General features: G+C 59.6%; 39 protein-coding genes and 1 pseudogene (1 of these 40 running past the window's edge). 10 read left to right on the top strand and 30 right to left on the bottom strand.

Annotated elements, in window-relative coordinates; genetic code table 11:
• Positions 1–830, top strand: partial view of a cytochrome c biogenesis protein ResB gene (locus tag VJ464_04925; protein HKQ04449.1) — the 3' portion only. It extends 787 nt beyond the left edge of the window; only the last 830 of its 1,617 coding nucleotides appear in the window; its start codon lies off the left edge, out of view; it ends in the stop codon at positions 828–830.
• Positions 831–990: 160 nt separating this feature from the next.
• Here VJ464_04925 and VJ464_04920 read toward each other — a convergent pair whose 3' ends face one another.
• The 5 genes from VJ464_04920 to VJ464_04900 all read right to left on the bottom strand — a co-directional run bounded on the left by VJ464_04920 (position 991) and on the right by VJ464_04900 (position 6,531).
• Positions 991–2,160, bottom strand: coding sequence for an acyl-CoA dehydrogenase family protein (locus VJ464_04920; GenBank protein HKQ04448.1), 1,170 nt, complete (start codon positions 2,158–2,160; stop codon positions 991–993).
• A gap of 38 nt (positions 2,161–2,198) precedes the next feature.
• A complete protein-coding gene (locus VJ464_04915; GenBank protein ID HKQ04447.1) occupies positions 2,199–2,930 on the bottom strand; it encodes an XdhC family protein in 732 nt (243 codons plus the stop codon).
• Between the two features lie 70 nt (positions 2,931–3,000).
• Positions 3,001–4,140 (bottom strand): DegT/DnrJ/EryC1/StrS family aminotransferase, encoded by a 1,140-nt coding sequence (locus VJ464_04910; GenBank protein ID HKQ04446.1) that lies wholly within the window; start codon positions 4,138–4,140, stop codon positions 3,001–3,003.
• Between the two features lie 88 nt (positions 4,141–4,228).
• Complete coding sequence (locus VJ464_04905; GenBank protein HKQ04445.1) at positions 4,229–5,608, bottom strand: hypothetical protein; 1,380 nt, start codon at positions 5,606–5,608, stop codon at positions 4,229–4,231.
• Positions 5,609–5,826: 218 nt separating this feature from the next.
• Positions 5,827–6,531, bottom strand: coding sequence for an MBL fold metallo-hydrolase (locus tag VJ464_04900; GenBank protein ID HKQ04444.1), 705 nt, complete (start codon positions 6,529–6,531; stop codon positions 5,827–5,829).
• A gap of 82 nt (positions 6,532–6,613) precedes the next feature.
• Between VJ464_04900 and VJ464_04895 the strand changes: the two genes are divergently transcribed.
• Positions 6,614–6,982 (top strand): hypothetical protein, encoded by a 369-nt coding sequence (locus VJ464_04895; protein HKQ04443.1) that lies wholly within the window; start codon positions 6,614–6,616, stop codon positions 6,980–6,982.
• 30 nt (positions 6,983–7,012) lie between these two features.
• Here VJ464_04895 and VJ464_04890 read toward each other — a convergent pair whose 3' ends face one another.
• The 5 genes from VJ464_04890 to VJ464_04870 form a co-directional block, all read right to left on the bottom strand.
• Entirely contained in the window at positions 7,013–7,474 is a 462-nt protein-coding gene (locus VJ464_04890) for a hypothetical protein (protein ID HKQ04442.1), read from the bottom strand.
• Between the two features lie 81 nt (positions 7,475–7,555).
• Positions 7,556–8,983, bottom strand: a complete 1,428-nt coding sequence (locus tag VJ464_04885; GenBank protein HKQ04441.1) for a sigma-54 dependent transcriptional regulator — start codon at positions 8,981–8,983, stop codon at positions 7,556–7,558.
• Between the two features lie 6 nt (positions 8,984–8,989).
• Positions 8,990–10,297, bottom strand: coding sequence for a histidine kinase dimerization/phospho-acceptor domain-containing protein (locus tag VJ464_04880; GenBank protein ID HKQ04440.1), 1,308 nt, complete (start codon positions 10,295–10,297; stop codon positions 8,990–8,992).
• Positions 10,298–10,513: 216 nt separating this feature from the next.
• Positions 10,514–12,130 (bottom strand): hypothetical protein, encoded by a 1,617-nt coding sequence (locus VJ464_04875; protein HKQ04439.1) that lies wholly within the window; start codon positions 12,128–12,130, stop codon positions 10,514–10,516.
• A gap of 346 nt (positions 12,131–12,476) precedes the next feature.
• Positions 12,477–15,989 carry a sigma 54-interacting transcriptional regulator gene (locus tag VJ464_04870; protein HKQ04438.1) on the bottom strand — a complete coding sequence of 1,171 codons (3,513 nt, stop codon included), beginning with the start codon at positions 15,987–15,989 and terminating at the stop codon, positions 12,477–12,479.
• 320 nt (positions 15,990–16,309) lie between these two features.
• On the opposite strand from VJ464_04870, the gene VJ464_04865 reads away from it, so the two are divergent.
• On the top strand, positions 16,310–19,129 hold the full coding sequence (locus VJ464_04865) for a hypothetical protein (protein HKQ04437.1): 2,820 nt from the start codon (positions 16,310–16,312) through the stop codon (positions 19,127–19,129).
• A 112-nt stretch (positions 19,130–19,241) separates the two neighbouring features.
• On the opposite strand, the gene VJ464_04860 is transcribed toward VJ464_04865, so the two are convergent.
• From VJ464_04860 to VJ464_04825, 8 genes are all read right to left on the bottom strand, one after another.
• Complete coding sequence (locus VJ464_04860) at positions 19,242–20,219, bottom strand: YCF48-related protein (protein ID HKQ04436.1); 978 nt, start codon at positions 20,217–20,219, stop codon at positions 19,242–19,244.
• A gap of 88 nt (positions 20,220–20,307) precedes the next feature.
• The gene (locus VJ464_04855; protein HKQ04435.1) at positions 20,308–21,855 is read right to left on the bottom strand and encodes a benzoate-CoA ligase family protein; all 1,548 of its coding nucleotides are present in this window, start codon (positions 21,853–21,855) and stop codon (positions 20,308–20,310) included.
• Between the two features lie 48 nt (positions 21,856–21,903).
• Complete coding sequence (locus VJ464_04850; GenBank protein HKQ04434.1) at positions 21,904–22,848, bottom strand: MBL fold metallo-hydrolase; 945 nt, start codon at positions 22,846–22,848, stop codon at positions 21,904–21,906.
• Between the two features lie 166 nt (positions 22,849–23,014).
• A complete protein-coding gene (locus tag VJ464_04845) occupies positions 23,015–24,802 on the bottom strand; it encodes an acyl-CoA dehydrogenase family protein (protein HKQ04433.1) in 1,788 nt (595 codons plus the stop codon).
• A gap of 172 nt (positions 24,803–24,974) precedes the next feature.
• Complete coding sequence (locus VJ464_04840; protein HKQ04432.1) at positions 24,975–26,156, bottom strand: acetyl-CoA C-acyltransferase; 1,182 nt, start codon at positions 26,154–26,156, stop codon at positions 24,975–24,977.
• 123 nt (positions 26,157–26,279) lie between these two features.
• Positions 26,280–28,685 (bottom strand): 3-hydroxyacyl-CoA dehydrogenase NAD-binding domain-containing protein, encoded by a 2,406-nt coding sequence (locus VJ464_04835; GenBank protein ID HKQ04431.1) that lies wholly within the window; start codon positions 28,683–28,685, stop codon positions 26,280–26,282.
• Between the two features lie 35 nt (positions 28,686–28,720).
• Positions 28,721–30,550, bottom strand: coding sequence for a long-chain fatty acid--CoA ligase (locus VJ464_04830; GenBank protein HKQ04430.1), 1,830 nt, complete (start codon positions 30,548–30,550; stop codon positions 28,721–28,723).
• Entirely contained in the window at positions 30,547–31,170 is a 624-nt protein-coding gene (locus VJ464_04825) for a TetR/AcrR family transcriptional regulator (protein ID HKQ04429.1), read from the bottom strand. The genes VJ464_04830 and VJ464_04825 overlap by 4 nt, the downstream gene beginning before the upstream one ends.
• A gap of 229 nt (positions 31,171–31,399) precedes the next feature.
• Between VJ464_04825 and VJ464_04820 the strand changes: the two genes are divergently transcribed.
• Positions 31,400–34,315, top strand: a complete 2,916-nt coding sequence (locus tag VJ464_04820; GenBank protein HKQ04428.1) for an MASE1 domain-containing protein — start codon at positions 31,400–31,402, stop codon at positions 34,313–34,315.
• A gap of 95 nt (positions 34,316–34,410) precedes the next feature.
• Entirely contained in the window at positions 34,411–36,141 is a 1,731-nt protein-coding gene (locus VJ464_04815) for an ATP-dependent DNA ligase (GenBank protein HKQ04427.1), read from the top strand.
• A 13-nt stretch (positions 36,142–36,154) separates the two neighbouring features.
• Here the strand turns inward: VJ464_04815 and VJ464_04810 are convergent, their stop codons facing one another.
• The 3 genes and pseudogenes from VJ464_04810 to VJ464_04800 all read right to left on the bottom strand — a co-directional run bounded on the left by VJ464_04810 (position 36,155) and on the right by VJ464_04800 (position 38,712).
• Complete coding sequence (locus VJ464_04810) at positions 36,155–36,985, bottom strand: uridylate kinase (protein HKQ04426.1); 831 nt, start codon at positions 36,983–36,985, stop codon at positions 36,155–36,157.
• Between the two features lie 20 nt (positions 36,986–37,005).
• Positions 37,006–37,821: a uridine kinase gene (locus tag VJ464_04805; protein ID HKQ04425.1), complete on the bottom strand. Its 816-nt coding sequence runs from the start codon at positions 37,819–37,821 to the stop codon at positions 37,006–37,008.
• Between the two features lie 450 nt (positions 37,822–38,271).
• Positions 38,272–38,712, bottom strand: a pseudogene (locus VJ464_04800) (class I SAM-dependent methyltransferase).
• A gap of 374 nt (positions 38,713–39,086) precedes the next feature.
• Here VJ464_04800 and VJ464_04795 point away from each other — a divergent pair.
• The 5 genes from VJ464_04795 to VJ464_04775 all read left to right on the top strand — a co-directional run bounded on the left by VJ464_04795 (position 39,087) and on the right by VJ464_04775 (position 45,072).
• Positions 39,087–39,884, top strand: coding sequence for an ATP-binding cassette domain-containing protein (locus tag VJ464_04795; GenBank protein ID HKQ04424.1), 798 nt, complete (start codon positions 39,087–39,089; stop codon positions 39,882–39,884).
• Between the two features lie 19 nt (positions 39,885–39,903).
• Positions 39,904–40,692: an ABC transporter permease gene (locus tag VJ464_04790; GenBank protein ID HKQ04423.1), complete on the top strand. Its 789-nt coding sequence runs from the start codon at positions 39,904–39,906 to the stop codon at positions 40,690–40,692.
• A 59-nt stretch (positions 40,693–40,751) separates the two neighbouring features.
• Positions 40,752–41,537 carry an FHA domain-containing protein gene (locus tag VJ464_04785; protein ID HKQ04422.1) on the top strand — a complete coding sequence of 262 codons (786 nt, stop codon included), beginning with the start codon at positions 40,752–40,754 and terminating at the stop codon, positions 41,535–41,537.
• A gap of 93 nt (positions 41,538–41,630) precedes the next feature.
• On the top strand, positions 41,631–43,421 hold the full coding sequence (locus tag VJ464_04780) for a penicillin-binding transpeptidase domain-containing protein (GenBank protein HKQ04421.1): 1,791 nt from the start codon (positions 41,631–41,633) through the stop codon (positions 43,419–43,421).
• A 10-nt stretch (positions 43,422–43,431) separates the two neighbouring features.
• Positions 43,432–45,072 carry an FtsW/RodA/SpoVE family cell cycle protein gene (locus VJ464_04775; protein ID HKQ04420.1) on the top strand — a complete coding sequence of 547 codons (1,641 nt, stop codon included), beginning with the start codon at positions 43,432–43,434 and terminating at the stop codon, positions 45,070–45,072.
• 356 nt (positions 45,073–45,428) lie between these two features.
• On the opposite strand, the gene VJ464_04770 is transcribed toward VJ464_04775, so the two are convergent.
• The 9 genes from VJ464_04770 to VJ464_04730 form a co-directional block, all read right to left on the bottom strand.
• The gene (locus VJ464_04770) at positions 45,429–46,343 is read right to left on the bottom strand and encodes a VWA domain-containing protein (protein HKQ04419.1); all 915 of its coding nucleotides are present in this window, start codon (positions 46,341–46,343) and stop codon (positions 45,429–45,431) included.
• 131 nt (positions 46,344–46,474) lie between these two features.
• Positions 46,475–47,338 carry a purine-nucleoside phosphorylase gene (locus VJ464_04765; GenBank protein HKQ04418.1) on the bottom strand — a complete coding sequence of 288 codons (864 nt, stop codon included), beginning with the start codon at positions 47,336–47,338 and terminating at the stop codon, positions 46,475–46,477.
• 88 nt (positions 47,339–47,426) lie between these two features.
• Entirely contained in the window at positions 47,427–48,362 is a 936-nt protein-coding gene (locus tag VJ464_04760; GenBank protein ID HKQ04417.1) for an ABC transporter permease, read from the bottom strand.
• 121 nt (positions 48,363–48,483) lie between these two features.
• Positions 48,484–49,578, bottom strand: coding sequence for an ABC transporter permease (locus VJ464_04755; GenBank protein ID HKQ04416.1), 1,095 nt, complete (start codon positions 49,576–49,578; stop codon positions 48,484–48,486).
• Positions 49,579–49,631: 53 nt separating this feature from the next.
• Entirely contained in the window at positions 49,632–51,203 is a 1,572-nt protein-coding gene (locus VJ464_04750; GenBank protein ID HKQ04415.1) for an ABC transporter ATP-binding protein, read from the bottom strand.
• A gap of 173 nt (positions 51,204–51,376) precedes the next feature.
• Positions 51,377–54,406: a tetratricopeptide repeat protein gene (locus tag VJ464_04745; protein ID HKQ04414.1), complete on the bottom strand. Its 3,030-nt coding sequence runs from the start codon at positions 54,404–54,406 to the stop codon at positions 51,377–51,379.
• Positions 54,407–54,471: 65 nt separating this feature from the next.
• A complete protein-coding gene (locus VJ464_04740; protein ID HKQ04413.1) occupies positions 54,472–56,088 on the bottom strand; it encodes a DUF2225 domain-containing protein in 1,617 nt (538 codons plus the stop codon).
• A 2-nt stretch (positions 56,089–56,090) separates the two neighbouring features.
• Complete coding sequence (locus tag VJ464_04735; GenBank protein HKQ04412.1) at positions 56,091–56,816, bottom strand: hypothetical protein; 726 nt, start codon at positions 56,814–56,816, stop codon at positions 56,091–56,093.
• Between the two features lie 269 nt (positions 56,817–57,085).
• On the bottom strand, positions 57,086–57,671 hold a 586-nt coding region (locus VJ464_04730), incomplete at its 5' end, for a hypothetical protein (GenBank protein ID HKQ04411.1).

The raw sequence follows: 57,671 nt of genomic DNA, 5'->3' as shown, positions 1-57,671 counted from the left end.
ATCTACAGCAGAAGCTGATCAGACCAGAGGGCGGGCTGGATCAGCAGAATACGATAGACTGGTTGAGCTATATTCGGATAGCGGATGCAGGAACGCAGAAGGATATACTGGTCCATCTGAATAACGTGGGTGACTATCGCGGTTATAGATTCTTCCAATCACAGTTCTCGCCGGTAGGGAATGCTCGGGAGATAACTGTCGCCTTTCAGCCCGCGGATGGTGGCAGCGAAATTGTAGCGACGCTTGGGCGCAAGGGAAGCGGCGCGCCGCAGGTCACGGATGTGCCGGGAATCGGTAAGGTGAGTTATGTGGGTTTTTACCCGGATTTCGATGTTTCTGGCAGTGACTTCATTACGAGAACCGGCGAGTATAACCGGCCCGTTGCAGAGCTCGATATTCTGGGGGCTGACGGTCAGCACCGGACGGTCCTTGCGCTCGGAGTGCAAGCCGCGAGCGATTTTTTGGGGGAAGCCGACCGGCGTGCAAAGGACGGTGGCGTCAATCAATTACTCTATAACGGCTACAAGGTTTTGCTGAAGAGTTTTGATAAGGTCTCTGGCGCCCATACGCTAACGATTCAATACGACCCGGGGCGTACGCCTGTCTATATTGGATTCGGGCTGCTGCTATTGGCATTATGTAGTGTCTTCTTCTTCTCGCACCAGCGTCTCTGGGCGGTATTTGAGCCATCCTCGGGTCACGGTACCGGTGGCAAGCTGTTTATTGGCGGGAATGTGAATCGCAATCGGCAGGGCTTCGAAGAACCCTTTCTGCGAATGGTAGGGCTTGCCAGACAGAAGACGGTTGGAGAATCATCTACGGCGGATTAAGGGAAGGCGAGCGAGCGACGACGATGAGCCCGGGAGGCCAAGATGACTGGAAAGCTTGATATAGTCATTACGTCTGATAATATATATTATGTATCTCCTGGCCTGATCTAATCCTACTCAACAGATATCATTCTACTCGATGGATAATCCTACTCGAATTCTACTCAAAAGCACTGATCCCGGTGATGTGCTGTCCGAGCACGAGAATATGCACTTCATTCGTGCCTTCATAAGTATAGACCGATTCCAGGTTACACATATGCCGCATAATCGGGTATTCGCCGACAATTCCATTTGCTCCTAACACTGAACGGGCCGTCCGCGCACACTCGAGCGCCATGGCTACATTATTCATCTTAGCCATAGAGACATGCGCGGGCCTCAGAGTCCCTGCATCTTTCATCCTGCCAATCTGCATACAGAGTAATTGAGCTTTACATATTTCCGTATACATCTTTGCCAGCTTCTCCTGAGTCAACTGGAAGCCAGCAATCGGTTTTGAGAACTGCACACGCTCCTTAGCATACTGCACAGCAACTTCAAAGCAGTCTCTGGCCGCACCAAGTACTCCCCAAGCAATCCCATAGCGTGCCTGCGTCAAGCACATCAAAGGAGCCTTGAGGCCCAAGGCATCCGGCAATACGCGATTCTCAGGGATCAAGCAATCCTCAAATGATAGCTCTGAGGTAATCGAGGCTCGCAAGCTTAATTTATGATGCGTCTCTTTAGCTGAAAATCCCCCCGCGCCTTTTTCGACGATAAACCCCCTGATCGTTCCGTCTTCGGTCTTCGCCCAGACAATAGCGAGATCGGCAATATTGCCATTCGTAATCCATGCCTTAGAGCCATTAAGGAGCCATCCATCCGCAACCTGCTTTGCTCTGGTTGCCATCCCGGCGGGGTTCGACCCGAAGTTGGGTTCCGTCAAGCCAAAGCAGCCGATCAGTTTGCCTTCTGCCATTGCTGGCAGGAATTCGCGGCGCTGTGATTCCGATCCGAATGCATAAATCGGATACATGCAGAGCGCGCCCTGAACTGATGCAAAGCTGCGGATTCCTGAATCGCCGGCTTCTAATTCCTGCATGATTAAGCCATAAGCGACATTATTCATGCCAGCGCAGCCATAATCACCCGGAAGGTTGGCGCCCAGAACTCCAAGTTGTCCAAGTTTTGGTATGAGATCACGCGGAAACTCTCCCCGCTCGAAACAATCTGCAATAACCGGTTTGATCTCAGCCTGAACAAACTCGCGGATCGACTGCATTGCGAGCCGCTCTTCATCTGACAATTGATCTTCAAGTCCAAAAAAGTCAGTTAACTTCGCTGCCATAGCTCCCCTTCCCTAATCTCTCTTTAGAGCTTATGAGCCTACCTTACTTCTGCAAAATGCTTAATGATCTCCGCATGAATGGCCACGGCAATCTCCTGAGGAGAGCTTGAGCCAATTTCCAACCCGATAGGTGCCTTTACCTTATCTAAAAAGGATTGACTGATCCCTGCGTGTTTTAGCCGCTGAAATACTCCGGCGACCCTGCGCCGGCTACCAATCATGCCGACATACGCGGCACCAAGCTTTGCCACTTGCCTAAGAATAGCCTCATCACATTGGTGCCCGCGAGTGACAATAACAATTGCCAGGTTTTCCTGAGACTCAATCGAATCGCCAATATCCTCAAAGTCAACCACACGGGTCCGGATTCCCCAGTCAGACAACTGATCTCGCACTAAGAACTCTTGCCGGTCATCAAGCAGAGTTACATCCAAGCCTAGCATCGCTCCTATCAAAGCCACGCTTCGCCCCACATGCCCGGCTCCAAAAACAACTAGTCTACGCCGCTCTACAACCCGCTCCGCTACAAGCTTAATTTTGGAATTCGACAAATCCTCTGCGGCGATCTCTGCCGATAATACTTGAGAGCTGGAACCCCAAAAATCCCTTAATTGATTCTTTAAGGCCAGTGGCAATTTTAGATCATCGATATCAGCATCAGATGTTATTACTACTTCTGAGAACCGAGTGCGCTCATCTTCTTGATCAACGCTTTTCGGATTCAACCCACCAGGCCACCCGATGACACGAACCAGCAACTCTTTTCGCATTTGCGTAATTCTTTAAATCAGTTGTTATCAGACGCTCGTGCCGCTAATCTCTCTTTAAGAAGGGCACGGCTTATCCATTATAGAATCGTGCGATAGTCGATACCACGTACGCCTGATCGTCCTCAGTCAATTCTGGGTAGATAGGAATGGCCAGCGCCTCATCCGCGGCTTTCTCTGCCTCGATAAAGTCGCCCTTCGCATACCCCAAATCCGCAAAGCAGGTTTGCAGATGCATCGGCACCGGATAGTAAATCTCCGTTCCAACACCGCAACCGTTCAAATAAGCACGCAGATCATCTCGCTTTTCAACTCTGATGACATATTGGTTGAACACATGATGCTGGCCGGCTCCGACGCTTGGCACTGTAACCTGGCCATTCTCCCGCAGCCCTGCTTCGTCAAACAGATCATCATACCGCCGGGCATTCGCTTGCCGCGCCGCTGCCCAATCATCGAGATAGCGGAATTTAACCCGTAAAATCGCGGCCTGGAGCGAGTCGAGTCGGCTATTGACTCCGACGCGATCATGGTAATACTTGCGTTTCGCTCCGTGCGCTCGCAACATGCGCAACTCCTCAGCAACCTCACTGCGATTCGTCGTCAGCATGCCGCCATCGCCAGCACCGCCGAGGTTCTTAGATGGGTAGAAGCTGAAGGCCGCAACATCCCCAAGACTCCCAGCCCTCCGGCCATAATATTCGGCGCCGATTGCCTGCGCGGCATCCTCAATTATTGCGGCACCCGTGCGGCGCGCCACCTGCTCGACCGATTCCATTTCCACACACTGGCCGAAGAGATGCACAGGCATTATGGCTTTCGTTCGGGCCGTCACCGCAGAAGCAAGCGTGGCAACGTTCATGTTGAAAGATTGCGGATCGATATCGACAAATACCGGCTTTGCGCCCAACCGAATAATCGAGCCGGCAGTCGCAAAAAAGGTGAACGGCGTGGTAATCACCTCATCGCCAGGCCCCACGTCGAACGCCATGAGCGCGAGCAGCAACGCATCCGAGCCCGACGCACACCCTACCGCGTACTCGCACTGACAGTAGGCGGCGATCTCCCTTTCGAGATCCTTAACCTCAGGGCCCAGTATCAACTGCTGACTCTCCAACACGCGCTTTACGGCAGACTCTGTCTCCTCGGCGAGATTCCGGTATTGCGCCTTCAAATCAAGCATCGGAATCTTTCGCATTTCGGCTGTGCTCACGTTTTATCAGCTCCTTTGGAAGGTTAATTCAAACCACCGCGCCGACTATGCCGCGCCGCCCTGCTGGATGCGCTATCGGTGCGCCGCTTCATCTTTCCGCCGCGACACTGCCGCGTTTGCCATCAGCGGCGCCGGCGTCGAGGTAGCTCTTGATCCAGTGATACTGGCTGACATATTTACTGGTCTCGTTCCTGAAGATCGGCACGACATAGCTTTTCAGGACATAGCGCTTCTGAAGCCGCCCGCGCCGCGAACGACCGCGAACCGCGATCCGCCGGGTTATCGTCTGCGCCGGGCGGCGGCTCAAATCCGGGTTGGCCATCCATTCTTCCTGCTCCGTTGAGAGCAGTGACAGCACCCTTCCTACCCCGCCATTATAGGCCGCGGCGAGATATGGGCCAACCCGCTCCGGCCCTATTGCATAGCGCGAGCGCATTGCCCCCCAATCCGCATCACACAACAGCACCTGTGCCATGATGGCGTTCACCGGATCGCTCATCCCCGCGATAAAATCGGCCTTCAGCCCAGCCTCAGGATAGCGCTTCAATAATAAGGAATAGGTGGAAGCGATCATTTGAACCAATCCTCTCGCACCTGCCCGGCTGATCGAATACGCATAAGCTTTCTCGCCGTTGGCGGCCACCACCGTCAAGACTCGCCGCGCCAACCCTTCGGCCATATCCGCAGAACGGAATTCTCCGGGATCTATATGCTCATTGATCAGCAAGACCCGCAGCACCTCTCGCGGAATGGCGTCTGTAATTGGGCGCCCCTCAAAGGCCCGCGACCGCACCTGCCGATTCTTCAAGCGCTCATAGGCTTGATTGATAAATCCGCTCTGCACCTCGATGCCCCGCTTGATCATCTCTGAGCTATCGATCTCCTGAGAGTAGGGGGTGTAGACCGCTTCAATGACTTCAGAGTCGCCCCCGAAACGCCCGCGCTCATTCGACACAGGGTACTTGATGGCCAGAATGCGACCGCCCTGCGGGCTGAGACAAACAAATTCCGAGTTGATCCCATTCTCCCTTCTCAAAACCAGCTGATAGCCTGGGGTCAAGGTCTCGAATCCTTGATTGTCGCGCTTCAGTCCGCGCACGACATGAAACTTCCCTTGCTCATCAAGAACGGCAAGGGCTATTTCTCGCCCCGTAATGCCGATAACCGGCACCTCCTGGTAGCGACGCCGCGACACTTTGACGCGGCGAGTACCGACAATTCCCTTCTGCATGCCAACCGGCTCATTCGCGAGAAGAGCCCGCGCCTCGGACAGGCGCGCGAGGATGCCTTCTTTCGCCCCTGGAACCCCAGCGCCGCGCCTGAACCCAGAGACTCCCATGGTGCTAATAATCAACCCTAGCGCAACCAACCTGAAAAACCTTTCCATGTTGCTTCTACTCCTTACTGCTAGACAATACCGACTAGACAATACCGAACTGCTCGACAATACCGAATTGACGAAATCCAACCTGGCTGCCTCAAATCCAACCCGGGTTGCCTGCCAGCCGCACAAACTAAACCCAGCCTTACAACCTTAAGCCCGTTCAGCCTTCACTCTGACTGACTCAACTCAACCAACCCTACTCAGTCGATGCCGATGATAGATAATCTAAGAAACGTTATCAGACTCAGCTATCTGCCCGCGATTGCGTCGAGGTCGTCGCCAAAGAGTGCCGGCTCGCTCACTTATCCCATCAACCGCCGCCATTCCGCGAGACTGCCGACGCGCATCGTAAAATTCTCCTGGCGCTCGCGCCCAATCGTACTGCTTGGGCGCGTGGCGTAATTATGACCCGGGAAGAGCTCCGTGTCATCAGGCAATTTGCCAAGAACTTGGGTTAAAGAATAATACAATTGCTCGGCATTGCCGCCGGGCAGATCGACGCGCCCGCAGCCGCCAATGAATAACGTATCACCCGAAACCAGCGATGAACCCATGAGAAAACATTGACTACCCGGCGTATGCCCCGGCGTATGCAGAAACCTGAGCGACTCGCCGCCGACTTCAACCTGATCGCCCCCCGAAACTTTAATCATATCGGAATCCGACAACCCCGTGACCAGCCGTATGCCTTCAGCCTCCAACTGGTTGACATAGACCTTCACGGGGCGCAATCTCATCAACTCGGCGAGCCCATCAATATGATGCCCGAAAAGCTCGCCGCCGACATGATCGGAATGATAGTGGGTCACCAGCGCGCCTGTAAGCCGTAGCTCTTGCCGGTCAATCTCATCCAAAATGCCGCTGACATCCCAGGCCGGATCAACCACCATGCACTCGCGCGTCTGGTCGTCGCCAAGCAGATAAACGAAATTGGCCATCTGCCCGGCGATGGGATTAGTCTCTGCGAATTCCCTCCCGGCCAGCAACTGTTTAATAAAAATGCCCATCAGCGCCTTTCTCACTTCCCTGGCTCTACCGCCCGCGCCTGCCGCTTGTCAAAGCGGCATGGCTAGGGTAAAAATCTAGCCTATGAGCCGCCATCGAAGCAAAACCACAACCACCCTATTAATCGCTTTCTCCATGTTCCTGACCGTCTTCAGCGCTTGCAGCTCGAAACAAGAGAAGGCGCGCAAAGCCGTCGAAGAGAAGCTGCAAAGTCAGGGTGTCGGCATCCGTGAAATGGTCGTCGATTTCTTCCACCCGGCTGACAATATGCCCGACAAAGCCTACATCGCCGTCACCATAACCCATAACTTCGCGTCCGGTGAAGGCAATTTTCAAAAAGAGTATCTCGGCTACATTCTCAAACAGGATGGCCCAAACTGGACCGTCGAGCGAAACGCGACTTACACCAAGGATAAAGCCCGCGCCGAGACCGTCCTTGCCGGGGGCAAATAAAGTTCGAATTTAACCAAGATAGGGGCCGGCTTATTTCTTGCGCTTCTCGTAACCGCTCGTCGTCTCGCCGTACTGCGAGCGATACCAGTTTATCTCGTCGTCAAACCCCGCGCGCCCGCGCTCGAAGGGACGCGCCCCGATTCCCGTTCCGTAATAGCCGCCCGGCGGCATCGGGCCGTAGAGATCGCCGCTCGCTTCCGCGGGCCGCGACTTCTCTTTCCTGTACGGCCGCTCGTAACCGCCACCTATGCCATACCCCTTCGCGCGCGCCGACAGGTTGCGTGACGGATGCGGCTGTCGACTTGCCGCGCCGCCGCGAACTTCACGGCCGCTGCCGCCGGGCTCGCTGATGGCGTTGATGTCGCGAGCGTAGCCGCTCTTTTCCACCCACTTGCCCTCTTCGCCGTGGTTGCTGCCGAGCCGTGTCCGTTGATCTCCCGCCGTTTCTTCGCTTGCGACCGGCGGTCGATCCTTTTGGGCGTCATCTGCCATATCGATTAATCCCTCACCTAAATATTAACATACAGCCGTCGAGCTGCGGCGGTCCGTCAGCCCTCGGCGGTTCAATATATTCTATAGTGAAGGCGCCCTGACTTGCACGGTATCTTCGGAGGGATCGAAGAAATCGCTATCCTCGTCACGCAGATGGCCGCCATACCCATACTGCCGCAAGCGCCTGTACAGTGTCCGCCGATCAATGCCGAGGATTTGCGCCGTCTTGATCTGGTGATGCCCCATCTTTTCCAGAATCTTGACTATGTAGCGGCGCTCGACTTCCGCTAACGACACATTGTCCAGCGTCGCCTCTTCAACAATGTCACGCTCAGGAGAGGTGACGCTCGACGGCAGGTCATCCATCGTCAGGATGTCGCCGCTCCCCATAGTCAAGGCGTGCTCGACGGCGTTCTCCAGCTCGCGGACGTTGCCCGGCCAGGCGTGTGTCATCAACACCCGCATCGCCTCGCTGGAAAAGCGCCGCATCGGCTCGCCGTGCTGCTGCGAGAACTTTTGCAGAAAGTGACTCACCAGCAATGGAATGTCTTCCCGCCGGTCTTTCAAATCCGGCAGCCGCACGGGCACCACGCTGAGCCTGTAAAAAAGGTCCTGGCGGAATTCGCCGCGCTTGACCGCTTCTTCAAGGTCGAGGTTGCTGGCCGACACCAGGCGTATATCGATGGTGATGTTCTCGCGCCCGCCGACGCGCCTGACGACGCGCTCCTGAAGGACACGCAATAGTTTCACTTGCAGGTTCTGCGATAGGGTGTTGATCTCGTCGAGGAAGACCGTGCCGCCCTGCGCCTCCTCGAGCAGCCCGCGCCGCGTTTCATGCGCCCCCGTGAAGGCGCCTTTCTGATGCCCGAACAATTCTGACTCCAGCAGCGTCTCAGGGATCGCCGAGCAATTGATCGGCATAAACGGCGCATCGCGGCGGTCGGAGTTGTAGTGGATGGCCCTGGCGACAAGCTCTTTGCCGGTGCCTGTCGAGCCGATAATCAGCGCCGAAGCGTCGCGCCGCGCCGCAATGCGCCGAATCACTTCGAACAGTTGCAGCATCGGCTTGCTTCGCCCAACGATATTGGAGAAGTTATAACGGTCGCGCACCTCGGCGCGCAGCTCGCGCACCTCGCGCCGCAGACTGCGCCGTTCCAGGGCTTTGTCCACGGTTATCGCCAGCTCGTCGAGCTGGAAGGGCTTGCCGATGTAATCTTCGGCACCCAGCTTCATGGCCTCGACCGCTGAGGAAATCGAGCTGAACGCCGTCATGATGATGACCGCCACGTCCTGCCACTCCTGCCGAAGGCGGGCCAGCAGCTCCAGCCCGCTCATGCCCGGCAACTTGATGTCGGTGATCACCAGGGCGAAATCTTCCTCCTCAAGCCGCGCGATGGCGTCTTCGCCATTCTGCACCGCTGTGACTTTGTAGCCCTTGTCACCAAAAAAAGACATCAGCAGATCGCACATCTGCGCTTCGTCTTCGACGATAAGAATTTTCTGTTTCATAAACGCTTACCGCTGGGCTGGCTGGCCTGTCACCATGCCGCCGGCCCGCTTAGGAAGATAAACAATAAGGCCGACGCCATGCCCTTCGACCGGCAAGGCCGCCACCTTCGCGCCATATTCATCAAGGATTCCCCGCGTCAGCATTAACCCCATCTCTTCCTTTCCCCAGTTACGCCGCGGCGCAAGAAATTCCGCAAACGATTCCGCAAAGTCCTGGCTGCGGCCTTCGCGGTCCAAGCCCGTCAGCCGGACACCAATGAATCCGGGCATCTCCGGAGGCTCTTCGATGCCTAGCTCCAGTTGGCCGCCAGCCCCGAGCCTGCGCCCGGCATTCAAAAGCAGGTTAAAAAATGCCTGCCGCAATCGCGGCCCATCGCCATAAATCACCGGCGGCGCGCTCTGGCACGATAGCTCCACACGCACACTCGCCTTGCGCAAATGGCTGCCCATCAAATCAAGCGAGTCGCCCAGGAATCCCTTCAATTCAATCGCATCCACGCGCCCTTGCGAGGGCCGCGCCAGATCGAGCATGATGCGGATATACTCGGCCACGCGCCGCGTCTGTTCAAGGATCGCCGTCAGCTCCTTGTGGCCCGTCGCCTCGCCCTTCGTCCGCATCAACAGGTATTCGGCATACCCGGAGATGATGTTGAGCGGCGTGCCGACGTCATGAGCAATGCCCGACATCATCTGGCCGAGGGTCGCAAAGTGTTCGGCTTTCAACAACGCTTCCTGGGAAGGCGTCGCACGCGGTAATGCGCTGAGCCGTGCATATCCCTCGACCTCGCCGTTTGCGCCCATCAAAGGGACGACCGTCACCGTCCGGCGCCGGCCAGAGGGCCCGCCGTTAGCCTCTATCTGTATGGGCGCTCTATCTCTGAGGGCCTCCACATGCGGACACTGCTCTGGGGGAAATACGGCTTCGCAAGGCTTTCCGAGCCATTCGAATGCGGCGCCGCCGCTCGATTCAAGCAGTCGCTGATTGGCATAAAGGATCTGCCCGTCCGCCGAATGAAAAGTGACCTCTTCATCCAGAAAATCGAGCAGCCGAAGCCATGGCGCCTTTTGCTGTTCCATTAACTCAGTAACCATCTGGTCGGATCGCCGCATCGCCGACCGGGAATAAATTCGGCCTTCTGCCTTTGCAAATTCAGGAGATTGACGTACTGGGAACCCTTTGTTTTCAGAGCAAAGGCCGTACCAGCCATCAAAGCAAATTCGACCGCCTACAGGGCCTATTTTACGGCTACCAGGGAGAGCTTGCAACAATCTTGCCTCACCCATGTCACATCCTACCTCATCCGGGGTCGCCATTATCAAGTCTTGGCGCTGTTCGGACCGCAGCCTCCGCAAGAAAATGGGTGAGGCAGTAAAGACGGTCATCCTGGCCCGCAAGCCTGTCTCATGCCTCCTTGCATAAAAAGCTGCGGACGCCATCCCATGGCGGGGATTAAAAAAGAGCGGGAGGACGAGTGATCGTCCTCCCGCTCTTTTACCTCGCCAGGAGGTTAAATGCGAATGCGCCGTGGGCTATTGTTTATGGTGGTTGCAGGGCCGGCGAATTGACGGCGTCGGGCCTTGCGAATTGATCGCACGCCTGGCCGGCAGCGTCGCGGCTGAAGCCGTGCCGAACGCCTGCGAGCTGTTCGCAGATGGCCGTGCTAGCACGAGCGCCCCCGGTTCGCTAATCGCTTGCTCGGTGGCATCGAGGCTGAAAGAATTGATCGCTACAACGCTGTCGCGAGAGCTGAAATAGGCGATGCGATTCGTGCGCGGCCCGACTTGTGTCAGCTGGTTAAGCGGCGCCGTGTCGATGGCGCCCGCGGTGCTGACCGATACCACATTGCCCGACCAGCCGGCCAGCAACCACTGCGAATCCTGGCCGTCCACAAGAGGTGTCAACCCGGCTTCGTCGCGAAATTCCTGCGTATACAACCTGCTAGCGACCACCTTGGTCAGGTTCTTATTGAGGCGCGCGACCGCAAGCGCCGGCGATTCGACCGCATTAAACATATTCAATGTGCGGATGACGCTGCCCGGCTTGCCGCCGTGACCATTTGAAGGTTTCCTGATCTGCGCCGTATAACCTTGCTTGACGACGCCGACGGTGCGCTTGGCGGCGTCGTACTTCACCATACGCGGCCCGCTTTCGGTGCCGCTTACCGCCATCTTGTCGAACAGGTAGATCGGCTTAAGCGGCGCAAAAATCTCCTCGCCGGTCAGATCGATCTGCGAGAGCATCCCGTCGCTGGTAACCAGCATCGCCGATGACGGGTGGTTTTCAGCGTTTCCGAGGATTTCGATGTTGCTGCCCGCGGTGATATAAACGCCTGCGGGAAATTGCTCCGGGTGAAGGCGCTTGTTCAACTGCATCGTGCCGTCCTTGTCCAAATTGTAGAACGACAGCTCTGTAAGGTTCTTCAGGTTAGCGCCTTCGCCGACCTGACTGGTCCAGTAAACCGTCAACGTGTTGGTCACTTCATCAACATTCAGGTAGGTGATGCGGCTGCCAGCCTTGTAGGCTTTCGGCTCAACGATGTCAACGTTGTAGAGGTATCCATGATTGAGGTTGTAAGTGAAAATCGAAGCGCCGTTGGTGAAGACCAGAACATTGCCGTTATAAGCCAACGCAATATCATCAGGCGCGTCGCTGGCGATTTTCTCATCGGCGGCGCCGGCGATATCGATCATCACGACGTTATCATCAAAGACCGGCTTTAGATTGTCGTCGAGATTGATGCGCATGTAAGCGATAACCGCAATCTCCTGAACCCCGCCATCAACCATCTCATAGCGTGTGCCGCGCACATAGACCGTCTTGCTGTCCGCGTCATACACCACCTTCGTCGGATAATAGAGCCGATGATGATCCGATATCGTTTCGAGCGCATGCGACAGGACATTCTCGTTTGCGGGGCGCTTCGAATCAACCAGATAGATACTGTAATTGTCGAGCTGATCGACTGCCGCAGGCTCGGTCGGTACCTTCGAAGGCGCATAAGGCGCGACGAGGATATAGCGGTCATAGGCAAACGCCATATTGTTGTTGGCGCCATCAGCACCCACCAGACTGACGCTCGCAACCTTCCAGGGCTGAGCCGCCTGAGGCGAGCCGACCAGCAGCCCGCCGAAAAGCATGATTGCCATCAATACCGCGCCTGCACGGAAAGCGTTCCGAATTTTCCCGCTTTTCATCGCCTTTTTTCCTTTCGCGCTCACCACAACCTCAGAAGAGACGCCGCTCTATTCGACCGAGAACTTACGTTATTAGGAGCCGTCATGGATATGAATTGCACGTGCTTTTGCCGAATGGCGCCGGTCAATTCACTTTCCCGGACCATTTTACGCGAACCCTGAATCGCTCAGCAGCTACACTACCGTCATTGGTTGAACAGCCCGATGATAGGGTTAAATCTCGCCCGAGTCAAGCGATTCTTTGCGCCGCGCCGGCTCGCCCCGATGCCCGCAAACCTTGGCGCTTATTGCCAATAATTCAGACGCGCTCTTCGCGCTGAATGCCGAGCTGCGCCATCTTGAGCCGCAGCCCGCGCCGCGATAATCCGAGATCGATGGCCGTCCGCGACAAATTACTCTTGTTGCGCAGCAGCGCCTCCTCGATGAGCTGCCGTTCGAGCGCCGCCGTCGCGTCCTTGAGCTTGCCGCCGCCATTCGCCGCGGGCGGCTTCGGCCTGTGGCCATTGCCATTCGACGCGTGCGCGTCATGGGGGTGCGGCTGATGGCCCCGCTCAAAGCCGGATAGCATGCGGCGGTTTTCCATCGGGCGGCGCGGGTGAACCACTTCGGGCGAGAGGTCTTCGAGCGATATCCGCGCACTATCATAGGCATAAGCGACGACGCGCTCAATCTCGTTGCGCAACTGGCGGACGTTGCCCGGCCAGTCATAGGCGATCAAGGCGTCAATCGCTTCCTGCATGAAGATCACCCCCTGCTTGCCTGAGCGCGTCGAGAAATGATCGAGGAAGTGCGCCGCCAGCACCGGCACCTCTTCGCGCCGGTCGCGCAGCGGCGGCACATGGATGCGAATAATGTTCAAGCGGTGGAAGAGGTCTTCACGGAATCGGCCATCTTCGACGTCGCGCTCTAAATCGGCATTGGTCGCCGCGATGATGCGAACATCGACGCGCAGCGGTTTGGTTTCGCCGAGCGGCTGAATCTCGCCCTCCTGCAAAAAGCGCATCAGTTTGGGCTGGACTTCAAGCGACAGGTCACCGATCTCGTCAAGAAAGAGGGTGCCGCCTTCCGCCGCCTTAATGATGCCCGGATAATTCGCCGTCGCGCCGGTGAACGAGCCGCGCCGGTGGCCGAATAGCTGACTATCGATAATCTCTTTGGGTGTCGCCGTGCAGTTAAAAGGCAGGAAGATGGCGCGGGCGCGCGCCGACTGGCCGTGAATATGTCGCGCCACCAGCTCCTTGCCGGTGCCCGATTCGCCTGTGATCAATACCGTTACGTCGCTCGTGCGAATCTTGTAAATCTTATCGATGACATCGAACATCGGCGCGCTGGCGACAATGAACCCGGGCATGATGGTCTGCACGCGCTGCTCGCTGTCGCGGGTAATCGCCCCGCGCGCCGCGGCCCGCAATGAACAGGTCTCCAGGCCAAGCTCTGCCTGTTTCAACAGCGGTTGCAGGCGCGAAGCGTCAAAGGCTTCGCCAACGCCGACATAGACGGCAATGGGCATGCGGCTGTTTTCGCAAATCTTGAAGAGGAACCCGCCCGCCTTCCGCGTAATGCTCTCGCCGTTGGCAAACTCCAACAACTCGCAAAGGCGGTCGGCTTCGCCACGCGTGATGCCCTGCGTCGCCAGCGGCTCTAACTGCCCTGACTCGTCCAGGCGGCAGATGACGACGCGCTCGACCGAGAAGTTTTCAAAGATCACCGCGGCCAGCTCTTGCACCAGCAGTTCGCGTGACGCGGAGGCTTCAATCAGCCGCTGCATCAGCAAGACATCATTCTGCGGATTGACGCGAATCGCCTGCGCCCCGTCTTCACCCTGCGAGAGCGTCGCCAGCGCCTTGTCCGTCAACTCCAGGTCGGGCTCGGCGCCGAGCTTCTCGAAGATGGCGCGCGCCTGCTTCAGATTCGCCGTCGCCCCTTTCAAGTCGCGGGCCTTCTTTAGCAGCAGGCCCATCTCGTAATTGCTCCGCGCCAGATCGAAAGGCAGCTCGGTGGTCGTGAAGATCGAAATGCTCTGGGCGATATGCTGCCTGGCCTCTGCGAGCCGCCCGTGCGCCGATTCCAACTGGCCGTTGAGCCGTTGAATCAACCCCGAAACCGGCAGGTACATCTCTTCTTTCAGGCGGCCCTGGGCCAGCTCCAGATATTCCCTGGCCTGTTCCAGGCCCCCCTGAGAAATATAAAACTCGGCGAGCCCGACCATCGCGCGGGTCAGCCCATAGAGGTCACCCACCGAAGTCGAAAGCTGTAGGGTTTGCCGCAAAGTCTTGAGCGCCGCTTCATAGCGACCGGCGCCGCGGTGCACCGCCGCGAGGGTTCGCAGGATGCCGCTTTCAAGCCACTTGTCGCTGCTGCCGCCGACAATGTCCAGGCTCTTGTGCAGGTGCCCTTCGGCTTCGACATACCTCCCCTGGGCGCAGAGAATGTCGGCCATGGTGATTCGCGCCATCGCCTGGTGGCTCGGCTTGGCGAATTGCTCTGCGACAAAGAGCGCCTTGGTCAGCACCCGCAGGGCTTCTTCCCACTGGCCGCTATCCTTCAGAATGTCGCCCAGGTTATTACAAGCCAGGGCCAGGTAGTCTTTGTGGCCGCCCTTCTCAAGATAAGCGATGCCCCTTTGAAGGTAATTAATCGCTTCTTGCTTTTCGCCGGGATACCCTTCGAACAGTGTCGTGCCGATGTCCATGAGGATGCCGCCGATCAGGTTGGTGTTCGGCGACCCCTCGGCAAGCTCAAGGGCTTTCAGGTAGTGCTGCTTCGAGCTGGAGAAGGCGCCCTCGCTAAAATCGACTGTCCCCAAGCGCCGGTAAATCTGCGCCAGCAGCTCGCGGTCGAGCGCCGTTTTTTGATTACTCGCTGCCGTCACCAGGTGGTCGCGGGCAATGCGAAACTCATTGATCTCAATGTAGGTTCGGCCCAATGCGTAATGCGCCTCGCTGACGCCGAGGTCGTCGCCGATCTCGATGAATAGCCGCTTGGCCTCATTGAGCGCCGCAATCGCCTTCGGATAGTTGCCAAGAAAGCTATGCACCCAGCCGAGCCGCAAGCGCAAGCGCCCGCGCAGCCTCAGCGGCAGGCTCGACGTCAGCCGTTGATCCTCGTAGCGCTCGATGACCGTGTAAGCTTCATCATACTTGCTCAACTCTTCGAGCGCCTTGCTCAGTAGCGAACGGACGCGGGCTTCCTCCTCAGTCGCCATGGGCTCGCCTGAGAGCGCCGCTTCAAAGGACGCGACCGCCGCCTCATAGTGGTACTCACCCAGCTCGCGCTCGCCGCGTGCCGCCTGCGAATCCCACCTGCCGTGCAGTCTCTGCGCCTCGGCGGCGGGCGGCAACCCCGCAGCCGATTTCTCGTAGCCCGCGGGCGGCTCGTGCCGCTTCAACAACTGCCGCACCGTCACATGACTGATGCCTTCGACGATGCCACGCTCCATTGCCGCAGTCGCCAGTTTCTGCGGCGTCCAGGATTTGAAGGGGTAACCGAGGGTTGTCGGCGGGCGTGCGGCGAGACGGACGATCTCTTCAGTCTGTGATGAAGTGAAACGCGGACGCGGACCGCCCTGTGGCCCACGCTTTTTGACGGCGATGCCCTCAAGCCCCGCCTCATTGAAGCGGCGCAGCCATTTCTTGACGTTCGTAGGATGGGCGCCCAGCTGCTGGCTGACCTCGGCTGCGGTCAACCCTTCCGACGATAACAGGATCGCCTGCGCTCGCATCGCCTCTTCACGGCTCGCCGATTGGCGGCGAGCTTGCAGCATCTCGATTTCGTCTGCCGATAGCGAGCGGACATATAACGGCTGGAACATATAATAGGCCCTGGTTGTGAAAGACCCCGAAACATTCGGGACATGTCCGATTTCTGAAACTTAACCTGCGGAGCTTGCCCCTAGTCCTGCGGGCGTTGGCGTTCGCTTATCCGGCATCCCTACCCGTACCCGTTTGCTCTACCAAGGCACCGAAAATAACAAAAAACTCTTTTCCCGTCAACCACAATCTTTCCACTTATTTCAACTCAATTGTATACAACGGTGTCGCTGCTGAAATTATAGTTTGCCCCTAGAGGGGGCTGGCTGATAAAATCGCCCCGGACGAACCAGTCACATTAACCAGGGGGGAGAATTTGACAATGCAACGGTTAAAGGAGACTCGGCCTGCCCACAAGGCCGGTTTGCTTCACAGGCTCGTCGTCGTTTTTGCGGCGATTGCCTTGATGGCCGGCGCCCTGCCAGTCGGCGGCCAATCCATTCAAGCCATTTTCAACATTGACCTTGGGGCCGTTCCCAGCCCCGCCAACATCAGAGTTCTGGGCGCCGGCGCCGACGATCATCTGAGCGGCAACGGCATGCCTAATAACTTCAGCACCTTTACCCGCGCCCATGCCATTGCCGTCGGCGATTTCAACAAAGACGGCTTTCAGGATATCGTCATTGGCGCCCCGGACGCCGACTTCACACCGGCAGCGCCGGCGACGCCACGCGCCAACGCCGGAGCGGTGTATGTGGTCTTTGGCCACGCGACGTTTGCCGCGGGCTCAGTTATTGATACCAACCTGGCTGCCGCGATCCAGCCGGACATCCGCATCTTTGGCGCGAATGCCAACGACGAAACCGGAACCGCCGTCGCCGCCGGCGATGTCAACGGCGACGGAATAGACGACCTTATCATCGGCGCTCCCGGCTTTGACACGACGACCGGCAGCCCCGCGACCGTCCTGCATGAGAATGCCGGCGCGGTCTACATCATCTATGGCGCGACCAGTCTGACGGCGAGAACCATCGACCTCTCTCAGGCCAACGTGGTGAATGTGACGATCACCGGCGAGAATACCGGTGACCTCTTCGGCAACGCGCTGGCCGTCGGCGATGTCAACGGCAGTCAGAACTCGACGGCTGACCTGCTAGTCGGCGCGCCGGGCAGCAGCGGGCCGGCGCCCGGCACGGCAGCCCGCCCCGGAGGCGGCGCCGCATTTCTTCTGCAAGGCGGCAGCGGCCTGGCCAATACACAAGCGACGACACGGCTCATCGATCTCGCCACGACTGTCGCACCGGTCCGCATTTATGGAAAGACCGGCAGCCAGCTTGGTGCCAGCGTTGCCATCGGCGACGTGAATTCCGGCGGGGCCGCCGACTTGATCGTCGGCGCGCCACAGGCGGCAAGGCCCGACCAGGCGGGCGATGTCTCTGACACCGGCGCCGTTTATGTAGTCTTCGGCGGCACGAATCTGACGCCGACGCCGCCTGCCACCTCATTGACCGTAGACCTCGCGAATGCCAGTCTGACGACTCCACGGCTGGTCATCTATGGCGCTTCGTCAAAAGACCATCTCGGCGTATCGGTCGCGGCGGGTAACGTCCGCGCCAGCGGCGCTGTAGACCTGATCATGGGTGCGCCCGACGCCGATGGCCCGGCCGACGCACGAGCCGACGCCGGCGAGGCGTATATTCTTGCGGGCGGCTCCGATCTCAACCCTGCCGCCAATACTTCCGAGCGCCGCATAGACGTGTCACTCGGCACGATCAACCTGACCATCTACGGCGCGGCGGCGGGCGACCACCTCGGCTCGACCGTGGCGGTCGGCCGCATCAACACGCAGAGTAACACCGATAACACCGCCGACGTGCTGATCGGCGCGCCCGGCGCTTTGCTGAGAAAAGGCGCAGTCCACGTCTTCTACGGCGGCCCAAACCTCTTTAGCCGAGCGACCAGTGATCTCTCGCTTTTCGGCCAGAACGATTTGACCATCACCGGCGAGGCCGCCGGCGACGAGCTGGGCTGGGCGATTGCTGCCGGTGACATAGATAACAACCGCGGCGGCGATCTGATTCTCGGCGCGCCATTCGCCGACATCACAGGGCGCACGGACGCCGGCAAAGCTTACGTCCTGCTCGCGGCCAACGAAAACGTGCCGCCGGTCAACCAGAACCCTGTCGTCACGGTGACGCTGCCCAACGGCGGCGAATTCGTCCTCGGTGGTCTGAATTACAACATCACCTGGACGGCGACCGACCCGAACGGCGACAACACGATTGACCATTTCAACATCCTCCTCTCGACCGACGGCGGCGCGACCTTCCTCACACAGCTTAACGCCAGCCCGGTCGCGGGCACGGCACGGTCATTCACCTGGGCAGTGCCGACCGGCTTGAACACCTCGACGGCGCGCATTCGTGTCATTGCCTTCGACACGGCGGGCGGCACCGGCCAGGATGACAGCAACGGCAATTTCACGATCACCGACGCCGGCATCGGCGTGACGCTTACCGCCCCGAACGGTGGCGAGCTGCTCAGGCCGGGCTCGGTATTTAACATCACATGGACGGTTCCCGAAGCGCTGGCCACACAGGTCAAAGGCTTTGACCTCTTCCTGACCACCGATAACGGGCAGACCTTCAGACCGATCACGGCGTCGAATCCGACCAACCCGGCGCTGCCGGGCACGGCGCGCAGCTTCAGTTGGACGGTTGATAACCTTTGCACGACGACGGCGCGCGTGACCGTGCGCGCGACGAGCGTGACGGGGGCGATCTCGACCGACATGAGCGACGGCCCCTTCGCCATCGCCAACCCCGGCCCGACCATTGACTTCAGCACGGAGGTGACCGGCTTCTCTAGCTCCAGCGTGCTGTTGTTCAGCACGACGGCGCCGACGGGCGGCACCGAGGTGCGCTTCGAGGACGGAGTCACGGTGGAGATTTCGACGGATCAGACCGGCACGCAGTTCTTCCAGCCGACGAAGATTAAGCTGAAGAAGAATGGCAAGCGGCTGCTGATCAAGGGGACCATCAACAATCAGGAGATCGGGGTCTTCTGGCCGGATAATACGATCCGCATCGTCCGGTTCACCAACCCGAATTGTGGAGTGACCACTCTCAGGTTGCGGCGCGTCGGCGATACCGTCGTCGTCGCGGCTGCCTTTGACGGCGTCGCCTCGCAAAGCATCCAGTGAGGCGATCAAAAGCCAGGCGCTAGACAAGAGAGGCTAGCGCCTGGAGCCAAGCGCGTCACTGCGACGCGCTCGGCTCCAGGCGCTAGCCTCTCGCTTCTTGCTGCGGTTGCCCTCAGCGCTTCTCATAATAGCGCATCACCAGCCCGTCGCGGCCAATGGCGTAGCCGCGATTCTTATAAAACGATACCGAAAAAAGATCCGCCGTCGTTCGGCTGTCCTGCTCGATCCAGTCGCGCCCGCCGTTATACGTGCGAATGATGCGGCCCTGGTGGCCGACCACCCAGCCGGTCTTCTTGTCTATGAAGCTAATGCCAAAGAGCTGCTCTGAAACTTTCAGGCTCGCGCGTTCCCAGGTCGCGCCGCCGTTTTCCGTGCGCAGCAGCACGCCTTTGTCGCCGGTTATGAGCCCCGTTTGATCGTCGAGAAAATAGACGCGGTTCAAATCTTCCTGCACTCCCGAACGCTGCGGATACCAGTTGCGCCCGCCATCGTTCGTATGCAAGATCGAGCCGCCAGTGCCGACCACCCAGCCGCGTTCGTCACGAAAGCTCAAATGAAACAACTGCGCCTCTGTGCCGCTGTGCTGCTCGCGCCAGCTCGCGCCACCATTGCCGGTCGTCAGAATCAGGCCGTGATCGCCGACGATGTAGCCTTTGTCTTTATCGATAAGCTGCACGGAGTAGAGATCAACCAGGCCGACTTCGTCCTGCCCATCGCGAAAGCGCAGCGAATAATTGCTGCGCACGAAGCTGCGTCCGCCATCGGTGCTTTGCAGGATCGTCCCTTGATCGCCGACGATGGCAATGTGCTCGCCGCGCACCGCGACATCATTCAAGCTCATGTCCACCACGGACGGGATTGCATTAAAGGTGCGCCCTTCATCCGATGAGCGCCCAATCAAGCCTTTGGCGCCGACCACCCAGATGTCGTCGCCGTCATAAGTCACCGCGTTGATGATCGCCGGCTGCCCGTCCTGCTGGATGGTGGTCAGCCGTGACCATCCCTGCTGCGCGAAACCCAGCGCCACAATGGCAAGAAACAAGAGGCCGGCGGCAAAAGGAATAAATGCCCTGCCCGGCCACGTGGCCATCCCCATTCGAATATTAAATGTCAACCGTTGAATTTTGCCCCACCTATTGCTTATTGCCTCCTGCCCATTGCCTTCTGCCTGCATCCGCTCATTCCTCCGTGGTCGTTTTGACGCCGAGCTGACGAAGCTTGAATCTTTGCACCTTTCCTGTCGCCGTGCGCGGCAGCGATTCGACAAGCTCAACCTGTGACGGCGACTTGTAACGCGGCAGGCGCGCCGCGGCAAAGGTTTTCAGATCAGCAATGAGTCGTTCGGCATCGTCAACTGGTCGGATGACCACGTAGGCGCGAGTGGTTGCCAGTCCATCACTGCCGGTCGCCGATACCACCGCGGCTTCGATCACATCGGGATGGGCAACCAGCACGCTTTCGACTTCGATGGGCGATACCCAGAGGCCGCTCACTTTGAAGCAATCGTCCGAGCGCCCAATGTGATAATAGAAATCTTCTTCATCCTGCCTGTAGACATCTCCGGTTTTTACCCACCCGTCCAGAATTGTCGCCGCCGTCAGGTCGTCGCGGTTCCAGTAGCCTGCAAAAGCGCTTGCGCCTTTGACCCACAGGTTGCCGGGCGTATCGGCGGCAACTTCGCCGCCCGCATCGTCGAGCAGCCGGGCCGTGTAGCCTTCAACGACGCGCCCGCTCGACCCGGCTCGCGCTTCGGTCGGATGATTGGAGATAAAGATATGCAACATCTCTGTCGAGCCGATGCCGTCGAGGATTTCCAGGCCAAAGGTGTCGCGCCATTCTTCAAAGACGCGCGCCGGCAAGGCTTCGCCTGCCGACACGCACATGCGCAACGATGACGGATCAAGCGGATGCGTCGCGTGATGATCGAGCAGGGCGCGATAGATCGCCGGGACGCCAAAGAAGACCGTCGGCGCCGTTTCGATCAGCAGGTGTGCGATCTGTCCCGGTGTCGGGCGCTCGCAATCAAGAATCACCGTAGCGCCCGCGGCCAGCGGGAAAGTCAAACTATTCCCAAGTCCATAGGCAAAAAACAGCCGTGACGATGAATAGACGCGGTCATCGCTCGTCAGCCGCAAGACATTTTCGCCATAGGTCTGCGCCGTGTCGCGTGGCGCGCCGTGCCTGTGCAATGCGCCTTTCGGCCTGCCGGTGCTGCCTGATGTGTAGAGCATAAACGCCGGTGACACACTCGTGGAGTGCGCGGCCTCGCTCAAGGATTCGACTTCCGGCGTTTCGTTCTTTGTCCAGCGGCGCGCATCCACGGTCATTATGTTCGACGCTCGGCGGGCGAATCTCTCAGCGCCTGCAAGCTTAGGCGCTAGCTCCTCTTCACAGACGACCAGGCGGGCGCCGCTATCGGCCATGATGAATTGGATGTCATCAGCCGGCAGCGCGGTGTTTATGGGGACGCTTATCGCGCCGATCCTTGCACCGGCGAGAAAGGCCGCAATGAAGAGCGGCGAATCGTAAAGCAGTAAGGCTACACGGTCGCCGGGGCTGACGCCGCTTTCGACCAGCCGCGCCGCCCAGGCGTTAACCAAACGGCCTAGCTCTGAGTATGAAATGGATTGGCCGCGGTATTCGATGGCCGTCGCCTGAGCAAGATCGGCTAGTCGGGCAGGGCTGAGAAAATAGTCGCAGAGGTTAAAAGAATCGCTGTCGCTCATAGCGCCGCGATTATATGCCAGGCCGTCGCCGTCTTCCAGGCAGCGCCCTCACAATGGACTGTAGACGTCTAATCCATCCTTGCGCGCCATCGCCAGGCGGTTCTCGGCAACAGCATAATCGAGGTGCGCGACCGTCTCTGACAGGGCGAGGAAGCGATGATAGCCGGCGGCATCGGGGAACAAGCGTAAAGAAGCTTCCCAGGCGGTCGTTCCGCCCTCGGGCACCAATCCCATAACCTTGGTTTGTCGCAACTCAGTGAAGCGATAGAGGCGATGAAAGTGCTCGTTATAATCGCTGACATCGTCGCCGTGCCCACCCTTCAGCACCGTCGGCGCCAGCGACCGCAGCCGGGCCAGTGATACCAGATACTCGCCGAGCGATTGAAAGCGCCGCTTCTCATCTATCGGGTCGGGACTGAGCACAGGGTTAGGCGTGATATTCTTGAGCACCGTGTCCGAAGAAAAAACCAGTCGGTTGCTGGTGCGCACCAGACAGATCGAGCCCGGCGTGTGCCCCGGCGTATGCGCCACCGTCAGGCTCTCTTTGGCAAACAGAATCTCATCCCCGTCTTTCAGGGTTTCGACTTCGCTGAGCGGGTAGGCATAGCCTTTGAATTTTTCATATCCCGCTTCCATCCGCGCAATCAATTCGCGCGGCACCCCTGCCGTCGCCAGCAACTCACGATAGGCTTGATAATCCGTCGTGTGCGATACAGCCGGCGCGTCCCACTCGTGAATCATCACGGTCGCCTTTGATTCTTCCTGGACGCGTTGCGCCAGCCCATAATGGTCTGCGTGCGCATGCGAGATGATGATCCGGCGGATGTCAGAGAAATTGTAGCCAAGCTCGCGCAGCCCTGCGCGCAAGGCCGCCAGCGATGCCTCATCGCGCGGCCCGGCATCGATCAAGGTTAGCGGCTCTTCCTCGATCAAATAGACATTGACCGGCCCGACGTAAAAAGGGGTGGGAACGATGATGCGATGAACTTTCATAGCGATTGAGTAAGTCGGGCAGAGTGAGGAGGCAGGAGGCAGGAGGCAGGAGGCAGCCCAGAGGATATGCGAACTGTCTAGTCGACTTGCTTCAAGTAACGACTAACGATCAATGGCTGCCTACCGCTTCCTGCCTCCTGCCTCCTGCCTCCTGCTTCCTTGTTCACTAAGACAAGTTATACCGGCCCGCTTCGATCACGGCGTCGGCAATGCGGCGGCGTGCCGCGACGGTGTTGACCGGCATGAACTTCATGTAGCGGCGCAACACGCCCATCATCATGCGCAAGTCGTCGCCTTCGCTCATCGCGGCGATGGCCGTCTTGGCGCGCTGCTCAACTCGCTGAACGGCATCATTGGCAAACACGCGGGTCGCGTCAATCTGCAAACCGCAACTGGCTTCGCCCTTCAAAGAAATCGCCTTCTCGGTTCTCATGATGGCGCTCTCCATTGCGAAGACATCCATAATCATGTCGCTAGCGGCGGCGAGTATCTCTTGCTGTTCGGTCGCCTTATCGCGATAGCGCAGAGCCACCGAGCCGAGAACGGCGACAACCGCTTTCTTGCAGTTTTCGAGCGCCTGGCGCTCCGCCGCGAAGACCGTCTCCGGCAACTCTTCAGGCAGCGACGGGCTGAGCATCTCTTCCTGTAACTTCTTGGCTGCCGCAAAGAGTGTGTTCTCGCCTTTGGCGGCGCGGCGCAAAAACTGGCCGGCAATGATCAGGCGGTTGATCTCGTTGGTGCCTTCATAGATGCGCGCGATGCGGGCGTCGCGGTAGGCGCGCTCGACCGGATAATCACTGCTGTAGCCGTTGCCGCCAAAGACCTGCACTGCCTCGTCGCAGGCATAGCTAAGGTACTCGCTGCCGATCACCTTAATCGCCGAGCATTCGACGGCGTAATCTTCGATGGCTTTCAAGGCTTCCTTCGGGACGTTGCGATCCACAGAGGCGAGCGCCTCTTCGATCATGCCGACGGTGCGATAGATCGTGCACTCGGCGACGTAAGCGCGAATCGCCATCTCGGCGAGCTTCTGCTTGATGAGCCCGAACGAAGCGATGGGCACGCCGAATTGATGGCGCTGCCTGGCGTATTCCGTGGCGATGCCGGTGAGCCGCTTGACGCCGGCAATCGAGCTGACGCCGAGCTTCAGGCGGCCGATGTTGAGAATGTTGAAGGCGATCTGGTGGCCTTTGCCGATCTCGCCGAGGACGTTTTCGACGGGAACCTGGGCGTCTTCGAGATTCACTGCGCAGGTCGAAGAGCCGTTGAGCCCCATCTTGTGTTCCTCCGGCGCAATCGTCACGCCGGGGAAGGTGCGCTCGACGATGAAGCCTGTGAACTTGTCGCCGTCCACCTTCGCAAAGACGACGAAAACATCGGCGAAGCCGGCGTTGGTGATCCACATCTTCTGACCGTTGAGCAGGTAATGCTTGCCGTCTTCGGAAAGCCGCGCCGTCGTCTTTGCCGCCAGCGCGTCCGAGCCGGAGCCGGATTCAGTCAACGCATAAGCGCCGACCCATTCGCCAGTGGCCAGCTTCGGCAGGTACTTGCTCTTCTGCTCGTCGTTGCCGAAATAGACAATCGGCAGCGTGCCGATGGTGGTGTGCGCGCCGAGCGAGCCTGAAAACGACGCCTGTCCCGAAAGATTCTCGGAAGCCACCAGCGAGGCGAGCAAATCAAGCCCCGCGCCGCCGTACTGCTCAGGGATGTCTATTCCCAACAGGCCCAACTCGCCCGCCTTGGCGAGCAGCGAGCGATGCACCGCATAGGATTTCGATTCGATCTCGGCGTCGAGCGGCAAGACCTCTTTCTCAAAAAACTCTGCCGCCGTCTGGCCGATCATGCGCATTTCGTCGCTGAGCTCTTCTGGTGTGAAAATATCTTCAGGGCGATGGTCTTCAAGGATGAAGCTGCCGCCGCGTAACACTCTCTTCGATTCAGCCGGTCTGGTCATCACCTTATCTCCTTCGTACATGACCGAATTCGATTTTGGATTTTCATAGCTTGGCGCTTCGCGCCGGCGATTTTGGATTTTGGATTGGCGGAAAGTTCGGACAATGCCATGCGCTCTGTCCCTCAATCCAAAATCGGCAATCCAAAATCCAAAATCGAATTCGGTTGTTGGTCTAATTTAACAATTCAAAAATGCCTGCCGCGCCCATGCCGCCGCCGACACACATGGTCACCAGGCCATAGCGGGCGTTGCGACGGCGCATCTCGTGCAGGATGGTCGCCGTCAGCTTGGCGCCGGTGCAGCCGAGCGGGTGGCCGAGCGCCACCGCGCCGCCATTGACATTCACACGGTCCCGGTTGATGCCAAGCTCTTTGATGACGGCGAGTGCCTGCGCCGCGAAGGCTTCGTTCAGCTCGATGAGGTCGATCTGATCGAGCGTCAGGCCGGCGATTCGCAAGGCTTTCGGCACCGCCGCCACAGGCCCGATGCCCATGTAATCAGGCGAGACGCCGGCCGTGGCATAGGCGACAAATCGCGCCATCGGCTTCAGCCCAAGATCACCGGCCTTGTCAGAAGACATGACAATAGCCGCCGCCGCGCCGTCTGAAGTCTGCGAAGAGTTGCCCGCCGTCACTGTGCCGCGCGCGTGAAAGGCCGGTCGCAGTTTGCCTAACGCGTCGAGCGAAGTGTCGGCGCGCGGCCCTTCGTCGGTATCGAAAGTAAATTCTTTGACCGCGCGCTTGCCTTTTGTGTCGAGCTCGACGTTATGAACCTGGAGCGGCGTAATCTCTTCTTTGAACCTGCCGGATTGAATGGCTTCGACAGCCTTTTGATGGCTGACGAGCGAGAACTCGTCGGCCTCCTGGCGCGAGATGGAATACTTCTGCGCCAGGTTCTCTGCCGTCAATCCCATATTCAAGAAGTAATCCGGCCATTGCTCGACGAGCGTCGGGTTCGGGCGAATCGTGTGGCCGCCCATCGGAATCATGCTCATCGTTTCGGTGCCGCCGGCAACGACACAGTCTGCCCAGCCGGCCATAATGCGCTCGGCGGCAAAGGCGATGGCTTGCAGGCCAGACGAGCAGAAACGGTTGATCGTCACCGCCGATGTTTCTTTCGGCAGCCCCGCCAGCCAGCCTGCCTGCCGGGCAACATTCATGCCCGCCTCGGCTTCCGGAGTCGCGCAGCCCATCACCACGTCTTCGACCAATGCCGGGTCGAGTCCGGGCGCTCGCTCAAGCGCCGCCTTGATTGCCGCCGCCGCCATGTCGTCGGGCCGCGTGTCTTTCAGAGTGCCGCGCGGCGCTTTGCCGACGGCGGTCCGCGCCGCTGAAACAATCACTGCTTCTTTCATTGCTTCCTCTCCAATCCTGCTTGCGGTTTTCTTCTCGTAAAACCAACCCATGCAAATTAGAAACGTTATCAGACGGGAGTCGCGGCTGGCGGCCGCCGCCGGTCGGCAAAGCGCCCCGCCGGCTCAGTTGCGCAGCGGCTTGCCGGTCTTCAGCATGTGCTGAATGCGCTCCTGCGTCTTGCGCTCGCCGCACAGCGACACGAACGCTTCGCGCTCCAGGTCGAGCAGGTATTGCTCGCTCACCTGCGCGGCGTGCGTCAGATCGCCGCCGGTGATAATGTAAGCCAGCTTACGGGCGACGTGCGCGTCATATTCGCTGATGTAGCCGCCGCGCACCATCATGTGAATCGCCAGCTTAATGGGCGCGAGCGCCGCTTCGCCCAGCACCGGAATGTCTGTGCGCGGGTGCGGCGCGACGTAGCCTTCGCGCACCATCGCCAGGGCCGTCTGCTTGGCGTCTTCGATCAAGCGGTCACGGTTCATCGTGATCGGGTCAGTGTCACGCAAGAAGCCAAGCTCGCGCGCCTCGAAAGCGCTGGTTGATACCTTCGCCGTCGCAATCGTTTCCGACACCTTGCGGATGCGGGCAAAGAGGTCACCGCCAGAAGCCGCGCCTTCAGTGGCGCGCAGCACCAGTTCTTTGACGCCGCCGCCCGCGGGGATCAAGCCGACGCCGACTTCAACCAGACCCAGGTAGGTTTCAGCCGCCGCTCGCGCTCGGTCACCGTGCATCGTCACTTCGCAGCCGCCGCCGAGCGCCATGCCGTGCGTCGCCACGACGACGGGCTTCGCCGAATAGCGCAGATTCATATTGGCGTTCTGGAACTGCCGCACGGACATGCCGATCTCGTCCCACTCGCCTTCCTGAATGCCGAGCAGCAGCAACATGATATTGGCGCCGACCGAGAAGTTCTCCGCCTGATTACCAATGACCAGCGCCTCGAAGTTCTCACCGACCTCTTTGACCGCGGAATTCATCATCGCCACGGTGTCGGCGCCGATGGCGTTCATCTTTGAGTGAAACTCCAGGCAAGCGACGCCATCGCCGATGTCTATCAGCGACGCCGCGCCATTCTTCTTGATGACCCGCTGGCGCTCCTTGAGCGACTTGAGAATCAACACCCCCGATTGCTGCGGCGCTTCTCGATAATCGCCCGATTCAAGGTCGAAGTAATAGGTGCGACCTTCGCGGCGTTCATAGAAGCTCGACTTGCCTGAAGCGAGCAGCTTCTCGACCAGCGGCGGGATCGTCTCACCGTCTTCTCGCATGCGCGCGACAGACTTTTCGACGCCGATCACATCCCACAGCTCGAAGGGGCCGAGGTCATAATTAAAGCCCCAGCGCACGGCGTTATCGATGTTCAGGATGTCGTCGCTGATCTCAGGGATGCGGTTCGCGGCATAGATGAGGTTGGCGCTGATCGTCTTCCAGAGAAACTCGCCGACGCGATCTTTGCCATAGATCAACGTGCGGATGCGCTCGGCTTTATTGTCTATCGCCCTGGCGGCTTCGATGGCCGGCTGGCGGACTTTTTCAGCCGGGCGGTATTCGAGGGTTTTGTAATCGATGACCCAGTACTCCGTCTTCCCGCCTTCGCCTTTGACGCGCTTGTAAAAGCCCTGGCCGGCTTTGTTGCCTACCCAGCCGCGCTTGACCATCTCGCGGAGAAAGTCCGGCGGCACCAGCGCGTCACGCTTCTCGTCATGCGGCACCATCGGGTAGAGGTTCTCGGCGACATAAAGCGCCGTGTCGAGGCCGACGATGTCAGTCGTGCGAAAGGACGCGGATTTCGGGCGCCCGATCAGCGGGCCGGTCATCGCATCCACTTCTTCAATCGAATATTCGCCGTCGAGCATGACGCGAATGGCATTCAGCGAGCTGAACGAGGCGATGCGATTGGCGATGAAGTTCGGCGTGTCTTTCGCGTAAACGATTCCCTTCCCGAGACGGCGGTCACAGAAGTCAGCGACAAGGCTTGTGACTTCTGCCGCGGTGTCGGGCGTCGGAATGATCTCTAACAGCTTCAGGTAGCGCGGCGGGTTGAAGAAGTGCGTGCCGAGAAAATGGCGGCGAAAGTCTTCACTGCGCCCTTCGGCCAGCGCGGCGATGGGCAGGCCCGAAGTGTTTGAGGTGACAATCGTGCCGGGCCGCCGATGCGCTTCAACCTGCGCATAGAGGTCGCGCTTGATGTCGAGCTTTTCGACGATGGCTTCAACGATCCAATCCACCCCCGCCAGCTTTTCAAGGTCATCCGTATAATTCCCGGTCGTTATCAGACCCGCGACTGAAGCGGCGAAGAAAGCCGCCGGCTTGATCTTTCGCGCCGCCTCGAACCCGCCATTGACGATGCGGTTGCGCACCGCCCGGCTGTCGAGCGTTAGCCCGCGCTTGGCTTCTTGCGCGGCCAACTCGGCGGGCGACATGTCAAGCAGCAACACTTCAACTCCGGCGTTGGCAAAGTGCGCGGCGATCTGCGCGCCCATCGTCCCCGCCCCCAGCACGGCAACTTTATTGATTTTGTAGCTCACATTCGTTCTCCACTAAAAACATTCGGCAGAACCCGCTAGCGCCGCGCCGCCACCGTGACCGGGTTGCGGTCGTCTGCGTATAGGCGATCAATCTCTGAGGCGTAATGATTCTCGATGACGCTGCGGCGCGCTTTCAGCGTCGGCGTCAGGTCGCCTGATTCAATCGTCAGCTCTTTGGCCAGCAAGGCGACGCGCTTTACCTTCTCCCACTGGCCCAGCTCGGCAGTGTATTTGTCCACCTGGCGCTGCATCAGGTCGATGATGCGTGGATGTCGCAGCAGGTCGCTGTCCGACTCGTATTCGATTCCTTTCATCTCTGCGTAGCTCCGCAGCAATTCCAGATTCGGCACGATCAAGGCCGCTGGAAACTTGCGAGCGTTGCCGACGACGAAGACCTGCGCGACGAAGCGCGAAGACTTGATCATGCTCTCGACACGCTGCGGCGCAACGTACTTGCCGCCGCTCGTCTTGATCAACTCTTTCTTGCGGTCGGTGATCACCAGAAACCCGTCTTCATCGAGATGGCCGATGTCGCCAGTGCGCAGCCAGCCATCCTCGGTAAAGGCCGCGGCATTCTCTGCGGGGCGGTTGTAATAGCCCTTCATCACCGTGTCGCCTTTGACGAGGATTTCGCCGTCGTCGGCAATCTTCACCTCTACGCCGTCAAGCACAGGGCCGACCGTGCCAATGCGATTCCGGGTTTCGGTGTTGCACGAGATCGAAGGCGAGGTTTCGGTCATGCCGTAGCCTTGCAAGATCGGCAGGCCCGCGGCGGCGAAAAGATAGGCGATCTCCGGGGCGAGCGGCGCGCCGCCCGAAATAAAAACGCGAATCCGCCCGCCGACTGCTTCGCGCCATTTGCTGAAGACCAGCTTGTCGGCAATGCGGTGTTGCAGGGATAGCCACCAGCCCGCAGGTCTCCCCTCATTACGCCGCACCGCCCAGTCATGACCTACGCCGAGCGCCCAGAGAAAGATTTGCTTCTTCGGGAATCCTGCCCCGAGGCCGCGCTCGATGATGCGCGCATAGATCTTCTCGAACATCCGCGGCACGCTGGTCATCACCGTCGGGCGGACTTCGACAAGATTGGCGGCGACGCTGTCAATGCTCTCTGCGTAAGAAACCACCGCGCCGGCATACAGGAAGAGATACCACATCGCGCGCTCGAAGATGTGTGTGAACGGCAGGTAGGTCAGGACACGGTCGCGCCGGTTTTCGAGCGCGCTCCAGCGATAGCTCAACAGCGTGTTGGCCGTCAGATTCTTATGCGTCAGCATCACGCCTTTCGGGTCGCCGGTCGTCCCCGATGTGTAAAGCAGAGTTGCCAGGTCTTCGGGCTGCGCCGCCCGCCAAAGTGTTTCGTAGAGGGCGGGCTGCTCGCCGTAGAGCGCGCGGCCTGCGTTCGTCAGGCTTTCGGCGCGGACTACCGCTTCGCCGCCTGTGGCCGGCTCGTCAAAGACGAAGACCAACTCAAGCGACGGCAATTGCGGCTTCAACTCCAGGAGCTTGTCAAGGAACGGGCCCGAAACGAAGATGGCACGCGCCGCCGAATCGTTGAGAATGTATTCGACCTGATCGGGCGACTGCGTGGTATAGATCGGCACGTCTACGGCGCCCGTCGCCAGGGTCGCCAGATCGGCCAAGTTCCATTCCGGACGATTCTCCGACCAGATCGCGACGCGGTCACCACGCTCGATACCATGCCGGATAAGCCCCAGCGCCAGCTCACGGACCCGGCGAGCCACTTCGCCATAGGTCAACGATTGCCACCCGCCGCCGCGCTTGAAGCGCAGGAATTCATCATCGCGGAAGCGCGTGACCGCAAGGTTGAAAACTTCGTTCAGTGTGCGTGGCTCTGCGGTCATCCGTTACCTTTGCGCGGCGGCGCGGCTTGCAGGCCGTTCAGCAGCAGATCGATCACCGAGTCGGCGGTCGAAATCAGGCTATAGCGCCGGCGGCTCAAGACCCAGTTGGTTGCCATCTCGTCGAGCGCCCCAAACAACACCTTGGCGGCGATTGTCGTGTTTAAGCCTTTGCGAAAGAAGCCGCCGCGCTGCCCCTCTTCAATGACGCCGCGAATCAAGTCGAGGTATTCGCTGATCTTGGTTGCCGAAAACTGCTCCATGAATTTAGTAGACGAGCGCAGCTCGACCTGAAAGACGATGGCCAGGTCGCGGTCGCGGCCCAGTCGGTCGAGGTGTGCGTGGACGATGCGCTCGAGCTTTTCGCGCGGGTCGCTGACTTCGTCGAGCCGGCGGCGGCCCGCGCCGAGCGCCTCGTCCATGACGTGATTGAAGATCGACACCAGGATGTCATCTTTATTCTTGAAGTAAAGGTAGACGGTGCCGTCGGCGACGCCGGCCTCGCGAGCAACATCGGCAACCTTCGCGTTGAAAAAGCCGCTGCGCGCAAAGACCTTGATCGCCGCCCGCAGGATGGCTTCGGACTTGCCGTTGGTTTGCGCGACGCGCCGTGCGGTTGGCATCGTTGATCCTTTCCAAAAAATGAATGATGGTTCATTCACTTTTTACATTTTTTCTTGCCCCGATGCAAGTCCTTCGCGGTGGCAAAGCGAACTCCCTGCCCCGCCCGCTGAGGATGCCTTTTACTAAGATAGCGCGAGAGTGATAAAATCAGGTGAGGACGCAAATCGCATTGTGACCAATCTCCTGTTCAGGGCCGCGGGTTAAGCGGCTCTCAATCCTTGAAGTCAGATGATCCGAGAGCCGGCTACGAAATCCAGGCCAATCCTTTACCCGCTGTTGCTGCTGGCCGTTTGCGCCGTCTATTTCGGCTCCGCGCGGCTGGGCTTATCGCTCGCCTTTCTTCACGCCAATGTTTCTCCCGTCTGGCCGCCGACCGGCGTTGCCATCGCCGCCGTCTGGCTGCTCGGCTATCGCATTGCGCCGGCGATAGCTGTCGGCGCGCTGCTGGTGAATTTGGCGACCGATGTTTCTTTGATCACCGCTAGCGGCATCGCCGCCGGCAACACCCTGGAGGCGGTTACGGCGGTCTTCCTGCTGCGCCGCTTTGTCGGTCGCAGCCCGTTTTATCGCACGCCCGACATCTTGAAATTCGTCGTCATTGCGGCAATCAGCACCGTCGTCAGCGCGACTATCGGCAACCTGAGCCTCTGCCTCGGCGGCGCGTCGTGGGATAACTTCGGCGCGCTCTGGCTGACCTGGTGGCTCGGTGATGGCGGCGGCGCGCTGGTCGTCACGCCGTTGCTGGTGACCTGGCTTGACCGGCCGGCCGAGCGCTGGTCACTGAGGCGGCTTGGTGAAGCCTTGCTCTTGCTCGCTTCCTCATCGAGCGTCGCCGCCATCATCTTCGATGGCTGGCTGCTGCCGCGGATCGCCCGCTACCCTTTAGAGCATTTGATCGTGCCGTTCCTCCTGTGGGCAGCCTTCCGGTTCGGGCCGCGCGGCGCGACGACGACGATTGCCATACTGGCGACGATAGCTGTCTGGGGCACAAGGAGCGGCAACGGCCCGTTCGTTGAGCCGACGCCGAACGAGTCCCTGTTGATTCTGCAAGTCTTCGTCGCGGCAGTGGCGATCATGACACTGGTGCTTGCCGCCATCGTCAGCGAGCGCCGCCACGCCGAAGAAGCCTTGCGCGCCAACCAGGGTCAGCTTCGCCTGATCACTGACATTACCCCGGTCATGCTGACTCATTGCAGCCGAGACCAACGCCTTCTTTTCGCCAACCATGCCTACGCCGATATATTCGGCTTGCGACCTGAGCAGATCATTGGCCAATCCATCCCGGATGTGATTGGTGAAGAAGCTTACAAAACCATCCTTCCTTACATCGAAAGGGTGTTAAAGGGCGAAGCGATTGAGTACGAGGCTGAAGTGCCTTACAGGGATGTCGGCAGCCGCTTCATGCGCGTCGCCTACAAACCCGAACGCGACGCCACCGGAAACGTCGTCGGTTGGGTCGCCTCTTTGAGCGATATCACCGAGAGCAAGCGCGCCGAGGCGCAGATCAAAGACCTCAACTCCGAGTTGCAGCGTCGCATCGAGGAATTTCAGGCGTTGATTGACACGGCGCCCATCGGCATCGGCATCGCGCTCGATCCGCAATGCAAAGATATTTGGGGCAACCGCGAGTTTGCCCGCATGCTCGGCAGCGAGCAGCAGCAGAACCTATCGAAGAGCCATTCAACCGCCCTTGGCCTGTCATTCAAGGTCATTAGCAATGGCCAGGAAGTGGCTTCGGCGGAATTGCCCATGCAGCGCGCCTGCCGCGAAGGTCACGCCATGTTGGATGAAGAGCTGACCATCGTTCGCAGCGACGGCACAGCGATTCATGAGCTCTGCCGCGCCATCCCGCTCAAAGACGAGCAGGGCAAAGTGCGCGGCTGCATCGGCGTATTTCTCGACATCACCGACCGCAAGCGGGTCGAAGTCGAGCGCGAGCAATTGCTCTTGCGCGAGCACGATGCGCGCGCCGAAGCAGAGACCGCGAACCGCGTCAAAGACGAATTCCTCGCGACCGTTTCACATGAACTGCGTACGCCATTGAACTCAATGATGGGTTGGGCGCAACTGCTGCGCCAGGGCAATCTCGACGAGTCGAACGTTGGGCGCGCGCTGGAGACGATTGAGCGCAATGCGCGGGCACAGGCGAAACTGGTTGATGACTTGCTCGACGTGTCGCGCATCATCACCGGCAAGCTGCGTCTGAACAGCGCCCCCGTCGAGTTTGGCGAGATCGTCCAGGCGGCGATTGACATGGTGCGCCCGGCAGCCGCCGCCAAGGAGACACACATCGAGTTCATTCCCGATTGCGCCGCCTGCATCATCGCTGGCGACCCGGAGCGCCTCCAGCAGATCGTCGTCAATCTTTTGTCGAATGCCATCAAGTTCACGCCTAAAGGCGGGCGTGTCGTGAGCCGCCTGGAGTCTATAGAGGGCAACGCCCGGCTCACCGTCGAGGACAATGGCGAAGGGATTCCAGCGGAATTCTTGCCGCACGTCTTTGACCACTTCCGGCAGGCCGACAGCTCGCGGACGCGAAGACATGGGGGGCTCGGTTTGGGACTGGCCATCGTTCACCACCTGACAGCGTTGCACGGCGGCACCGTCGAAGCGCATAGTGATGGCCCGCAGCGCGGCGCGACCTTTACCGTCACGCTGCCGCTGATCGCCAGGGCGAGCCATTCGCAGGCTCCGACGTCAGATCAATCCCTCGCGCCGGGCGACACGGCGCGGCGGCTGTTCGGCATACGTTTGCTGCTGGTCGAAGATGACCCGGATTCGCTGGAGATGTTGCGCGTCGTTGTAGATTTGCATGGCGCTGAAGTCAAAACCGCAACCCGCACCTCCGAGGCATTAAAGATTGTCGAGCAGTGGATTCCCGACGTGCTCGTCTCTGATATCGGTCTACCGGATGAAGACGGCTACGCACTGGTAACCAAGGCCCGGCGGCTCGCACAAGAACGGGGCAAGCAAATCCCTGCGATTGCCTTGACCGGGTACGCGGGCGAACAGGAAGGGCGGCGGGCCTTGAGCGCGGGCTTCCAACACTACTTCCCCAAGCCGACCGAGCCGAGAAAGTTGATCGCCGCGATTGCCAGCCTTGCCTCTTATGATGATCGCCGACGTACGACCGCCGACCCATAAGCGGCAATCACATTTTTATCCCCGGACGCGACAATTCAATCTCGAAGTTATCCCTTGATCATCGGATGGATGCCGGCGGCTGACTTGAGGAAATCATGCGTTTTGATGAGTTGACGATTTATCTTGAAAAGCTGGAGAAGGCGAGCGGGCGGGCGGCGATGTACGATCTGCTCGGCAGTCTCTATAAGAAAGCCACGACCGAAGAGATCGGCCCGATTGCCTACCTGATGGAGGCGCAGCTCGCGCCCGCCTTCGCCGGCATACAACTCGGCATGGGCGAGCGCATGGTCGCCGCCGCCATCGCCCAGGTAACCGGCAAATCAGCCGAGCAAGTCAACAAGCTTTACAAAAAGCAAGGCGACCTCGGGCTGGTTGCCGAAGGGCTCTTGCCGAAGAAACGACAGAGCCGCCTGACCTTGCTGCGCGCCTACGAAGGCTTGCTCGACATCGCCCGGATGACGGGCTCTGGAAGCAGCGAAAAGAAGGTTGAGAAACTTGCGGCCTTGCTCAAGGCGACGGCCTCGCACGCGGCGCGCTATCTGGTACGGTTTGCCGTCGGGCGTCTGCGCCTCGGCGTCGGCACCCCGACGATCATTGAAGCCGTCGCACGCACACAAGACGACAGTCGGCAGGCCCGCGAAGTCATCGAGCGCGCTTACAATCTCTGCTCAGACCTCGGACTTGTGCTGACGACGCTGCGCGAGCATGGCCTCGGTAGCCTGAAACGGTTCAGGGTGCGGGTCGGCAATCCCGTTCGCATGATGCTGGCCGAGCGGTTGCCAGACGCCGAAGCGATCTTTAAGAAGCTCGGGCGCTGCGCCGTCGAAGCCAAGCTCGACGGGTTTCGCTGCCAGGTTCATTGGCGCGGCGGCAAAGCCGAAATCTTCTCGCGCAATCTCGAACGCCTGACCGACATGTTCCCCGACCTGGCCGCCGCGGTGGCCGCACAGATTAACGCTCGCACCGCCATCATCGAAGGCGAGGCGATGGCCTTCAACGAGGCGACCGGCGAGTTCTATCCTTTCCAAGTCACCGTCCAGCGCAAGCGCAAGCACAAGATTGCCGAGAAGGCCGAAGCCTGGCCGCTGGCCTTCATTGTCTTTGATCTGCTTTACGCCGACGGCAAGGATCAAACGGCAAAGCCTTATGAGGTGCGCCGCCTGGCGCTCGAAAAGCTGATCCGCTTCGACGGCCGCATTCGTCCTGTCGAGCGAAAGATCGTCGCCAGCGCCAAGGCCCTACAGCAATTCTTCGACGAACAGACGGGCGGCGGTCAGGAAGGCATCATCGCCAAGCGGCTCGATTCGCCCTATCAGGCGGGCGGCAGAAATTACAACTGGATCAAGCTCAAGCGCAACTACGGAAGCGAGCTGAGCGACACCATTGATGCGATCATCGTCGGCTACCTGCGTGGGCGCGGCATGCGCGCACGCCTGGGGATCGGCTCATTCGTCGCGGCGGCCTATGACGAAGCGACCGATAGTTTCAAGACCATCGGCAAAGTCGGCAGCGGGCTCAGCGAGGCGAACTGGATAAAGCTGAGAAAGCTCTTAGACGAGCAGGCAGTGACCGACAAGCCTGCGCGGGTTGATTCGCGCCTGTCGCCGGATGTCTGGGTCGAGCCGCGCCATCTCGTCACCATACTGGCGGACGAGATCACACGCTCGCCGGTTCATACGGCGGCGCTTGATGACGCGGGCAAAGGGCTGGCCTTGCGTTTCCCGCGCGTCGTCGGCTTCATCCGCGAGGACAAGTCCCCCGAAGACGCCACAACCGTCGCAGAGATTCAAAAGATGTACGCCATGCAGAAGCGCCAGAAGCGTTGATAGACTGAATAGATCACCCTTTGTAAACAACCGTTCCTACATGCTCGCCGTTGAGCGCGGCGGCAATCAGCTCAGGTTTGCGACCATTGATCAGTTGCAACGAGCGCAGCAGCCTGGCGTTGTCGAGCAGGTCAAGCACGACGCGGTCGAAGGGGAGCGTCTCAAACTGGCGCTGGCGAATCTCTGTGACGCTGATTTCGCGGATCAGCGACGCGCCCGAATCGCGCTTGGGGTCACTGGTGTACAAACCATCCACGTCTTTAACCAGCGTCAGCGAGGCGCAGCCAAAGCATTCGGCGAGCAGGAAGACGCCGGCGTCTGTGCGGTGCGGCGGGATGCGCCCGGTGGCCGGAGGATGCTCCCAGAGTGAGAAGGGCGGCACCCCATTGAAGATGACGCCGGGCGCGCTCTTGATGAAAAGCGGCAACAGGTGTCCAAAGATTTCAGGCGGGATGGCGACGACCCCGTGAGGGGCGAGCAGTGTGCCGAGGATGTGGGCATTGGCCAGGGCGTCGGCGGCCGCCAGTTGCGCCAGCACGCCGGTCGGCAGGCCGAGGTCAATGCCGATAGAGAAGACGTGGCGGCTGCGCGCGCCGCCGCCTGTGCCGATGATCAAACGTTTGGTCGTCAGACATTCGGCCAGGGCGTCAACAACCGGATAGACGACCTCGCGCCCGGCGTCGAGGACCGAACGCCCGCCGATCTTCAGCACATGGGCGTCAGGGAGCATGCGGAAGACGGGGGTTTCTGTGCCGCGCTGCACCTCTTTATCGAGCAGGCTTTCGCGCATCAGCAGCGATTGGAGGTGTTGCCGCCCATCGGTTGGCTTTGACGTTTCGCTCAATGATCTCCCCTTTCGATTAATCAATCCGCGGTAATGATCGTGCCGACGTGCTCGCCATCGAGCGCCCGCGTCAGGTTGCCGGGTTTCAGGCCGTTCACGACCTGAATCGAACGGCGATAGGTCGCCCGCGGCAACAGTTCGAGAATGCTGCGCTCGACGACCACGTCTTGCAGGTCAAGCTCCGCCAGCTCTGCCACCGTGATCTTCGGGATAAAGCGGGCGTGGCGGTCCTTCTTCGGGTCGGCGGTGTAGAGGCCGTCTTCGTCTTTGACGAAGATCATCGATTTCGCGCCGAAGACTTCGCTGACCAGGTACGTGCCGGTGTCTGTGCGGTGCGGCGGGATGCGCCCCAGCGCAGGGTTCTGATGCCAGTAAATGTAAGGCGGCATACCAAAGAAGACGACGGCCCCGCGCTCGGCCAGATAATGCGGCAACTGTGCGAACTGCGCCGGCTCGATGAACGGAATGCCATGCTTGGCGAGCAGGTAATTCAGCATCCGGGCGTTCTGCATGCTGACGAAGGTGCCGAGCACGCTCAGCACGCCGGTCGGCAATCCAAGGTCGAGGCCGACGCTGTAAGCGTGGCGCGCCCGTGTGCCCGCGCCCGTGCCGATGATCATCTTATGGCGGCCGAGGTTGGCGACAATCTCCTCGATCAACGGGAAGACGGCGACGCGGCCCCGATCAATGAAGCTCTGGCCGCCGACTTTAATCACATTGGCTTCCGGCAAAATCTGGACGGCCGGCGGCTCGCCGGTCTGTGCCATCAGTCGCTCGTCATCGAGCGATCCAACGAGTAACGATTTGCCGAGGTCTGTAAGAAGTTCGTTCTGCATAGGTGATCGCTCTTTATCTTTGGGGGAGGTGACCAGCAACCGCTTTTTGACGGGTGAAGGCGGAAAGCGCAAAACCTTTAACACGTAAGTCTCTTCCGAGGCCACCGGCTCGTCGAGCTCGCCAAACACTGTCCTTGCCCAGTCTTCTAATTCGTCAAGCACCAGGTTGCGCAATCGCGCGGCGAGCGGCAGTCCACCCATTTTCTGTATCGAGCGCCACGACGCCAGTGATTGGCGCGGGCTGCCGGATGACTGCCATGACGCCACCGTCACAGTCGGCAAGGGCTGAGCGCCGCGCTCGCAACACGCTTCGATAAGCTGCCGGTCGCCTTGCTCTCCGCGGCGCGTTTCATATCCACGGCGGCGCAACCGCTCATTCATCTCACTCGCCATGCGCGCGCGAACACTGTCGGGGTGACGCTTAATGCGTCCGATGATCAAGGTAGCGCCTTTGGGCGAAGCAACGCGCGTGGCCTGGTCGGCGACACGCTGAGGATTGAGAAGGTGTAATACCCGCGAGCCGAAAATGGCTCGCGTCATGCCATCAACAACCGGCCAGGCCAGGTTTGCATCCGCCTGAATCAGCGTCCCTGTGGCCTCGCTCCCGGTTAACCGGCGAGCGAATTCCAAAAGCATGCCGGCAGACAGATCAAGGCCGACATAGCGCGCCCTTGCGCCGAGCCATTGACCGATCTGGCCGGTGCCCGCGCCGATTTCAAGCAGCAGGTCCTCCGGTGCGACCTCGCCAAGCTCAATCACTTTGCGAGCGATCTGTCGGCAAACATCGGCAGACAACCCGGCGCGCTCGTCAAAGCCGGCAGCCTGCGTATCGAACAACTCAGAGTTGCTATTGGCAGGTGGCTCAGACCATGCCTCGTCGTCTTTGCTCATGACAGTTAACGCTATTCCCTTATCCGTATGAAGCTCTGCCTAAAACCTAAGATGGGGGCTGAGTATAGCATTGCAAACCAGGGGACGCAATGAAGGGCTGTACTGTTCAGGGTCTATTCATTCTCCAGACTTGAACCGCCAAGACGCCAAGACCGCCAAGAGGAACTTTGTGTTCTCTTGGCGGTCTTGGCGTCTTGGCGGTTTATATCCGATGGCTATTCGAGAATGAATAGGCCCTGTGTACTGTTAAGCCAATTACAGTTCCGATGGAGCGCTGCCGCCTCGATACGGTTGCGAAAAGTCCGCGCAATCCATTAGGCTCGCAGGGTCGTTTGCAAACCGAACTGACGCAGACGCCTCGCGCGAGACCCAGGATGAAGGTAATCGAAACATCGGCGCTCACTCGAAAATATGGCAAGCTCACGGCGGTTGATGGCCTGACAATCGCGATAGAGCCGGGCGAGGCGTTTGGCCTGCTGGGGCCAAACGGCGCCGGCAAGACGACCGTCATCAAGATGTTGACCACACTGCTGCCGCCGACATCAGGCCAAGCATCAATCGCCGGGCTGGACGTGCTGAAACAGTCGGGTGCCGTGCGGCGCTTGATCGGCTATGTTCCGCAGCTCGTCTCGGTTGATGGCTCGCTCACGGGGTACGAAAACCTGCTAATCTTCGCCAAGCTCTACGACATTCCGCCACGACTGCGAGAGGCGCGATTGTCAGAAGCATTACAAATGGTCGGACTGACCGAGGCCGCCGACAAACTGGTCAGGCAATACTCAGGCGGCATGATCCGCCGTCTTGAGATTGCTCAATCCACTCTGCACCGCCCGCGCCTGTTGTTTCTTGACGAGCCGACGGGCGGACTCGACCCGCTGGCGCGTCAGGCGGTCTGGCGGCATATCGAGCGGCTGCGCGACGAATATGGCACGACGATTTTTCTGACGACGCACGACATGGAAGAAGCGGATCACCTGTGCAATCGTATCGCCATCATGCATCGGGGCAAGGTGGTGATCGCCGACACGCCGGCTCGCCTTAAAGCCGTCATCGGGAAACCGGAGGCGACGCTGGGCGAAGTCTTCATTCACTTTGCAGGCGACAGCCTGGAATCGGGGAGCGGCTATCGTGAGACTTCAAGAGGAAGGCGCGCGGCCCGACGACTGGGATAGCGTCGCTGCGGCTGCGCGTCTGAGTCCGTCTGCCAGCCTCAAGGGCTTCGTCAATAAAACGCTGGCGATTGCCGAGCTTGAGGTGCGCAAGCTGCGCCACGACTTCACAGAGTTGCTGACACGCGCGGCGCAGCCGGTCTTGTGGTTCGTCTTATTCGGTGAAGTCCTGACCCGCGCCCGCGCCATTCCAACCGGCGAGATCGCCTACCGCGATTTTCTCGCCCCCGGCATCCTCGCCCAGAGCGTCCTCTTTGTAGCGATCTTCTACGGCATCAGCATTATCTGGGAGCGTGACCTCGGCATTACCAATAAATTCCTCGTCAGCCCGACTCCGCGAGCCGCGCTGGTTCTGGGCAAAGCGTTGTCTGCGGGCGTGCGCGCGCTGTCGCAAGCGTTGATCATTTACGCACTGGCGCTGTTGCTCGGCGTCAAGCTGAACTGGCACCCCCTGGCGTTGGCCGGCGTGCTTGTAGTGGTGTTTATCGGCTCGGCTCTCTTCTCTACTTTTTCGCTGATCGTCGCCTGTCTGGTGAAGACACGCGAACGTTTCATGGGCATCGGCCAGGTCTTGACCATGCCCTTGTTCTTTGCGAGCAATGCCATCTATCCCATCGAGCTAATGCCCGGATGGCTGCGGGTGGTCTCGGCAGTCAACCCGCTAACCTACGAAGTGGACGCGCTGCGCGCTCTAATGATTCGCGGTTGGCAGGGTGAGTTCGGCCTCGGCCTCGATTTCGGCATCCTGCTCGGCCTGACGTTTGTGCTGGTGCTGATCGGCGCGCGGCTCTATCCGCGAGTCGTTCTCTGATCTGGCCTGGCAGGTCGGCTTGTTTCGGCCTTCAAGTGCTGTGCTATACTTTCCATCGCATGGCCGACAAGAACGACAGCGTGCTTGACAAGGCCGAGCAGCTCGCCCGGCGGGTGCTTGAGCGGCTCGGCTCGACCGTTGACAGCAAGCTCGGAGGCCGCGCCGATGCGGCATTGAGTTATCGCGAAGTCAGCAGCCTGACGGCCCGCATTGAACGCGAAATCGAAGCCAACCTGCGACCCGACTCCGAGGGCGTCAAACGCATCGCCCCCAATCGCATCCGCGTCGGCTTCACTTACGAGCGCGCCACAGAGATCAGCCAGGAATACCTCGACGCGCTCGCCAAAGAGCTGAAGGCCGCGACCTACGAATTCATCGTCAACCGCCGCTACTCCACGCTGGCGCCTTACACGGTCGAAGCGACCAGTGACCTGTTCGCCAAAGCGACATCAGTCAGAGGGTACTTTGACGGCGACCCTGCGCCAGAAACGGGCTCGCCCAGCGGATCGGCGAAGCCCGCACCAGCCTCGCGCACCGAAAAGACCCTGGAACTAAAAGACAGCGACGGGCGCAGCTATCGCATCACGCTCAAAGCCGATTCCGCGCCCGCGACCATCGGTCGGACGGCAGGCAATGCCTTGCAACTTGACCACAAGAGCGTTTCCCGCCTGCACTGCTCGCTGGCCTTAAAGCCCGGCGGTCAGGTCGTCGTCGCCGACCTCGGCAGCGCCAACGGCACGACCGTCAACGGTCAGGCGCTCGCCGCCACCGAAGCACGCCCATTGAACCCCGGTGACGTGCTCGGCGTAGGAGATTTGCGACTGTCTTTGATCGAAGTAGAGTGACGACTGCTCAATTGTTTGCGTAGCGTGGACGCCTGATTTTACCGGACTACCTATTCTGGTTGCGCGCCTTGTCGCGTCAGAGGATCAGCCTGCATGTGGATTCCACGTCTCCTTACGATTATCTTCATCGCCCTCGTCCTGCTTATCGCCTTGCTGCTGATGTTAGCGGCATGGCGCCACCGCTCTCCGCCCATCAGCGACCTGGGCGCGATGCCCGAAGACATTCGCGAATTCGGCCCGGCGGCAACTAACCGCTGGCTCGTCGCCTTGCGCTACGTTCTGCTGCTGTTGCTTGCCACGGTCTTCGGCTTTCATGCCTACTGGGTATTCAAGGCCGATGCGAAGGACAGTGTTTTCGCCAAGGCCAAGCGCAACGACGCGCGCAACCTGCGGCTCGCCGAAGCCGGCCTGAAAGGTTGGGTCTTTGACCGCAGCGGCAAGCTCGAAAACGCCTTGATCCGTTATCGCAATGACGCCGGCATCATCACGCGCGATTACCCGCTCGGCGCCGCGGCGGTTCACCTGACCGGTTATTCGGATTTCATTTTCGGCGCCGGCGGCATGGAGTACGCCTACCGCGACTGGCTGACCGAGCCCGCGAGCACCTACAACAAGATGAGCTCGCCGACGCCGGTCGGCCAGGACTTGAAGGTTACGATTGACGCCGCCTTGCAGCGCGAGACCTACGGCCTGCTGCAAGCCACGGGCAAACGCGCCGCCGCCATCGTCCTGCTGTTGCCCAACAATGAGGTCTTATCTATGGCGAGCGCGCCGAGCTTCGAGCCGCGCTCGATCAACGACGCCAGCACCTGGCAGCGCATGAGCGATCAGGCCGAAAATGCGCCGCTGATTTCGCCGCTGGTCAACCGCGCGCTCGGCACACTGGTGACGGGCGGCGCCGCCTCGTATTATGCGCCGGGCTCGACCTTCAAGACCTTCATCGCCGCCGTCGCCATTGATAGCGGCGTCACCCAGGAGCAATTCACCTGCACTGCCGAAGGCTTCACGCCGCCCGGATCGGGGCGCGCGATTCGCGACTTCGAGGGTGAAGTTCACGGAACCCTCGGCCTCGCCGATGCCTTCAAGGTGTCATGCAATCAGTACTTCGCGCAGCTCGGATTGAAACTCGGCAAAGAGCGGCTGGCCAGCTATGCCAGGCGCATGATGATGCAGATCGCCCCTGATGAAGGCATTCCACGAATGGATAAGATATGGGAGATTCTGCACGGCAGGCAGGATCGCTTTGATTATGTTTTCGCGCCGCCGATGACCAAGATGAACCTGTCTGCAAAGGCAACGGCATACGATGTCGCTTTGCAGAGTTTTGGCCAGGGATACGACGACCTGACGGTGATGGGCATGGCGCTGATCGCCTCGGCGGTTGCCGGCGCGGACGGCAATTTCGTCGCGCCGACATTCGAGCCCGGCGCGCCGCGCAAAGTCTTAAGTCAATTCGTTACGCCACAGACCGCGGCTCAGGTCCGCGCCTTGATGCGTCAGGTTGTCGAAGGCGGAACCGCTTCGGGCGCGTTCGCGGCGCTGCGCGGGCGAATCACTGCCGGAGGCAAGACCGGCACCGCCGACCGCGTCGTCCCGGTTTATGACAATCAAGGCAAACGTGTGCTTGATTATGTCGAAAAGGATGGCGACAAGCACTACAAAACCGAGGGGCTGACCGATTCGTGGTTCGTCGGCTTCGCGCCCGCGGATAACCCGCAAATCGTCTATGCCGTGGTCGTCGAAAACGGAGGCCAGGGCGCTAAGGCCGCCGCGCCCATCGCCGTCAAGCTGATCGATAAAGCCGCGCAGCTTGGATACGTCACCGCTGGCACCGCCCCTGCGCCGCCAGCCGCCACACGGCCCGTACAACGAACAAGTCACTAAAGGGATAGGCATGCAGAACACACCTCCGAAACTGAATCGTACAAGCCCGTCATTGCACCTGATACTGACCGCCGCTATCTTCGTGGCGTGTATCATCGGCTACGTCGCGGTCATCTGGTCTGGCCGCCTGCACGGCTATGATCCGAGCAAGACGGTGGCGGCGCGTGACCTGGCGCTGTTCATCCCCATCGTCGCGCTCTTCTTCTGGCTGACGCGCAGACAGCGCCACCGCGGCGAAATGCTGTTGCTGACCGCCTCGGTCTTCCTGTTCGCCGCCGGCCTGTTGATGCAATTCAGGCTTTTCTCTGACCCGGAGTACGGCGCGCGCGGCGCCGACCGCGTCAAGGCGCGCGAGTATAAAGCGCAGACCGTCAGACTGCTGAATGTCGAGACCGGATATGACGATGACAAGAAGACGGCGCTCTTCGGCTCGCCGGACAAGGTTCCCGAGAAGCCCGCGGTTAACACCTTGCCGGTCTATGAGCGCAGCTTCTTCGACATTCTTAAATCGGTGAATACCTGGATTCCCATTTTCGGATTGCTCGCCTTCGCCGTCGGCTACCGGCTGTTTCGCAATGATCGAGTGCTGCTGTGGTTCCAGAGCCATGCGCTGATCATTGGCATCGCGACAATGATTCCCTTCGCGGTCGTCGCCTTTCTGAGCGACGAAGGCAAGTTCATGGGGCAGACCACGCCCTGGGAAGGCGTCAAGGTTTTCTTCCTTCTGAGCTTTGCAGGCATACTTGCCGACTCGTATCGCCACTTGCGGCGGACGCGCTGGGGGTTGCCGCCGGCGCGCTACCTGCTGCCTTTTCTGTTGATCGCGGCGATGCCGGTCGTGCCTTTCTTCGCGCTGTCAGACTTCGGGCAGATGCTAGTCTTCTTCGGAGTTTACCTGATGCTCTATGTCGTCGCGGTGCGCAAGAGCCTGCAACTCGCCTACGCCTTCGTTGTCGTCGCCAGCGTCTTTGTGCTGTTCTTCGGCGCATCGAAGATTGCTTCCGGCGCGGGGATACCGGGACGCGTCTACTTCCGTTTCTATCAGTGGGTGCATACCTGGGAGCCGCCTGCACCCGAAACCTGGTGGTGGAAGCGCGATTATGAGCGCTACTTGAAGGCCAAAAATCTGCCCAACCCGAGCGACCCGCAAGAGATCGCGCAACGCAATCAAGAGGCGTGGAATGACAAAGTGCTTCAACAATCTCAGGGGCTGTTCGGCATTAACGAAGGCCAGGTGAGCGGTGAAGGGCTCGGACTGGGTTACCCGGAAACGGTGCCCATCTCGGACTCGGATTTCATCTACGCGGCGCTGGGCGAAGAGACGGGATTATTAGGAGGGCTGGCCATCTTGCTTGCGCTAGCCGTATTCGTCATCGCGGGTACGGCCATCAGCATCGGCGCAGGCGATATGTACACCAAGTTGCTGGCCGCTGGCTTCACCGCTTTCATCGGCTTTCAGGCCATCGTCAACGTCGGCGGGGTGCTGCGCTTCCTGCCGATGACCGGGATCACACTGCCGTTTGTCAGCCATGGCGGCTGGTCGCTCATCACCTCATTCGCCATGCTTGGCATCCTGCTGGCGCTCTCGCACCGCAACGCCGTGGCGCGCCCGGTGACAGAGCATCAGCCGCAGTTTGTTCCAGTCCGATAGCTTATTTGCGACAGGCTAACGCATCAATGCGCATTCTTGTCTCATTTCGTAAGCTTGATGAATAGCCTGAAGTTTGCCGGACTGACCGTCGATTTGATGTTATTTCAATACTTAGGTGGTAATTCCGAGCCGACTCCAACAACGGCACGTCGGTTGCTCAAGTAAAAGACAGCATTAAGAGCATCACCCACCCATTGATGCTCGACAGATACAACCTGAGGGGCCAAGAGGCATCGGATATTTCCGATGCCTTTTTCTTTTGTCTAAAAACTCCCCGAGGCGAATTCCAACGCTGTCGCCTATTGCCCAGGGCGTCCATTTTCGCTTTTCAGTCGGGAGAAGCCGAGGTGGCCGATTCAGTGTAAGGGGCGCAGTTTGGATGGATGCAGGCTCTTGGTTTTCATCTGAATCTTCTCGTCATGCGGCATCAGCAACAATCGCCGGGCGTCGAAGGTCGTCACCCCTGCCGGCACATAAACCAGACGATACCAGTTTTTGCGCAGGTCGTCGGCAATGCTCTTGGCCGCATCTTCGGCTTTGTCGAAAGGAAAGACTGAACCGCCAGTCGCCGCGGTCATCTGTTCCAAAGCCGCTGGCGGTTTCGGCTTATCGCGCATCAACGCGCCGTGCGTCCGGTCGCTAACCTGCAAAGCATAAAGGACAATGTTTTCGTCCTGTAAGGCGCGCAGGGCGTCGGCAAACTTCGTCTTGCTTTCACTGTCATAGCCATCGCTGACAAGTATGATGGCCCGCTTCTCTAGCCCAGACTTTGCCGCTGCCGCCAGCGAGTCCGACACCGCAATCAACGCGTCATAAAGGTTCGGCACACCCTTGCGGATGATCTTCGCCGATGCGGCCTGCAACGCTTTGAGGTCGGGGGTCAGGTCTTCGACAATCTCAGCCGCCTCGTTATAACCGACGATCATCATTTGATCGTCCGCAAAAAGCTCATCTACAACTGCCTCGGCAGCCTTCTGCAAGGCCGGCAGTTCCGCCCGCAACGAGGCGCTGCTGTCGATCATCAGGACGATGCGCGAACCGCTGTCGAGCTTCGCAAAGCTCTCGATCTCCTGCGGATTGCCGCCATCATAAAGGTCAAAGTCTTCACGTGTCACATTGCGCCCTTCGGGCGCGTGGACGATCACGTTTAGAGTCACCGTCCGTCGCGAGGCAACGTTGCCTTTGCCGGACTGCGCCTCGACAATGATCGCAGTCGGGGCCAGAACCAGAGCGATTAATGGTGCGAGGAATGTGTAACGGATCGCGCGCATTGTGAGACTCCCTGCCGAGCGAAAGGTCAAAAAACATTGCGGCGTCGAGGTCACCGGCAGCTTTCGCTCCCTGTGATTATTCCAGAAGCCCTGCGCGCCACGCAACAATAATGACAGGCGAGGAATTGACCTTACTCGTCATTCGTCAAATCGGTTGGATCGGTGGTGACCAGTCGAGGCACGGCTCGCATAATCAGCTCACCGAGCTGACGACCGGCGCGCCCGCCGACTTCCATAACCTCTTCGTGATTGATCGCTTGTTTGGTCATCCCGGCGGCAGCGTTGGTGATGCAGGAAATGGCGAGCAGGTTGATCTGGCAGTGGCGAGCGACAATCGCTTCGGGGACTGTAGACATGCCGAGCGCGTCACCGCCGAATTTCGTAAATAGTCTGACTTCAGCAGCGGTTTCATACGATGGGCCGCGCAGTCCCAGATAGACACCTTCCGCAAGGGTGATCCCCATCTCGCGCGCCACTTCGTGAGCGATCTGGATATACTCCGGCGTATACACACTCGTCATATCAGGGAAGCGCGGGCCAAAGCGCGCATCATTCTCGCCACGCAATGGATTGTCGCCCATCATATTAATATGATCGGTGATGACCATCAGGGACCCTGGCCCAAGGTGCGGCGCGGTGCCGCCCGCCGCGTTCGTCAGCACCAGTGTCTTGATGCCCATTACGGCGAAGACGCGCACCGGAAAGGTCACTTCTTCCATGCCGTAGCCTTCATAAAAATGAAAGCGACCACGCATGGCAATCACATCAACGCCGCCGAGCGAGCCGGCGATCAATTTTCCGGCATGGCCCTCGACCGTTGAGCGCATGAAGAATGGAATCTCATCATAAGGAATTTCGATGGCGGCTTCGATGGCGTCGGCGACACCGCCGAGGCCAGACCCAAGGACAATGGCAGCGCGCGGCGCGCGCGTCAGTATTTTTGCGCTGATGTATCGCGCCGCCTCAGTCGCTCTGTCGTAAAGTGGTATGGACATCACTCTGCGCCAAGAAGCAACGGGCAAGGGAGAAGCGAAGGTTAGCTATTCACTCCTTATCTTCCCTGCCCGCAGCTCCCTTTCCTTTCTAGCGGGTTTCTTTCACATAAGGCTCGCCGATAGCGCGCGGCGGGATAGCGCGCCCGATGAACCCGGCAAGCACCACCAGCGTCAGCACGTACGGGATGATCTGAATGAACTGGACGGGGATATTGACGACACCCTGCATGCGAATCGCGACGGCATCAGCGAGCCCGAATAACAGGCAGGCCAGGAACGCGCCCACCGGGTGCCATTTGCCGAAGATCAGCGCCGCCAGCGCAATGAAGCCCCGCCCGGCAGTCATATTGCGTGTGAACAGCGAGTTCTGCCCGATGGACAGGTAAGCGCCGCCCAGCCCCGCAAGCACGCCACTCAGCAGTACGCCCGCATAGCGCATCCCCGCAACGCTGACGCCCGCGGTGTCGGCGGCCTCAGGGTTCTCGCCGACCGCGCGCAAACGCAAACCGAAGCGCGTCCGAAACAACACGTAATAAGTGATGGGCACCGCCAGCAGGGCGATATAAACGATGGGTTTGTGGCCTGACAACAACTGGCTTAAGACGGGGATACGGTCAATGCCGGGAATGTTCCAATCCGGCAGCGTCTGCTCGCGGGGCAATTGCGGCGTCGAGCCTGTAGATTCAAACAAGGCGCCAGAGACCAGCGCCGGCACACCGATGAAAAGTATGTTGATGGCGGTGCCGACAACCACCTGATTTGCACGGAACTGAATCGAAGCGACTGCATGGATGCCGGCCACCAGTAAACCAGCAATCATCGCCGTCAGCATCCCGATCCAGGGGTTGTGCGTGAAGACTGTGACCGCCGCGGCCGTGAATGCGCCCGCCAGCATGATGCCTTCGAGCGCGATGTTGATGACGCCGCTGCGCTCAGAATATAAGCCGCCGAGCGCCGCCAGTATCAGCGGCGTCGCCAGCCGGATCATTGATGCCAGCAATGAAAGATTGATGATGTTTCGCATAAGCTCTCAGGAGTCAGGAGTCAGGAGTCGGAAGTCAGAATAAGAGGGGAGGCGCGACGAGTACACTCACTGCCGCCGACTTCCTCTTTCATTCTGACTCCTGACTCCTGACTTCTTCCGGTCACACCTTCCCCCGCATCAGCCGCCGGGCGCCGCCACGGAAGACCGCTTCGCAGGCGACAAAGAGAATGATGATCGCTTGCAGGATCACCACCCAGTCTTTCGATATCTTATCAGTGAAGATGTCGATGAACAGCTTGGAGCGGTCGAGCGCGCCAAACAGCAATGCCGCAAAAAAAACCCCGACCGGATGGTTGCGCCCGAGCAGCGCCACGGCGATGCCCGTGAAGCCTAAGCCGGCGGAGAAGCCGTCGTAATAACGATAGCGGTATCCGAGCACTTCGTTGATGCCGACCATGCCGGCGAGCATACCCGATAGCGCCATCGCCAGAATCGTGTTTCGCGCAACCGAGATGCCGCCGTATTCCGCCGCCGAAGGGTTGATGCCCACGGCCCGCAGCTCGTAACCCCATTTGGTCTTCCAGAGAAAGACGTAGACCAGCACACACGCCAGGATCGCCAGGAAGAACGCGAGGTTCAGAGGCAAGCGCTCAGGGAAGTTGATGCCCAGCGGCGCGAGCAGCGCGTGCATTCGCGGAATGTGCGGCCCGACGAGCGCGCCGTCTTTGATCTCGGCAATCGGCAGAGTCTCTAAGATCGGGTCGCCCTGCCGGCGGTAATGGTACTGCGTCAGGTAGCTGACAATCGCCACCGCGATGAAGTTCATCATGATGGTGGTGATGACTTCGTGAGCCCCGAAGCGCGCTTTGAGCAGGCCGGGGATGCCGCCCCAGATGCCGCCTACGGCGATGGCCGCAAGCGCCGCCAGCATCACGACGATCCAGGCCGGCCAGGTCGGCAGCATCAAGCCAACCCATGCGGTAGCGAAGGCCGCCGCCGTCAGTTGGCCTTCGGCGCCAATGTTGAGCAGCCCGCACTTGAAGGCAACCGCCACCGCCAGCCCTGTGAAGATAAGCGGCGTTGCGTTGAATAAGGTATAAGCGATGCCGTCTGTCGAGCCGAAAACGCTCGAAAAGAACAACTCATAAACCAGCAGCGGGCTATCGCCGACCAGCCAGACGATAATGCCGCCGACCAAAAACGCCGCGACGACGGCGATGAGCGGGAAGAGCAGTTCTTGAAAGAGTTTCTTCATGGTTTGTATTGACGCGGAGACGCGGCGACACGGCGACGCGGAGAGGAACAGAATTATTCTGGTTGCGTTCTTTCCCCGTGTTCCCGCGTCCCCGCGTCTCCGCGTCGCATCTGGCCGCCGGTCATCATCATGCCGATCTCTTCCTCGCCGACCGTCTTCGGATCAACCTCGCCGACAATGCGGCCCTCGTAGACGACGATGACTCGGTCGCTCAGGCTCAGGACTTCCTCAAGCTCGGCTGAGACCAGCAGCACGGCGCAGCCCGCATCGCGCAATTCAATGAGCTTGCGGTGAATGAACTCCGTCGCGCCGATGTCAACGCCACGCGTCGGCTGCGAGACCAGCAGCAGCTTCGGCTTGATGTCGAACTCGCGCGCGACGATGAGCTTCTGCTGATTGCCGCCCGACAACGCGCCCGCGGGCAGCGCGATGTTCGGCGGGCGCACGTCGAATTCTTTCACCATGCGGGCGGCGCGGTCATTGATGACTTTTTGGTTTAACAACACAGCACCAGAAATCGGCGCGTCGGCGTGAACCCCCAGAATCGAATTGCTTGCCAGATCGAACGACAACAGCAAGCCGCGCCGGTGGCGGTCTTCAGGGATATGAGCGATGCCGTGCCGCTTGCGCTCGCGCGGGTCGAGCGCGTTGATCTGTTGACCATCGAACAGCACCTGACCGCTGGTTGACGCACGAAGACCGGCGAGTATCTCAATCAGCTCCGTCTGGCCGTTGCCTTCGACACCGGCAATGCCGAGCGTTTCTCCGGCGCGCACCTCAAACGACAGGGCTCCGAGCGCCGTGCCGCCGTCAGCATTTCTCAATGTGAGGTTCTTTACACTGAGCACGACATCGCGCGGGCGGGCTTCGTCCTTCTTGACGCGCAGCAGCACTTCGCGTCCAACCATCAGGCGCGCCAACCCTTCGGCGCTGGCTTCCGCAGTCGGCAGATTGCCGACAACTTCACCGTCGCGCATCACCGTGATGTTGTCTGAAAGCGCCAGCACTTCCTGAAGCTTGTGGGTGATGATGATGATCGTCTTGCCCTGCTCGCGCAGGCCGCGCAGGATGGCGAACATCTCGCCGACCTCTTGCGGCGTCAGCACCGCCGTCGGCTCGTCAAGGATCAGGATGCGCGCGCCGCGGTAAAGGGTCTTAAGGATTTCGACGCGCTGCTGCTGGCCAACCGACAGCGAGCCGACGCGCGCGTCGGGATCAATGCGCAGGCCATACTGCTCTGAGATTTCGCGGACACGCTGCCGGGCGCGCTTATAATCAATCGCCACACCGGCGGTCGGCTCGGCCCCAAGAATGATGTTTTCAGTGACGCTCAAGGGCTCGACGAGCATGAAGTGCTGGTGCACCATGCCGAGTCCGAGGGCGATGGCATCCGACGGTGTGCGAATGGCGCGCGGCTGGCCGTCAATGAGGGTTTCGCCTTCGTCGGGATTATAGAAGCCATACAGAATATTCATCGCCGTAGACTTGCCGGCGCCGTTCTCGCCGATGATGGCGTGAATCGAGCCGTCGCGCACGGCGATGTTGAGATTGCGATTGGCGACGACCTCACCAAACCGTTTGGTGATGCCGCGCATCTCGACGGCGTACTTGATGGCTTCGCTCATAGCTTGTCGGGTACTGAAAGCGCCGCCGCCGAAGGCCGCGGGCGGAAGCGAAACGAGGCGGCGAAATGATAACCAATTCGCGCCGCGTTGCAAAGCCAAGGCATCGACAGAGGGTGAAAAAATCATCCCGCAGGCTTTCGCGCCCGCGCGTCCGTGCCGGCGACCGAGCGCATCTACTGCGGCCTGGCCTTCTCGCGAATCGCTTTCGCGCGGTCTTCCAGCCTCGCCGCCTCTTCTTCTCGATTCATCTTTCGCAGGACAAAGGCGTAGTTCTGTAAAACCACCGCGACGCTCCAATGGTCCCTACCGAACACCCTTTCACGTGCGGCGAGGGCACGCCGCAGGAGGGGCTCGGCCTCGCCGTACCGCTCTTGCCGGGCGTAGAGCATGCCGAGATTGTCAAGCGTATTGGCGGTGAGCGGGTGGTCATCGCCCAGCGTCTTTTCATAAATGGCGAGCGCGCGCTTGAATAGTGGCTCGGCCTCGGCGTGGCGCTCCTGCTCCTCATAGAACACCGCTAGGTTGTTCAGGAGGGTAGCGACGTTGGGATGGTCTTTGCCGAGTTCCTTCTCTTTGATCGCCAGCGCGCGTTTGTAGAGCGGCTCGGCCTCGCTGTAGCGCTTCAGCCCTTTGTAGACCAGTGCGAGGCTGGCCAGCGGGGCAGCCGTGTGGGGATCGTCCTTGCCATCGGCCTTCTCGGCGATGGCGACGGCGCGCCGACCGAGTGGCTCGGCCTCGGCATAACGCTTCTGGTCGTAATAGAGCAGCACGAAGCTGTTAAGGATGTCGGCGATCAGCGAGTTGTCCTGGCCGATGTTCTTCTCGGCGATGGCGATGGCGCGCTTGAATAGTGGCTCAGCTTCGTCGAAGCGCCTTTGCAGTCGGTACAGCGAGGCGAGACCTCTGAGATGGCCGACGAGACGGAAATGGTCTTGGCCAAGCGTCTTCTCTACGATGTCGATGGCGCGCTTATAAAGCGGCTCGACGTTCCCATAACGCCCCTGCGCTTTAAAAAGCTCGGCCAGGGAGTTGAGATTGGTGGCGACGGCAGGGTGGTCTTTGCCCTTAACCTTCTCGGTAATGTCGAGGGCGCGTTTGAACAGCGGCTCGGCCTCTTCATACCGGTTCTGCGCCGTGTAGATCAGGGCGAGAGTGCCGAGACTGGTGGCGGTGTCGGGATACTGCTCGCCGAGTGCCTTCTCCCGAATCTCAAGCGCCCGCCGGCAAAGCGGCTCGGCCTCGCCATAGCGTTGTTGCGTGAAATAGAGCATGGCCAGGTTATCGAGCAGAGTCGCCGTGGCGGGCTGGCTTTTGCCCAGTGCCTTTTCAGTGACGTCGAGCGCGTGTCGGTAAAGCGGCTCGGCCTCGCCATAGCGCCCCTGCGCTTCATAGAGCGACGCCAGGTCGTTCAGACTGACGGCGAGGTCGGGGTGATCCTTGCCGAGCGCCTTCTCGCGGATGTCGAGGGCGCGTTTGAACAGCGGCTCGGCCTCGCCGTAGCGGTCCTGAGCCAAGTAGAGCCGTGCAAGGGTGTTAAGGCTGGCGGTCGTCGCAGCGTGGTCTTTGCCCAGCACCTCCTCCTCGATCGCGAGGGCGCGCTTGCAGAGCGGCTCGGCTTCGGCGTAGCGCCCCTGGTCTGTGTAGATGTTGGCAAGGTTGCTCATGCAGATCGCCGTGTCGGGATGATGGTCGCCGAGCGCCTTCTCGTAGATGTCGAGGGCGCGCTTGCACAGCCGCTCGGCTTCGTCATAGCGCCCCTGCGCCTGATAGAGCGCCGCCAGGTTATCATAGCTGGTCGCCGTCGATGGGTGCGTTTTGCCCAGGACTTTCTCCGTTGCGACGACCGCGCGCTGGTAGAGCTGCTCGGCCTCGGTGTCGCGCCCCTGGTCTTTGTAGATGCCGGCCAGATTGTTCAGGCAGGTCGCCGTATCGGGATGGTCTTCGCCTAGCTTCTGCTCGTAAATATCAAGGGCGCGCTTGCACATCTGCTCGGCTTCGCCATAGCGCCCCTGCACCTTGTAGAGCGTCGCCAGATTATCATAGCTGGTCGCCGTCAATGGGTGCGTTTTGCCCAGCTCCTTCTCATTGATTTCCATGGCGCGCTTGAAAAGCAATTCGGCGTCGGCGTAACGCCCCCGCGCCTTGTATAGGCCGGCCAGTAGGCCGAGGTCGGCAGCGATGTACAGATGCTTTCCACCGAATGCCCGCTCGACCGCGTCGATGGCCTGCTGCACCAGCAGCTCGGCTTCGCCATAACGCCCCTGGTTTTTATAGAGCGCGGCAAGATTGTTGCGCATGGTGGCGGTGTCGGGGTGATCTTTTCCCTTCGCCTTTTCAGTCATGGCCAAGGCGCGTTGTAGCAAAGGCTCGGCCTCGCCGTAGCGGCCCGCCTGAGTCAGGCTCCTCCCCAGCCAGCCCAACACTTCTACATCGTCCGGCTTTAATGAGGCGGTCTCTTGAAACTCGGCGACCGCTTCGGCGTACTTGCCCTGCTGATAAAGCGCCTGCCCGAGGAAGAAGTCGCCATCCGCCCACTCGGCAATGGCTTTCTGCGCCGCTTCCTTCCGCATCTGCTTCGACTGCCGCAGCAGCGCCTCAGCCTCTGGGAACCGCTGCTCATAGAGTGCGGCGACGCCGCGGTCATGCGGGTCTGTGGCCCTTCTGCCCCAGGCGCGGATGGCCCGATCGACCTGCACGGGCGTTAACCCGACCGCCTCGGCCTGCTGATTCAGTACCAGCTTGCGCTCCTCATCCGTAATCACCCCTCTGTCCGAGGACGGCACCCGCTCGACACACCGTTTCGCCAACGACTGCAAGACCACGCCGGTTTGCAGAACCGTTTTGTCACCTTTGCGCACGACGACCACTGAGGTCACGTTCGCGGGTCGGTTGGTGAACGAAGGGATGTTGACCCGATCATCCCACGGGCTGATCAATACCCATTCGACGCCACGCCCGCGCCTGACAATGCTCAGCGTCACCCAGTCATTGGAGTGGATTTGCAGCGGCAGTTTGAGCCGCACTTTACCGCGATAATCGCTCGGCGACGTAGCGCACTGCTCGCGGCAAGTGACGGCGAGATTTCTGACCGGCGAGCCGGTCGGGCTTTTCACATACAGCTCGAGGTAGCCCTCTTCCATCGTCGCCGGCGATGGCCGGACGCCGGCGACGAGCAGCAATGAAACGATCACCGCGTTCCACATGGGTTGACCTCCTGCAAAGGGTGTCGAGTGCTTCTCCCGCCCGTGTTTGCCGGCATGCTTGCTGCCTAGTTCGTCCGCTGCTGCTGCGCCTTCTCGCGAATCGCTTTGGCGCGGCTCTCCACCTTCGCCGCCTCTTCTTCCCGACCGGTCTTTCGTAGTAGCTTGGCATAATTTTCTAAAGTCGTTGCCACATTCGGATGTTCACTACCAAGCGATCTCTCGAAGATGTCGAGGGCGCGTTTGTAGAGCGGCTCGGCCTCGCTGTAGCGCCCCTGCAATCTATATAGTTCGGCAAGCTTGTAAAGATCGATGGCGGTGTCGGGATGGTCTTTGCCCAACACCTTTTCATTGATAGCGAGGGCGCGCTTGTAAAGCGGCTCGGCTTCGCTGTAGCGACCTTGCTCATAATAGAGCGCGGCGAGAAAGTTGAGACTTAGGGCGGTGTCGGGATGCTCTTTGCCCAACCTCTTTTCATCGATGTCGAGGGCATACTTCAATAGCGGCTCAGCTTCGCCATAGCGGCCCTGCGCTACATATAAATCGCCGAGGTTACGTAACCCAGTGGCAGTCGAGGGATGCTCCTTGCCGCGTGTCTTCTCACGGATGTCGAGCGAGCGCTTGAATAGCGGCTCCGCGTCATTATAGCGGGACTGGTCTCTATAAAGCAGAGCGAGATTGTTGAGAGTGACAGCGGTAAGGAAATCATCCTTGCCGCCCGTCTTCTCGAGGATATCGAGAGCGCGCACGAAAAGCGGCTCAGCCTCATTGAAACGCCTTTGCATCCTATAGAATTCAGCCAAGTTGTTGAGAGCAATGGCGGTGCGGGGGTCCTCCTTGCCGAACACCTTCTCACTGATGTCGAGAGTGCGCTGGTAGACCGGTCCGGCCTCACCGTAGCGCCCCGCGTCAAGCAAACTGTTTCCGAGCCAGCGTAGAACGACTGGCTCATCTCGCTTGAGCACGGAAACTTCTTGAAACTTGTCAACCGCTTCGCTGTACTTGCCCTGTTCATAAAGGGCTTGGCCGAGAAAGAACGCAGTATCTTGAAAAGCCGTTTTCCGCGACTGATAGGATTGTGTTAGTAGCTGCTCGGCTTTCGGGAGGTTCTTTTCATAGAGCGCGGCCAGCCCTTGCTGATACGGGTCTGTGGCCTTCTTCCCCCATTCGCGGATGGCTTGATCGACTTCTTCAGGCTTCAACCCGACCGCTTCGGCTTGCTGCTTCAATACCAGCTTGCGATCTTCGTCAGAGATTTGCCGATCTGCCTTCGGCGTCATTTCCTTCAGCACACGCGCCGCTATCGCTTCCAGGGCCTTGCCATTGCTCAGAAGCACCCGGTCGCCATGCCGCGCCACGACGACGGTAAGGCTGCGCTTGGCAATCGGCCACTTGCCATCCCACGGACTGATCAACACCCAGGCAATGCCCGTGCTGCGCTTGACCACCTGTAACTCGGCGATCCCGGCTTGCAGATTCTCCGGCATCAGCTTCAACACCGCCGTGCCATTGGGGTCGCTGGTCGTCGCCGGACAGCCTTCTTTGCACTTGAGCGTCACCCCTGGACGCGTCTGTTCCTTGATGTCAACGACATTGATAGTCAGAACCTCCTGTTGAGCGAGCGTCGCCTGTGCGCCAAAGGTCATGATGAAAAGAAAACTCAAGAGACAAACGAGGCGCATCATACTCACCTCTCCAATGTCAGGATCGCCGGAGTATCGCCTGCCGGATGCCACTGGCTCACCCCTCTGTAGCCTGCCTTTTCTGCATGGATTGATACCTGCTGATCGACGGCGGCATGGGAGGGCAAGTCAAAGTTCCCACCTTCTTTGGTGACCACGGCTTCGGCTTCATGGCCGACGACGAAGACGCGCGCTCCCACGATTCCCCGGTTGCTTCGATCCACCACCTGCCCGCGCACCCGCGCCGAATCGTCGTGCCGCAAGCTGATCGTCACCGCCGGGTTGAAATCGTTATCGAGACGAGCTTCCTGCTTGCCGGTGAGGAAGGCGTTCTCTCTCGTCGCGTAGAAGATCACCCGGCTGTCCTGCGGCTTGCTGGCCGCCGGTATGTCGAATTGCCAGCCGCCGGCCACCTTCTTCGGCTCGCCGCCGAACGACGACCAGACTTTGGCATCTTCGACCGGCGTCTGTTCGGGGCTGAGTACCGTGACGCGCACGCGGTAAACATCCCCGCGCCGATCAACCTCTCCGGGTTTAATCAGCGTCGCCGCCACGCCCATCAACACCAGCGCCAGAATGACAACCCAGAATGCGTTGGGGATCTTCCGCCGCTTCGAGCGCAAATAGGCGACGGTGACAACCAGCACGACCGCCATCGCAAAGGCAGTCAGACTAATGACCGTCTTAACATCTGCGATGGCATCCCATACTCCTTTGAGCAATGCCGGCATAACGAGACTCCTTGCAGGGTTCGATCCACCCGCTGGGCGATGCGCTCACGGCCTCTGATCCATCCCCCCAACGCAATCTGCCGAGGTCGGCGCAATATTGGTGTGCGAATTCTACTACAGGATAATGAAAACTCAAGGGCGTGGCGATATGGGTCATCGGAACGGCGCGCCGTAAAGCCGACGCGGGAAGCGCCGACGACAAAAAAGCCTGAGCCAGGTGGCTCAGGCAATAAGCGATCTGTCTTACAGTTAAATCTCGCGACGGCGCGTTACTCGTTATTGCGCCCGGTGCGCGAACGGCGCGCGTCTTCGGCCATCATGCGCGCCTTGGGGATTTCGCTAATCGCCCGCTGCACCTGGTTGTCGGTTTCGAGCAGCACTTGATAAGCGGTCTCTGTCCCGTAAGCCGCCGTCACCAGCTCATAGCGAATCCAGCGCTTCAGGAAATCGCCTTCGCGGTCGATGCGCGAAAGGTCGGCCTTCAAATCTTTGCGCTCGGTCATAAAGGTTTTGAAAGCGGCAAGCAGCTTGTCGCTGACTTGAAACTCGCTCGCTTGCAAGCGGTGGTGATGGTCGGCCGGCTTATCGATCTTGTACTCCTGGAAGCCGGGCAACTGGCCGGCGACCAGCACGCGGGCAAACTCGAAGACCGGCTCGAACCATGCGCGCTGCATCTCCAGCTCTTTCGGGCTCTGGCGAACTTTTTCGACCACATCGGGATCGATGCCGCCGCCGCCGTAAACCGTGCGCCCGGTGTCGGTCTTCTTCTCTTCGGTGTGCTGCACGGCTTCTTTGTCGCCGCGCTTCAGGTAGTAATCGTAAAACGAGCGCCCGCTGTAATCGCGCTGAATCAAG

It is taken from the genome of Blastocatellia bacterium (assembly GCA_035275065.1).
Taxonomy (GTDB): domain Bacteria; phylum Acidobacteriota; class Blastocatellia; order UBA7656; family UBA7656; genus DATENM01.
The sequence above is the reverse complement of the archived record's forward strand: the minus strand, read 5'-3'. Positions and strand labels throughout refer to the sequence as shown.

Coding starts and splice junctions, on each gene's coding strand:
- VJ464_04840 (HKQ04432.1), bottom strand. CDS start 26,156: ATGAAAGAAGCAGTGATTGTTTCAGCGGCGCGGACCGCCGTCGGCAAA.
- VJ464_04900 (HKQ04444.1), bottom strand. CDS start 6,531: ATGGGCATTTTTATTAAACAGTTGCTGGCCGGGAGGGAATTCGCAGAG.
- VJ464_04870 (HKQ04438.1), bottom strand. CDS start 15,989: ATGTTCCAGCCGTTATATGTCCGCTCGCTATCGGCAGACGAAATCGAG.
- VJ464_04865 (HKQ04437.1), top strand. CDS start 16,310: ATGCAACGGTTAAAGGAGACTCGGCCTGCCCACAAGGCCGGTTTGCTT.
- VJ464_04765 (HKQ04418.1), bottom strand. CDS start 47,338: ATGTCCATACCACTTTACGACAGAGCGACTGAGGCGGCGCGATACATC.
- VJ464_04780 (HKQ04421.1), top strand. CDS start 41,631: ATGTGGATTCCACGTCTCCTTACGATTATCTTCATCGCCCTCGTCCTG.
- VJ464_04770 (HKQ04419.1), bottom strand. CDS start 46,343: ATGCGCGCGATCCGTTACACATTCCTCGCACCATTAATCGCTCTGGTT.
- VJ464_04785 (HKQ04422.1), top strand. CDS start 40,752: ATGGCCGACAAGAACGACAGCGTGCTTGACAAGGCCGAGCAGCTCGCC.
- VJ464_04895 (HKQ04443.1), top strand. CDS start 6,614: ATGAGCCGCCATCGAAGCAAAACCACAACCACCCTATTAATCGCTTTC.
- VJ464_04805 (HKQ04425.1), bottom strand. CDS start 37,821: ATGCAGAACGAACTTCTTACAGACCTCGGCAAATCGTTACTCGTTGGA.
- VJ464_04850 (HKQ04434.1), bottom strand. CDS start 22,848: ATGAAAGTTCATCGCATCATCGTTCCCACCCCTTTTTACGTCGGGCCG.
- VJ464_04735 (HKQ04412.1), bottom strand. CDS start 56,816: ATGCCGGCATTGCTCAAAGGAGTATGGGATGCCATCGCAGATGTTAAG.
- VJ464_04825 (HKQ04429.1), bottom strand. CDS start 31,170: ATGCCAACCGCACGGCGCGTCGCGCAAACCAACGGCAAGTCCGAAGCC.
- VJ464_04920 (HKQ04448.1), bottom strand. CDS start 2,160: ATGGCAGCGAAGTTAACTGACTTTTTTGGACTTGAAGATCAATTGTCA.
- VJ464_04830 (HKQ04430.1), bottom strand. CDS start 30,550: ATGACCGCAGAGCCACGCACACTGAACGAAGTTTTCAACCTTGCGGTC.
- VJ464_04775 (HKQ04420.1), top strand. CDS start 43,432: ATGCAGAACACACCTCCGAAACTGAATCGTACAAGCCCGTCATTGCAC.
- VJ464_04815 (HKQ04427.1), top strand. CDS start 34,411: ATGCGTTTTGATGAGTTGACGATTTATCTTGAAAAGCTGGAGAAGGCG.
- VJ464_04875 (HKQ04439.1), bottom strand. CDS start 12,130: ATGGCAATCATGCTTTTCGGCGGGCTGCTGGTCGGCTCGCCTCAGGCG.
- VJ464_04855 (HKQ04435.1), bottom strand. CDS start 21,855: ATGAGCGACAGCGATTCTTTTAACCTCTGCGACTATTTTCTCAGCCCT.
- VJ464_04820 (HKQ04428.1), top strand. CDS start 31,400: ATGATCCGAGAGCCGGCTACGAAATCCAGGCCAATCCTTTACCCGCTG.
- VJ464_04845 (HKQ04433.1), bottom strand. CDS start 24,802: ATGACCAGACCGGCTGAATCGAAGAGAGTGTTACGCGGCGGCAGCTTC.
- VJ464_04755 (HKQ04416.1), bottom strand. CDS start 49,578: ATGAAGAAACTCTTTCAAGAACTGCTCTTCCCGCTCATCGCCGTCGTC.
- VJ464_04860 (HKQ04436.1), bottom strand. CDS start 20,219: ATGGCCACGTGGCCGGGCAGGGCATTTATTCCTTTTGCCGCCGGCCTC.
- VJ464_04740 (HKQ04413.1), bottom strand. CDS start 56,088: ATGATGCGCCTCGTTTGTCTCTTGAGTTTTCTTTTCATCATGACCTTT.
- VJ464_04885 (HKQ04441.1), bottom strand. CDS start 8,983: ATGAAACAGAAAATTCTTATCGTCGAAGACGAAGCGCAGATGTGCGAT.
- VJ464_04795 (HKQ04424.1), top strand. CDS start 39,087: ATGAAGGTAATCGAAACATCGGCGCTCACTCGAAAATATGGCAAGCTC.
- VJ464_04880 (HKQ04440.1), bottom strand. CDS start 10,297: ATGGCGACCCCGGATGAGGTAGGATGTGACATGGGTGAGGCAAGATTG.
- VJ464_04760 (HKQ04417.1), bottom strand. CDS start 48,362: ATGCGAAACATCATCAATCTTTCATTGCTGGCATCAATGATCCGGCTG.
- VJ464_04750 (HKQ04415.1), bottom strand. CDS start 51,203: ATGAGCGAAGCCATCAAGTACGCCGTCGAGATGCGCGGCATCACCAAA.
- VJ464_04915 (HKQ04447.1), bottom strand. CDS start 2,930: ATGCGAAAAGAGTTGCTGGTTCGTGTCATCGGGTGGCCTGGTGGGTTG.
- VJ464_04890 (HKQ04442.1), bottom strand. CDS start 7,474: ATGGCAGATGACGCCCAAAAGGATCGACCGCCGGTCGCAAGCGAAGAA.
- VJ464_04745 (HKQ04414.1), bottom strand. CDS start 54,406: ATGTGGAACGCGGTGATCGTTTCATTGCTGCTCGTCGCCGGCGTCCGG.